A 44,479-nucleotide genomic window follows, 5' to 3' on the forward strand; every position below is an offset into this window, starting at 1 on the left:
AGCTGCGCGCGCACGTGCGGGAGCGGCTCGCCCCGTACAAGTACCCGCGCCGGATCTGGCTCACGGACAGCCTGCCGAAGGGCCCGACGGGGAAGGTCCTCAAGCGGGAGATCGTCCCGCCGGAGGGTGCCTAGCCCCCAGGCGTCACCGGCAGCCGCACCCCCCGCCCACCTACGCCGAGGGTGTCTGGACCCTAGGCGTCACCCGCGTCGGCGTCCGGGTCCGCCCACAGGGAGCGCACATGACCCAGGTGCCGGCTCATGCACGCCTCGGCGGCCGGCGCGTCCCCGGCGATCATCAGGTCGAGGAGTTCGACGTGCTCCTCGGCGGAGGAGACCAGCTTGCCGGCCTCGTCGAGGCCGGTCAGGCCGTAGAGCCGGGAGCGTTTGCGCAGCTCGCCGACGGTCTCGACGAGCCGCTCGTTCCCGGAGAGGGCGAGCAGCGCGAGGTGGAAGCGGCGGTCCGCCTCCAGATAGCCGATGAGGTCGTGCTCGCGGGCGCGGGAGACGATCTCCTCGGCGACCGGGCGCAGCTCCTCCAGCTGCTCCCGGGTGGCCCTGCGGGTGACCCGGCCGATGGTGGGGACCTCGATGAGGGTGCGGAGCTCGGTGTACTGGTCGAGGTCCCGTTCGCTGACCTCGGTGATGCGGAAGCCCTTGTTGCGGACGGGCTCGACCAGGCCCTCCCGGGCCAGGTCGAGCATGGCCTCGCGGACCGGGGTCGCGGAGACGCCGAGGTCGGCGGCGAGTCCGGGGGCCGAGTAGACCTGGCCGGGGCGCAGTTCCCCGGCGATCAGGGCGGCACGAAGGGCGTGGCCGACCTGGTCGCGGAGCCGTTCCTGCGCCCTGACGAGACCGTACTGTTTCAGGTCACCCATCGTGCGTCCTCCGAGAAGTCACGGGGGAGCATCGTACAATGTCACGTTTCTCCGGCCGCCGGTACGGGGCTCAGAGCAGGAATCCGGCGGGGAACGGGTCGTCGGGGTCGAGGAAGTACTGGGCGGTGCCGGTGATCCAGGCGCGGCCGGTGACGGTCGGGACGACGGCGGGCAGTCCGCCGACGGTCGTCTCGCCGACGATCCGGCCGGTGAACTCGGTTCCGATGAAGGACTCGTTGACGAAGTCGGTGTGCGGGGCGAGGAGTCCCCGGGCGTGCAGCTGGGCCATGCGGGCGCTGGTGCCCGTACCGCACGGGGAGCGGTCGAACCAGCCCGGGTGGATGGCCATGGCGTGCCGCGAGCGGGTCGCGTCGGAGCCGGGCGCGGTCAGATAGACGTGCTTGACGCCGGCGAAGGCCGGGTTCTCGGGGTGGACGGGCCGGTCGGGGCCGGCGTTGACCGCGTCCATGACGGCGAGCCCGGCAGCGAGCAGCTCCTCCTTGTGGGCGCGGTCGAACGGCAGGCCCAGGGCGTCGAGGTCGACGAAGGCGTAGAAGTTGCCGCCGTACGCGAGGTCGTAGGTGACCGTGCCGTGTCCGGGCACGTCGACCTTGAGGTCGAGTCCGACGGAGAAGGCGGGCACGTTGGTGAGGGTGACGGAGCACGCCCGGCCGTCCTCGACGCGGACGTCGACGCCGACGAGTCCCGCCGGGGTGTCGAGGCGGACGGTGGTGACCGGTTCGACGACCGGGACCATGCCCGTCTCGACGAGGACGGTGGCGACGCCGATGGTGCCGTGGCCGCACATCGGGAGCAGGCCGGACACCTCGATGTAGAGGACGCCGTAGTCGGCGTCCGGGCGGGTGGGCGGCTGGAGGATCGCGCCGCTCATCGCCGCGTGACCGCGCGGCTCGTACATCAGGAGGGTGCGGACGTGGTCGAGGTGCTCGGCGAAGTGGAGCCGCTTCTCGGCCATCGTGGCACCGGGGATGACGCCGAGGCCGCCGGTGATGACGCGGGTGGGCATGCCTTCGGTGTGGGAGTCCACCGCGTGGAAGACGTGGCGGGTACGCATGGGTTCCCCTTCGGGTCGGTGAGTGACGGGCTCGGGCTCTACGCGTGGCCCTCGGCGAGGACCTTCTCGGTGGCGGCGCGCACGACGGCCTCCTGTTCGGGCGTCAGCGGGAGCCGGGGCTGCCGGGTGGCGCCCCCGGCGTGGCCGGCGAGGTCCATGGACAGCTTGATCGCCTGGACGAACTCGATCTTCGAGTCCCAGCGGAAGAGCGGGTGCAGGGAGCGGTAGAGCGGCAGCGCGACGGCGAGGTCGCCGGCGACGGCGGCCCGGTAGAGGCTGGCGCAGGCGCGCGGGAGGGCGTTGGGGAAGCCGGCGATCCAGCCGACCGCGCCGGCGAGGGCGAGTTCGAGGAGGACGTCGTCGGCGCCGACGAGGAGGTCGAGGCCGGGGGCGAGTTCGGCGAGCTCGTAGGCGCGGCGGACGTCGCCGCTGAACTCCTTGACGGCGACGATGCTGCCGTCGGCGTGGAGCCGGGCGAGGAGGCCGGGGGTGAGGTCGACCTTGGTGTCGAAGGGGTTGTTGTACGCGACGACGGGCAGACCGGCCCGGGCGACCTCGGCGTAGTGGGCGCGTACGGAGCGCTCGTCGGCCCGGTAGGCGTTGGGCGGCAGGAGCAGGACGGAGCCGGCACCGGCCTCGGCGGCCTGCTCGGCCCAACGACGGGCCTCGGCGCTGCCGTAGGCGGAGACGCCCGGCATGACGCGGGCCCCGTCGCCGGCCGCCTCGACGGCGGTACGGACGACCTGGGCGCGCTCGGCGTCGGTGAGGGTCTGGTACTCGCCGAGGGAGCCGTTCGGGACGACCCCGTCGCAGCCTTCGGCGACGAGCCGTCCCACGTGCCGCGCGTAGGCGTCGTGGTCGACGGAGCCGTCCGCGCGGAAGGGGAGGGCGGTGGCGACCATGATCCCGTGCCAGGGGTGGGCGCGGTGCACGGGGACTTGCGCGTGGACCATGAGGACTCCCTTGTGTGGTGTGTGACATTTTATTGATGGAGGCGGGGTCCACAAGGGGCCGGTAGGGGCTCAGTTCTGACGGCCGATCAGCTTGAGAGCGGCGCACCCTTCTCCCGCACCCCGGGAACCCCGGGGCTCGCCGCCACGTTCTACAAGCACGTAGAAGTAACCGTCCGAACGACGGTCGACGACGTCTGGAGTGCACATGGCCCTGTGGGACCGCATCAGGGAATCCGCATCGACGATGCAGACCCAGCTGGTGGCGAAGAAGAACGACCTGAAGAGCGGCGCCTTCCGGGACGCGAGCATGGCCATGTGCGCGCTGGTCGCCGCCGCCGACGGCACGATCGACCCGGCCGAGCGGCGCCGCGTCGCCCAGCTCATCGCCACCAACGAGGTGCTGCAGAACTTCGACGCGACCGACCTCCAGCGCCGCTTCGACGCCAACCTGGACAAGCTCACCGCCGACTTCGACTTCGGCAAGGTGAGCGTGCTCCAGGAGATCGCCAAGGCGAAGAAGAAGCCGGCCGAGGCCCGCGCCGTCGTCCAGATCGGCATCGTCATCGGCGGCGCCGACGGCGACTTCGACAAGACCGAGCAGGCCGTGGTCCGCGAGGCGTGCTTCACCCTCGACCTGCCGCCCCACGAGTTCGACCTCTAGCCGGTACGGGACGGATCGTCGTCGGTACGGGACGGACCGCCCCGCACACCGTTCGGGACGGTCAGGGCCTGTCGGCTTGTGCGCGCGAGCGGTCGGGGACACGGCCGGGGTCGGCGGCGGGGTCCTCCCGGTCGCTTTCCTTGGTCGGACGGTGGCCGAGCGTGGGGTCGGGAGTGGGGCGCGGGTCCTGCCGGCAGTACGCGGGGACGAGCTCCTCACCACCGGCAGCGGCCGCGAGCCGCTGCCGGGCGGCGGACTCCGCCGCCTTCCCCTCCGCCCCGCCCTCCGTCCTCTCGACAGCACGGCAGAGGGCGTCACGGCTCTTCCCGGGAAGGTCCACGGGGTCCTTCTCGGGCCGCAGGGGCGCGGTCGTACCGGGCGCGGCGGAGCGGAAGGCGCTCGTCCTCGCGTCCGGGGTCCCGGCTCTCGAGGGTGCGGGGGCTCCCGGGCCGGGCGCGGAGCGGGCCGGCCGCGGCTCGGGGCGCGGGGCGGGCGCACCGGGGAAGCCCTCCGGGAGGCCGCCGGTCGCGACGGCGACACCGCCCAGCGTCACGCTCGCGACCAGCGAGGCGAGGACGGCCTTCAGGGAGCGCGGAGGGCGTCGGCGCGCGGGGCGCGGGGTCCAGTCGTCGCGGTCGCGGGTGGGCAGCGAGGTGTGGAGCCCCTCGTCACGGGCGACCCGGAAGGCGGCGAGGGCGGCCGCCTCCCCCGGAGTGGCGTCACCGCTCACGGTCCCCGGCTCGGCGCTCAGCGCGGCCCGCAGCGCCTCCCCCGGCACACTGTCCCGCAGCTCGTCAGGCATCCGTCACGCCCCCCTCCCCTGGAGTTGTCTCGCAAGTCGCTTCAATCCCCTATGTGCGGCGGACCGTACCGCACCGGGACGCTTGCCCAGCACTCGGGCGGCCGAGATCCCGTCGAGACCGACGACGACCCGGAGCAGCACGGCCTCGGCCTGGTCCTGCGGGAGGCCCGCGACGAGGGCGAGCGCCCGCTCGGTCGACAGTGCCTCCAGCGCCTCGTCGGCCGTGTCCCCGGCGGGCGGGAGCCCGACGAGGTCCTGCTCGAAGCGGGCGGGACGGGGCCGCGACCGTACGCGGCGGAGGTGGTCGAGGGCGCGGTGGCGGGCGATGGTCGCGGTCCAGCCGCGGAAGCCCGCGCCGTCCCCGCGGAACCGGCCGAGGTCCCGGGCGATCTCCAGCCACGCGTCGGAGGCGACGTCCTCGGCGTCCTCGCCGACGATCCCCCGCAGATAGCCGAGGAGTCCGGGGTGGACGATCCGGTAGGCCTCGGCGAAGGCCTCTTCGTCCCCCCGCCGGGCACGCTCGACGACCGCACCGAGCCGGACGTCACGGGCGGCCCCGGACTCCCCGGGCCCCGCCGGGCCGTGTGCGGGCGCGGACACGTACCCCGTTCCCTCGCCCACCCGACCTCTTCACACCCCGTACACCCACGAACCCCGTACCCCCGCGAAACAACCGGAGCAGCTCCATCCTGTCAGACCGCCAACAGGCCTTTCCCGACACGCTGTCCGGAACATGGGGCGGCGCAGGACACGTCCCGCTCAGCGGCCGGGAGCGGGACTCGTGGGGTTCACCAGCGGGCCTCGTCCGCCCGGGCCGGCCCCGCCACCGCGGTCTCACCGGCCGGGACGTCCAGGTCGCATCGGAGAGGACCCGACCCACCCCAAAGAGGTGACAACCACGGGTTGACGGCACCCGACTGACAACCTTAGGTTGACACCATGACGCAGATCACTCCGCCGGTCAGGCTCGATGACCTGATCACGGCCATCACCGAGAACCACACCACCGCCCTCGATCAGCTCAGCGGCGCCATCCTGCTGGCCGACCACATCGGCGAGGTCGCCGACCACCTCATCGGTCACTTCGTCGACCAGGCCCGTCGTTCCGGCGCGTCCTGGACCGACATCGGGCGCAGCATGGGCGTCACCCGACAGGCGGCCCAGAAGCGGTTCGTCGGCAAGCCCGACGCCAAGCCGTCGAACGCCTTCGAGAAGTTCTCCCGGCCGGCCCGCAGCGCGATCATCGGCAGCATGAACGAGGCCAAGGCGGCCGCCAACGCCGAGATCGTCCCCGCGCACCTCCTCCTGGGCCTGCTCGGCACCGAGGGCACCGCGGTCGGCGCCCTGCGCGCGCAGGGCATCGACCTCGACCGCGCCCGGGACGCGGCGGTGGCCGCCCTGCCGGCGCGCAGCGACGCCGATCCGGTACTGACCCCGTACGACTCCCGCGCGAAGAAGGCGCTGGAGCTGGCGGCGCGGATCGCCCTGCGGCTCGAACAGGACAGCGTCAGCAGCGGCCACGTTCTGCTGGGGCTGCTGGAGGAGGAGAACGGCGCCGGGGTCCTGGCCTCGCTGGGCGTCGATGCCGCGGCGGCCGAGCGTTTCGTGGCGGAGGCCGTCGACGAGCCGTCCGCGGCCGCGTAGCGGACCGGGAGCGCAGGGGGTGGGGTGGAGCCCGTGGAGGGCGACGCCCCACCCTCATGCACGGTGCGCCGCGAAGCCCGTCCGGACACGACGGCGGCCGCCCCCCACGGAGGCACGCATCACCGAGGAGCCGCCGACCGGTTTCCGACCCGGGACATGAGGCGCAAGCTGGAAGGGAGACCGTCCTCCGATCCCGGGAACGGGCTCGGGCCGCGGTCTCGCCACTCCGAGTGAGCTCCTCGGAGCTCGGCTGGAGGAAGCGACATGACAGAGCAGGCCACCCCCGGCACGAGCTGGCATCTGGCCGGCGACTGGTTCGACGCCTGCAAGTGCGCGATTCCGTGCCCTTGCACCTTCGCGCAACCCCCGACCTACGGCGACTGCGAAGGCGTCATGGCGTGGCACATCCGGGAAGGCAACTTCGGGGACGTACGGCTCGACGACATCAATGTCCTGATGCTCGTGTCGTTCGAGGGCAACGCATGGGCCGGAACGCACAAGGAGCCGTACGCCGCGATCTTCCTGGACGAGCGTGCCGACGATCAGCAGCGGGCGGCGCTCGGGAGCATCTTCGGCGGCGAGGCGGGGGGATGGCCGGCGGAGTTCGGTTCGATGTTCCATCCCGAGATGCGGGGCATGGACGTCGTCCCCATCCGGGTGGAGGTCGACGAGGACCTCGCCGCCTGGCGCGCCGAGATCCCGGGCCGGGTCACGGCGGCCGCCGAGGCCCTCACCGGCCCGACCACCCCGGACGGCGCACGCGTCCAGCTCCTCAACGCCCCGGGCTCCGAGGTGGGAACGGGCCAGGTCGCCACGTGGGGGCGGGCCACCGTCGACCGCGCCGACGCGTTCGGCTTCTCCTGGGAACACACCGGGAAGTCGAGCAAGTACTTCCCCTTCGACTGGAGCGGCCCTGACTGAAGACCGCCGTGGATGTGGACCACCGACCCGGCTCCGCGTTCGGGCGATGGGCTCCGCGGCGGATCACCCCGAGGGATGTGCCGGGACACCACCACGAGCCCACGACCCCCGAAAGGGCGTGGGCTCGCGGTCCGGCCGGCCCTCCCGAACGCGCCGGCAGGTCGGCCTCACACCTCCGACAGGGCAGAGGTCCACTCTGCGGCCGGCACCGAGGCGTCAGCGGGGTCGACGGCGACGACCCGCATGGTGGTGACGGCCGGCTGCGGGGCGGGCACCAGGTGGAGCTGCCGCACGCCGTCCTCTCCGTCGACGGACCCGGCGGCCGCGAGGCAGGCGCAGTCTTCCAGGGTGAGACCCGCGAAGCGGTAGGCGATCTCCATCATCCTGTTCCGCTCGGTGCTGCGGAAGTCGGCGATGAGGTGGACTCCGGCCTTCCGGGCGCCTTCGCCGAGCCATCGCAGAAGGATCGCCCCGACACCGAAGGCGACGACGCGGCATGACGTGGCGAGTAGCTTGATCCGCCACGCACCGGCGAGTCGTTCGAGCAGGATCACCCCCACGGCACCGTGGGGACCGAACCGGTCCTCCAGGGTGACGACGAGGACCTCGTGGTCCGGGTCGGCGATGAACGCGCGGAGTGCCTCCTGCGAGTAGTGGATGCCGGTGGCGTTCATCTGGCTCGTCCGGAGCGTGAGCTCCTCGACCCGGGCCAGTTCCTCGTCCCCGGCGCGCAGGATCTCCATCTCCAGACCAAGGCTCCGGAGGAAGTCCTCGTCCGGGCCCTGGTACGCCGCCCGGTCGGCCTCGCGCCGGATCCTCGCCTGGTACATGGCGCGCCGCTGACTCGCATCAGCCGTGACCATGGCCGGAGTGAACTCAGGCAGTTCCGTCAGCGAGGAGGCCTCCTCGGCCGGGTAGCAGCGGACCTGCGGCAGGACGTGCGCGACTTCCGCCCGCTCGTAGGGCTGGTCGTCGATGAAGGCGACCGCGCTCTCGGCGAACCCCAGTTCGTCGATGATCTCCTTGACCGAGTCGGACTTCCGGCCCCAGCCGATCCTGGGAAGGATCAGGTACTCGGCGATGCCGAGCTCCTCGAGACGTTCCCAGGCGTGGTCGTGGTCGTTCCGGCTGGCGACCGACTGCAGGACGCCCCGGCGGTCCAGCTCCACGACGACCTTCCGGAGCTCGTCGGAGAGCCGGACCTCACCGTCCTCCAGCAGCGTCCCCTGCCACAACGTGTTGTCCAGGTCCCAGATCAGACACTTGATGAGACCGTTCTCCTGAGTCACGACTTCCTGCCTTCGGTGCGAGTCCTAGATTTCCCACAGGGTGACGGTCCAGGCCGCCACGGGGCTGTTGCTGAGCACGAGCACGAGGTCACCGCGCCGCAACTCGCCCGAGGCCAGGACCCGGTCGAGGTTGAGGACCACGTCCATGGCGCCCAGATGACCGAGGTCGGCCAGGTGCTCGCGGCACACCGGGTGGATGGGCAGTCCGAGCGACCGCTCGTAGAACGTGTACGCGCTGGCGGTCACGTTCTGCATGAGGGTCGTGGTGACGTCGGCCTTCGACACGCCCGCGTCCGCCAGGACCTGGTCGACGAGCCGGCCGAGGCGGGAGCGGCTCTGCATCGCGAGGTCGAAGGCGTACTGGTCGTTGTTGCGGCACTCCTCGCGCCACTCGCTCACCGGCGTGTTCTTGTAGTCCACCCGGAACAGTCCGTGGAACCGGCCGTCGGCCTCCATCCGGTGTGCCCTGAGCACCGGCCTGCCGCCCCTGACCAGGGTCATGGCGAACGCTCCGTCACCGATGACGGTGACGGGGAAGCGGATGCGGTCGACGCCCGTCGGGCGGCTCGCGTACGTGATCAGGATGCTCTCGCGGCTCGGGTCCGCGACGAGCAGGTCCCGGGCGAGGGACCAGGCGGCGGAGGAGCCGGCACAGCCCAGGCCGTCGAGGGTGAACGGGAAGGTGTGGGGCAGGCCGCTCTCGTACTGCACGTGGCAGGCGTCCGAACCGATCAGCACCTCCGGGGCCCGGGGGCCGATGAGGATCATCTGGTCGGGGGCCGTGGGGGCGTCGGCGAGGAGCTCCCGGCAGGCCTGGGCGGCCAGGTCGGCGGGTGCCTTGCCGTCGAAGACCCCGACCGTCCGCACACCGCTGCGGGCCACGAACTCCTTCTCCTGGTCACCGAGTCGCCGCATGTCGGGCAGGTCGGTCACCTCCACCCGGTCGCCCGGGAGCAGGCACCTGATGGCACCGATACCGATGGTCACGCGTTCCCCTCAAGGGCTTGTCGGGCGAGGATGAGCTGGCAGATCTCCGAGGTGCCCTCGATGAGTTCCATGAGCTTGGCATCGCGGTAGGCGCGGGCCACGACGTGGCCGTCCTGGGCCGCCGCCGAGGCCATGACCTGGACGGCACGGGCGGCGCCCTGCGCCGCGTTGCCGGAGGCCACGTACTTGGCGAGGACGGCGTCCGAGACCATGTCGGGCGACTGCGCGTCCCAACTGGTGCTGGCGCGTTCGCAGGCGAAGGTGGCCGTCCGCTCGGCGACGTGGAGATCGGCGATGTGGCGGGCGACGAGCTGGTGCTCGGCGAGCGGCTTGCCGAACTGGCGTCGGCCTGCCACGTGTTCCGTGGTGGCGCGCAGGCAGCCGCGCAGCATGCCGACGCTGCCCCAGGCGACCGAGAGCCGGCCGTAGGTCAGCGCGATGGTGACGAGCATGGTCATCGGCAGCCGCGAGCCGACGAGCAGGGCCTCTCGGGGCAACCGTACGGCCTCGAAGGTGATGTCCGAGTGGCCGGCGGCCCGGCACCCCAGGGTGTCCGGGATCTTCTTCACCGTCACTCCGGGGGCGGAGGCGGGGATCACGGCGACGGCCGCGCCGGCTCCGTACGTCCCGATGACGACGAGCAGGTCGGCGTAGGCGGCGGCGGTCGCCCAGACCTTGTGCCCCGTCACGACGATCTCGTCGCCCTCGTCGGTGATGCGGGTGCCGATGGCCGACAGGTCGCTGCCGGCCTCCGTCTCGCTGAAGCAGACGGCAGCCAGTTCGCCGCCGGTGAGACGGGGGAGGTAGGCGGCCCGCTGGTCGGGGCTGCCGAAGCGCTGGATGGTCCACGCGGCCATGCCCTGGGAGGTCATGACGCTCCGCAGGGAACTGCAGAGGGCGCCCGCGTGAGCGGTGAGCTCTCCGTTGACACGTCCGGACAGGCCGGCTCCGCCGAACTCGGCGGCGACCTCGGCGCACAGCACTCCCTTGGCACCCAGGGCACGGAGCAGGTCCCGGGGTATCTCGCCCGCGATGTCCCAGTCTCCGGCGCTCTCCCCCACCGACTCCGTCAGGAGGGAGGCGAGCGTGTCAACCATTGTTCGCGGCGGCCTTGAGCCGGGTGACCATGGCGACCATGGCCTCGACGGTGCGGAAGTTCTCCATGTTGAGGTCCTCGCCCTCGACGGTGACGCCGAAGGTCTGCTCGACGTGGACGACGAGTTCCATCGCGAAGAGGGAGGAGACGGCGCCCGTCTCGAAAAGGTCGGTGGTGGGCTCCCACACGTTCCGCGTGCGGACCTCAAGGAAATCGGTCAGGGCCGCACGAACGGACTGCTCGGCGATTTCTCCGGAATCGACGGTGTTGGACATCGATGCACTCTTCTCTGTTCGGAGTGAAAAGAAAGGTGAATTCACGCGGAACGAGTCCGCGTGACGGGACTCCGCGTGACGGAATTCAACGGGAGGAGCTCAGCTCTCGCGCTTACGGACGATCGTTACGCCATCGGCGAGCGAAAGCATGGAGATATCCACACGATCGTCGTCGCGCACGCGCTCGTTGAGTGCGCGAATACCAAGGGTCGCGGCGTCCTGGGCGGCCGGGTCGACGACCTTTCCGAAGAAGAGCGTGTTGTCCAGGACGATGAGACCGCCGGGCCTCACCAGCATGACCGCCCGCTCGTAGTACGCGACGGACTGCTCCTTGTCGGCGTCGATGAAGACGAAGTCGAAGCTCTCCGGTCCGTCCTTCTCCAGAAGGCCGTCGACGGTGCCGAGGGCGTCTCCGACCCGCAGGTCGATCCGGTCGTCGACCTCGGCCCTGCGCCAGTAGCGGGCCGCGATCCGCGTCCACTTCTCACTGATGTCGCAGGTCACGACCCGTCCGCCGGGCGGGAGCGTCCTGGCGAGGCAGAGGGTCGTGTATCCGGTGAACGTCCCGATCTCCAGGATGGACCGCGCACCGATGGTCCTGGCGAGGAGCCCCAGGAACTGGGCCTCCTCCGGCATCACCAGCATCGCGTGCAGCGCGGGAAATCCCGCGGTCTCCTTGCGCAGGTCCGCCAGGACCTCGTCGTCGACCAACGACATTCGCCTGACGTAGTCGGCGAGTTCGGCGTCCACCTGTAGTTGCCCAGCCATGTAAGAGCCCCCGTTGCGCACTGGTCCGGGCTCTCCGCCCGGATCCCCTAGTAGGTGTAGAAGCCCCGGCCCGACTTGCGGCCGTGGTCGCCGTCCGCGACCTTGCGCAGCAGCAGTTCGGCCGGCCGGAAGCTCTCGTCACCGGTCCGCTCGAAGAGGACGGCGAGCGAGTCGGCCAGGTTGTCGAGACCGATGAGGTCGGCCGTGCGCAGCGGTCCGGTGGTGTGCCCCAGGCAGTTCTGCATGAGCAGATCCACGTCCTCGGCGGAGGCGCGCCCCTCCTCCACCACCTTGATGGCGTCGTTGATCATGCGGTGCGAGACCCGGCTCGTGACGAATCCCGGCCCGTCGCCCACCACGACACCCTTCCGCCCGAGGGCCGCCAGCAGGGACGTCGCCCCTGCCCTGGCCTCCTCGGAGGTGCGGGAACCGGGGATCATCTCCACGGTGGGGATCAGGTAGGCCGGATTCATGAAGTGGATGCCCAGGACCGCTTCCGGGTGCGGCACGTCGGCCGCGAGCTCGTCGACCGGGATCGACGAGGTGTTGCTGATGAGAGGGACGGACGGCCCGACGGCCCCGGAGATCTCCTTGAGGACGCGGTTCTTCTCCTCCGGGATCTCGACGACCGCCTCGACCACCGCGTCGGCGGGGACACCGTCCCCGAGCGAGGACGTCACGGTCAACTCGCCCAGTGCCGCGTCGCGCGCGACGGCGCCCATCAGCTTGGCCAGACGGATCTCCTGCGCGACCCGGCCGGCCGCGGTTTCGACCTTGGCCGGGTCCTTGTCGACCAGAGTCACACGGAGTCCACGCGACACGCCGAGCGCCGCGATGCTTACTCCCATTACCCCTGCACCGACGACAGTCAATCGAATTGCACTGCCCCGTTCAGTCACACGATTCTCCGCTGCCATGTGGTCAACATAAGCTGCCGCCCGATCGGTCGTAATTTGACGTTCCGGGCTTTCGTTCGCCAGGTAACCGAATGGGTTGCCAGAAACCGGCGCGGTGCAAGAACGTGCCAGCTCACGCGCAGCGTGTCAAGGTACGACCGGAGCGCTATGGATCACTTCGCCCGTTTTCATCGAAATGACGATGACCATGATCGTTATCACTGGATGGAGCAAGAGGGCTTGGTGTAGGGTCCGAGGACCGAACGGGGGATCGGTACGTCCAGGCCGGCGCGAATTCATGGCATTCGGGACAAGGAATCGGACTATTTCACCCGAATTTCGCCCGCGCCTCGGCCTGCGTCCTCACTCCTCCTCCTCTCTCATAAGGAGACCCATGCCTTCCCTCACGCCTGAGGACATCGAGTCGAGGATCAAGCGGATCCTGGTGGCGGACGCCTATCTGGACCTGGACGAGGACTCCATCCAGGCCACCGACGGCCTTGCCGGCGAACTCGGCCTGGACTCGCTGGGGTTCACCGAACTCCGCGTCCAGTGCGAGCGGCAGTTCGACGTGAAGATCCCCGACGAGGACTTCAACTCCGTCCGCTTCCACTCCGTCGGCTCGGTGCGCGACCTCATCCTCGAACTGCATGGTTGAGGTGCGCCCCGACAGCATGACCGCGGATCCGGCACCGCCCGGTGACGCGATCGCCGTGACCGGCATGGCGTGGGACACCGCGCTCGGCTCCGGCCTCGAGGACGTCTGGCGGCTCCTGTTGAAGGGAGCCGACGGCTTCCGGGAGCTCCCCTCCTCCGGTGCGGTACGCAACGCACTGGCCGCGCCCCTCGCGGACGGGGTGCCCCCGGGCACACTCCACGAGCAGCACGTCACCGTGGCCGTGGCCACCGCACGCAGGGCCCTGGACCACGCCGGCCTCACCGAGACCGCCGACGTCCAGGGCGTGTTCGGCACCAGCCTCGGACCGCACGCGGACGCGACCACGGCCGGTTCCCTCTACCGCTGGGCCGAGGACGCCGGGCGCCTGCTGGGCTCCGCCCGCCCGCCCGTCGCCGTCTCGACCGCCTGCTCGGCGAGTTCGGACGCCCTGTCCACGGCCGCGGTCCTCCTCCGCGCCGGTCTCGCCGATCGCTGCGTGGCGGGCGGGGTGGACCTCCTCTCCCCCGCGAAGCGCCTCGGCCACTCGGGGATGGGCGTCATGTCCCCCACGATGCTGCGGCCCTTCGACGCCGAGCGGGACGGGACACTGCCCGGTGAGGGCGCGGCCTTCCTCGTACTGGAACGGCTGGACTCCGCCCGGGCGCGGGGCGCCCACGTCCACGGATTCCTCCGCGGCTGGGGCATGTCCAACGCCGCCACCTCCCTCAACGGCCCGGACGCGTCCGGCGTCACCGGAGCACAGGCGGCGCTGCGCAGCCTCGCCATGGGTGGCCGCTCGCCCGCCGAGGTGGCCGTCGTCAGCATGCACGGCACGGGCACCGTCTCCAGCGACGCCGCCGAGGCCGAACTCCTGCGCCGGGTCTTCGGCCACGACGCGGCCGCCCCCGTCGTGGTCGCCACGAAGGGATCGCTGGGCCATGTGCTCGGCGCGACCGGAGCGATCGAGACGATCGTCACGCTGCTGGCGCTGCGGGACCGGCTGGCACCGCCCGTCGCACAGCTGCGTGCCGCCCTGGCGGACTTCCCCCTGCCCCTGCCGGTCGACGAACCGATGGCCGTCTCGGGTGAGTTCGGGCTGAACCTCACCCTCGGCGTGGGCGGCTTCAACACGAGCCTTCTGCTGCAACGAGGAGACAGAGCACTCCCGTGACATCCCCAACGCTCATTCCGCAGGAGTCCCGCCTCACCGGAACCGCCCCCGTGAGCGTGGTCCGCGGCGACCTCGCCGAGGTCGAGCGGCGCGGACCTCTCAAGTTCGCCGATCCGGCCGCCTGGCTGGTCCGGTCCGCGCTGGCGGAGGCCGCCCAGGCCCTGCCGGCGGCGCCGGGCGAGACCGCAGGGATCATCGGTGTCAGCGAGTTCGCCACCGGCCAGAGCCTGCGCGCCGTGGCCGCCGACGCCGTCGAGGGCCACAGCTCGCCCCGGCGGTTCGTCGCGGCGAGCCCCGGCACCCTCGTCGGGCTCAGCTCCATCGAGTTCGGCCACGTCGGCCCGACCCTGCTGCTGACCATGCCCGAGGAGCCGGGCTGGGCACTGGCCCACACGATCGCCGAGTCCTGGCTCACCGGCGAGGTGCCGTCCACCACTTGGGTGGCGATCGTCTCGTACACGGTCGAGGCCTCGGGCGCCCATCGCGCCACGTGCCGCTGGGTCTCCGCGCCCTCGCCCGCGGGGGAGGTGGCTTCGCCTTGACGTCTCCTGACGTCGTCGACCTGGAAGGGGCCGAGGAACTCCTCGACCGGCTGCGCTCCGTCCGCCACCAGGAGTCGACGGAGCCGCCACGCCCGCTGGAAGCCCTGTGCGCGGAGCTCGCCGAGCTGCCGTTGCGGCCGGGCAGCGTGGTGCTGGTGGCCCTCTCGAACGGCCTGCCGCTCCTGCGCTTCTTCTTCGCCTGTCAGCTCACGGGATACGTCCCCGTCCTCATGGCACCCTCGACACCCGCGCCGAGGGTCGGCGAGACCGCGGCCCGCCTCGGCGCGGCGGCGGTCGTCGGCTCACGGGCCAAGGCCGGTCCCGGGCAGCCCGCCGCGCTGCGGATCGAGGGGGTGAACGTCGTGCTGCGCACCGGCCACCCGCTCCAGCTGCACCGGCCCGGGCAGGCGATCCTGCTGACCTCGGGCACGTCGGGCATGGCCACCGGCTGCCTCCACGAGATCCCGGCGCTCCTGCGCAACGCGCGCCGGCACGCCGACTCCGTGGGGCTGACGGCCGAGGACCGGGTCCTGATCACCCTGCCCATGTACTACTCGTTCGCCCTCGTGGCACAGCTGCTCGGCTGTTACGTCACGGGGGCCACCCCCGTCGTCTCCGGGCCCCCGTTCAACGCCGCCGAATACGTCGACGTCATCGGACGGGAGGGCATCACCCACTCCTCCCTGACGCCGACCCTGGTGTCGGCGCTGCTCGAGTCCGGATGCGCCCTGCCCGACGGGCTGCGCACCCTGACCGTCGGCGGCCAGGGCCTCGCCCCCGAGCGCACCGGTGAGCTGCTCAGCCGCCACCCGGGGCTCGGCGTGTACCTCACCTACGGGCTCACCCAGGCCGGACCCCGAGTCTCCACTCTGGCAGCGCACCGCGAACCGCCGCACCGTCACGGCTCGGTGGGCCTGCCGATGGACGGCGTGCGGATCTCCCTGCGCGATGTCGGGCGCGGCCCCGGCGAGCAGGAGGTCCTCGTCCACTCGGACACGGTCTTCGTCCGGCGCGTCGGGACACCCCACGCCCGCGCGGCGCACGAACTCCTGGACGGGTCCGTTCTCGCCACGGGCGACCTCGGCCGCGTCGACGAGGACGGATACCTGTACCTCACCGGTCGTCTCTCCGACTTCGTCGAGGTGCGCGGGGAGAAGGTGTCCCTGGCCTCGCTGCGCTCGGTCGCGACCTCGCTGCCCGAGGTCGTGGCGGCCACGGCCGCGTACCACGCCGACGAGGACCTCCTGGCGCTCGGCCTCCATGTGCGAGGCACGTCCGAGGACATCGACGAGGCCGGGCTGCGCCGTCGGCTGTTCTCCCTGCTGTCCCCGCACGAGCGTCCGGGACGTCTCACCTTCCACCAGGCCGACGAGGACGCACTGCGCAAGTAGTGCGCCCGCGGCACCCACGACCGTCCGAGGGAGCCCCCATGCCCGACCACGACACGGAGCCCGGCACCGTCGACGTGCTCTGCCTCGCGCCTTCCGGAGCCTCTGCCAGGGAGTTCGTCCGCTGGCAGGGCGCCGCCGGTGAGGCCTGCCGGATCCTTCCGGTGGATCTTCCCGGGCGTGGGCGCAAGATGCGCCAGACCCCTGAGGCCACGCTGCACGACACGGTCGGCCGACTGCTCGACGAACTGCCGTCCGAGCGGCCGTACGTGCTGTTCGGACACAGCTTCGGCGGACTGGTCGCCTACGAGCTGACGCGCCGGGCCGCCGCGAACGGCCTGCCCCTGCCCCGCTCCCTGGTGGTCGCGGCCTGCCGGCCACCGCACGAGATCTCGTCGCCCCTCATCAGCGAGGCCGCGGAGCTGGGCGAGAAGGAGATGCTGGACGCGCTCGACGCCGCGGGCCTCCTGGCGGAGTCCCTCCGGACCTCGCCGGCCGCGGCCATGATCATCCCGGCTCTGCGGGCCGACCTGCGGCTGCTCGCGGGATACGTCCCGCCCGCGCCCGCGGAGGCCGCGGTGCCGGTCGACATCTTCTCCTGGTACGGCACGGCGGACCGGGCGGTGCCGGAGACGGTGGCGGCGGACTGGCGGCCGTACACCTCCGGTACGTGCACGCTGCGGGCCTTCGACGGCGGGCACTTCTTCGTCCGCGACCACTGGACCGTCTGCGTGGAACGGCTGGTGGACCTGGTGCCGGGGGGCGCGGTCACCGCGCCGCACTGATCCACGACGCACCCGCAACGGCCGATGGCCGCACAGGAGGAGTCCTCCTGTGCGGCCATCGGCCGTTCGGCGCCCCGCGGTCAGTCCGCGGCCGCCAGGGCGTCCGCGAGCTGGTTCACCGTCTGGTGGGCGTAGAGCATGCGGACGGGCACCTTCCGCCCCGTGGCGGCCTTCAGCGCAGAGGCGACCCGGAGCGCGTCGAGCGAGTTCGCTCCGATGGAGAAGAAGTAGTCGTCATCGCTGAAGTCGGCGCGGCCCAGGCCCTTTTCCCAGGCCTGGCGCACCACCTCGCGCAGCTCGGTGCGGTCCGCATCGGGCGGGGTGATCGTCATGCGGGGTTTCCTTTCGTACGGGTGTCCGTGCCCTGGTCGGCGGGCTCCTCGCAGAGCGCGGCGAGCCGGCGAGGCGTCGGGTGCAGGTAGAACTGCTTCACGGTGAGAGGTCCGAGCCCGGTCTCGCGGAGCCCGCGCACGAAACGCGCGGCGAGGAGGGAGTTGCCTCCCGCGTCGAAGAAGTTCTGGTCCGGGCCCACCTGGCTGCCGGTGACGGCCATCCATGCGTCCTGGATCCGCCGCTCGGCGGAGAGGTCGCCGGCGGGACCGTCGGTCAGGGCTGCCGGGTCCTCCTGTCCGGAGCCGGGGCTGGGGAGGGCAGCGGTGTCGAGCTTGCCGTTGACCGTCACCGGCAGGGCGGGAAGCGAGGTGAAGGTGGCCGGGATCATGTAGGCGGGCAGCTTCGCGGCGGCGCGCTCACGGATCGCCGGAACCGACGCCCCCGCGACCGGGACGAGATAGGCGTCCAGGCGGTCGCCCGCGGGGTCGCCCGGGAGGGCGTGCCCCACGACGACCGCGGCCGCGATGACCTCGGGGTCGGCGAGCAGCACCGACCGGATCTCGCCCAGTTCGATGCGGTGGCCTCGGATCTTGACCTGCTGGTCCAGCCGGCCGAGGTGTTCGAGGGCCCCGTCCGGCAGCATCCGGCCCCGGTCACCGCTGAGGTAGAGCCTCTCTCCGGTCCCCGGTTCGGTGACGAAGCGGGCGGCCGTGAGCTCCTCGCGGTCGAGGTAGCCGACGGCGAGGCCGTCGCCGCCGACGGCGATCTCTCCGACCGCGCCCACGGGGAGAACACGTCCCCGCTCGTCGACGACCCGGACGGACCAGCCGGGGATCGCCCGGCCCACGGACCGCGTCGCCGCGAGGGCGAGGTCCCTGGTGATGTCCTGGGCGGTCACGTGCACGGTCGTCTCGGTGATGCCGAACATGTTGACCAGTCGGCATTCGCTCTCGGGGTGCAGGTCGAGCCACCGGACGAGCCCGGCGGTGTCGAGGGCCTCGCCGCCGAAGACGACCAGCCGGACGGCGAGTTCGCGCCGCTCGGTGTGCTGCAGGTCGACCAGCTGGAAGAAGCTCGACGGGGTCTGGTTGAGGACCGTCACTCCCGTCTCGGCGAGCAGGGCACGGAACTCCTCGGGCGACCGGCGCGCTTCGTTCGGGACGACGACCAGCCGGCCTCCGGTCAGGAGGCATCCCCACATCTCCCATACGGAGAAGTCGAAGGCCGCCGAGTGGAACCACGACCAGACGTCGTCGCCGCCGAAGCCGAAACCCTCGGCGGTGCCCTCGACGAGCGCGGCCACGTTGCGGTGAGGGACCACGACCCCCTTGGGGCGCCCGGTCGACCCCGAGGTGTAGATGATGTAGGCGGGGTCGTCCGGGCCCGGCCCGGGGCCGGCCTCCTCCCCCTCGGCGCCGGTGCCGGTGGCGCCGTCCTGCGACCGCCGGGCCGCCGCTGCCAGGACCCCGAGACCGACGCACGGAAGGCCGGGCAGGTCCACGGCCTCCTCGTCGTCGACCACGGCGAGGGAGACGCCGCTGTCCTCGACGATGAAGGTGAGCCGGTCGGCCGGGAGATCGGGCTCCAGCGGGACGTACACGGCACCGGCCTTCAGCACCGCGAGGAGGACGGCGACGGTGTCGGCGGACCGCTCCATCACGACCGCGACCCGGGCGCCCGGGCGCACGCCGTGCCGCGTCAGCTCACGGCTCAGCGCGTCGGTCCAGGTGTCGAGTTCGCCGTACGTGAGAACGCGTCCCCCGCCGGACAGGGCGGGCGCGCCGGGTGTGCTGAGCGCCTGCCGTCGGAAGCCGCCGGGGATGGTGCCGGGCCGGGAGCCTTCGGGCCCGGGCGTGCGGCCGAGCTCGGCCGTGGCGGCGTCGTCGTGGGGGCTCTGCGGGCGGACGTCGGCGGCCGGCTCGTGGCGGCACTCCGGGTCGGCCAGTCGGCCGTACACCCAGAGAACCGATGCGCCGATCCGGTGCAGCAGCCACTCGGGGAGGTCTCCCGTCGGCGCCGTGAGGCGCAGCCTCGCCCGGTCGGGATCGATCCGTACGCTCAGGGTGGCCGCGGTCCCCGCGTCCTCCGGCTGGTCGCCGGGGGCGGCCGTGCTGAGCCGCACCGCGGGCGTGCCCGCCGTGGCCGGGACCGCGGGCGCGGCGGCGACGGTGTCGAGGTAGGCGGCGACGGTCAGGTCGTCCTTGGGGCCCTCGACGATCCGCGTCGTACCGTCGACCTCGTAGAGCACGGTCCGGTGCCCGGTGAACGCCCCGACCACGACGGCGAGGGCGGCCAGGACGGCGGTGGGCGTGGTGCCGTCGTCGGCCGGGCTCCAGGGAAGGTCGGCCGCGGGGGCCGCCTCTCCGACGCGCGCGGCACCGCGCAGCAGGGCGAACGGGTCCGTCTCCGCGCCGGTGCCGGCGGCCGGACCCGGCACCGTGCCGGCGGGCGCACCGGGAGTGCTGCTGCTCAGCGGCATGGGTGGTTCCTTTCCTTCAGGCGGAGCTGTCGAGCTCGTGCCGCACGATCTCGAGCAGCGGATCGCGCTGTTCGAGGAGATACATGTGACCGCCGGGCAGTTCGAAGGCACGGGGTGGCTCTCCGGCGAACTCCGCCCAGCGGGCGCTGTCCGCGGCGCCGACGAGCTCGTCCTGCTCGCCCCTGACCGTGACGATCCGATAGGTCCCCGAAGGCTTGTCGACAGGGGCGTACGACTCCTGGGCGGCGACGTCGGCACGCAGCACGGGAAGCAGCAGCTCGCGCAGATCGGGGTCGCCGAGAGCGGGATTGCGCAGCCCGGCGTTGCGCTCGACCGCTTCCACGAAGGCGTCGTCGGGCAGTCCGGTGGCCTGCTCCCAGAGGAGGACGCCGGGCGCCGCGGACCCGCTGGCGAACAGGACGAGACCGAGACCGGGACGCGTCGTGGCGAGCCGCTCCGCCAGCGCGTACGCGACGACGGCGCCGAAGCAGTGCCCGAAGAGGGCGACACGGTCCTTGCCCTCGACCGCCTCGTGGACGGAGGGCAGAACGGCTTCGACGAGATCCGCCACCGTCTCGGCGGGCTCGTCGATGAAGAGGGCCTCCTTGCCGGGCAGCGGCAGGGCCACGACGTCGAGCGCCGGGTCCGCGCCGGCCCACGAGGCGAAGAAGCTGGGGCCACCGCCGGCGGGCGGCAGGCACAGGAGCGGGACCGGTGTGGTCGAGGTGGTCATGCGCGGGCCTCCGCAGGGGTGCCGGCGCCGGCCGCCACGTCCGTCCTGGTGTCGTACTCGTTGCCGTCCTTGAGGACCTCACGGACCCGGTCGCAGGCGCCGCGCAGCTCCTCGGGCGTGGCGGCCCCCAACCAGACGGTCTGGAGCCTGCCCAGGACCCCGGTGCGCAGGTCGATCTCCGTGCCGGGCGACACGTGGGAGTCGACCCGCCACACGCCGGGCACCTCGTGCAGCCGGGCGGGATCGACGAGCCGGCGCACCCGGACGGCGTCGGTCGGTGCCTGGACGAACATCGCGCAGGAATACCGGTCCGAGGTGTCTTCGCCGCGCTCGGGCCGGCCCATCGCCGCCTGGAGCGCGGCGCGCATCGCGTCCTGTCCGCCGGCCGCCCTGACGAGCTGGGAGATCATCCCGCCGATCCGCCCGTTGATCTCGATGATGCAGGGGCCGTCGGCGGTGAGCTTGACCTCGGTGTGGCTGATGCCGGTGGTGACGCCGACCGCGTCGAGGCCGGCGGCGACGGTCGCGCAGACCTCGTCGCGCAGCGCGTCGGGCAGCTGCGACGGCCCGGTGGCCCCTCCTTCGCGGAGCGGCGGGTGCATCGGCAGACGGTCGGTGACCCAGAAGTGCCAGTGGTCACCCGGACCGAGGGTGAGCGTCTCGACGGATACGTAGTCGGCGAGGGAGTCGCCCGCCGGGTGGGGGACGCCGACGATGCGCTCCTCCAGCTGCCAGGGGTCGGCGGAGGCGAAGCCGTGCCGTCCCTCGTACACGGTGGCGCGCTCCGGGGTGCCCTCGGCGGCCTGGGCGAGGGCGGCGCGCAGGCCGTCCTCGTCCTCGACCGGGAAGACGTTCGTGCTGCCGTTGCCGCAGACGGGCTTGAGGACGGCGGGGAAGCCGACGTGTGCCACGGCACGGGCCATCCCGGCCTCGTCCGTGAAGGAGGCGTGCCGGGGCTGCCGCAGTCCGGCCTCGGTGAGCCGGCGTCGCTGCTCGTCCTTGTGCGTCACCGCCAGCGCGGTGTCCGGGTCGTGGTACGGGAGGCCGAGCCGACGCGCCACCTCGGCGGCGGTCGGGATCATCTCGTCCGAGAACGTCACCACGCCGGTGACCCCTCGGGCGGCCAGGTCCTCGCAGAGGTCGCCGACCGGGCGGCCCGTGCCCTCCACGAAGTCGACGATCCCTTCGAGAGCGGCGCGGTCGTGCGCGCTCCAGGGGGTGTCGGCCACGTTCACCAGGACGAGGTCGCACAGGCCGTCGGCACTGTCGAGCAGGTCCCCCAGGTCGGCGGAGCCGCCCAGGTTGATCACGGCGATCAAAGACATTTCGATGTTTCCCATCACGCTTGCTGGTAGGCGCCGTCGCGCTCGAGGGGGTGCCCGGGCAGGTGCACGCGGCGGCCTTCGCCGCCCGTGGTCACCGACACGTCCTTGGCGAAGCACCACAGCCGCGCCAGCGCACGCAGCAGTGCCGGGTCGGTGTACGGCTCCGGTTCGAGGACCGGGACGGTGACGACGGCACCGTCGGCGGCCTCGGAGGCGGCGGTGCCGGACGCCGTACCGAACTCGACGACCAGGCCCGGCTCGCCGCCGAGGACGCCGTCCGGCAGACCGGCGGGCGCCGTACCGCCCAGGAGGGCGTCGGCGAGGCGGGCGCCGTCCTCGGCCGCGGCTCCCGCCAGGGGAACGCGCGGAGCGCCGAAGGCGGTCGTCGCGAGGGCCTCGGCCAGACGGGGGGCGTCCCCCGTGCCGATCAGCCGGGCCAGGCGCAGGGCGTCGGGGAAGGTCACCCGACCGCCGGCGGCGAGCGCCACCAGGACGCCGAGTCCGCGACCGGTGAGGACGTCCGGCAGCACGCCGCACTCGGCGAACCGCTCGGCGAGCGCGTACTGGACGACGAAGGCTGCGACCGCGTCGAGCTCCGGCGCGTCCTGCCGGTCCGTCGAACCGAGGTAGCGCACCAGCGGTACGGGAAGGTCGGCGCCGAGGATCCGGTCGGCCGCGGCTGCCCAGACGGCGACGTACTCGGCGGTCGCGTGAGCGGCGAGCACGGGAGCGGCGAGGTGCCGGTGGTCGTCGAAGACGAACACGGTACGCCGGGGGGCTCGCGTGTCGAAGCGGCCGGACACGGCGGCGGGTTCGGCGGCCGTGGCGCCCCCGGAGGGACCGCGCAGGGCGGTCGCAGCGGCGGCGAGGTCGTCGGCGACGACGGCCCAGCGGTACTCCAGGCGCTCACGGCCCCGGTCGAGGGTGGTGGCGAGGTCGGCGAGGAGCAGCCCGGGGCTCTTCTCTGCGAACCGGGCCAGGCGCTGCCGGGCGACCTGGAGCGCGCTCTCCGAGCGGGCGGAGACGGCGACGACGTGACGATCCGTGCGCGTCGGGGCGGCGGGCGCGGCAGCGGCCTGAACGGACACCGCGGCGGCCGCCGGAGCCTCGACCGAGACCGGAGGCTGTACCTGGGCAGGAGCCGGGGCAGGGGCCGGGGCCGACTGCACGGCCGCGACACCGCCCAACGCCTCCGCCTGCGCACGAACCGTCGTGTGCCGCAGCAACTCACCCACACTCGGAGACGCACCCACCCGCGCCTTCAACGCACTCTCCAGATGCGCCAACCGCAGCGAATGCCCACCGACGTCGAAGAAGTTGTCATCCACGCCGAAGTCCTCATGACCCAGCACCGACACCCACGCCGCACGCACCCCGTCCACCACCGAAGCACCCACGACCGGCTGCGCCACCCCCGCCAAGGACGACGACGGCAACACCCCACCCGACACCGGCACAGCCGGCGCCGCGGCCTCGACCGAGACCGGAACCTGGACCGGAACCTGGGCAGGAGCCGGGGCAGGAGCCGGGGCAGGGGCCGGGGCCGACTGCACGGCCGCGACACCGCCCAACGCCTCCGCCTGCGCACGAACCGTCGTGTGCCGCAGCAACTCACCCACACTCGGAGACGCACCCACCCGCGCCTTCAACGCACTCTCCAGATGCGCCAACCGCAGCGAATGCCCACCGACGTCGAAGAAGTTGTCATCCACGCCGAAGTCCTCATGACCCAGCACCGACACCCACGCCGCACGCACCCCGTCCACCACCGAAGCACCCACGACCGGCTGCGCCACCCCCGCCAAGGACGACGACGGCAACACCCCACCCGACACCGGCACAGCCGGCGCCGCGGCCTCGACCGAGACCGGAACCTGGACCGGAACCTGGACCGGAACCTGGACCGGAACCTGGGCAGGAGCCGGGGCAGGGGCCGGGGCCGGGGCCGGGGCCGAAGCGGTGGTCGCGCCGGGAGCGGGGAGCTTCCGCCAGTCGACCTTGCCGTTCGGGGAGATCGGCATGCGCTCGAGTTCGATGAGATGGCGCGGCACGGCGAAGGCCGGGATCACGCCGCGGAGGTGGTTGAGCACCTCGGGAACCGCGCCAGGCCGGTCCATGACCGCGTAGGCGACGATGTCCTTCTCGCCCCTGTCGTTCAGGACGATCCTCACGAACGCCGTCTTCACCGCGGGGTGCGCGGCAAGGGCCGACTCGACCTCGCCCAGTTCGATCCGCTGCCCGCGGATCTTGACCTGGTTGTCGTTGCGGCCGACGAACTCCAGGAGGCCTTCCGGCGTCCAGCGGGCCCGGTCCCCGGTGCGGTAGATCCTGGCCCCCTCCCGTCCGGAGAACGGGTCCGGCAGGAACCGCTTGCCGGTCTCCTCCGGGTTGTTGAGATAGCCGTGGCCCACGCCCATGCCGCCGACGAACACCTCGCCGGGCACGCCGCGCGGGGCGAGCCGCATCGTGTCCAGGTCGGCGACCACGTACACCTCGGTGTCGGGGACGGGGAAGCCGATGGGGATGGTCCGGGCGTTGTCGGCGACCTCGGTGATGGGCAGCCAGGTGGAGATGAAGGAGTTCTCCGTCGGCCCGTAGACGTGCAGGATCGTGCCCGGCTCGGCCCAGCGGAGCAGCTTGCGGATGTGCGGGACCGAGATGATCTCGCCGCCGACGATGACTCCGCGCAGCTGCTGGAAGGTGTCGGGAACCTCCTCGCTGAGCAGGTTCAGGAGCGCGTTGCACGCGGTGAACCGCGTGATGCGGTGCTGCCTGAACGCCTCGCGCAGCTGCCGGGGGCTCAGCACGATGTCCTTGTCGATGACGACGAGCTCGGCGCCGTGCGTCAGCGCTCCCCACACCTCGTAGGAGGCGATGTCGAAGTTGAGCGCGCCCAGCTGCGAGAAGACGTCCGTCTCGTGGATGGAGATGAAATCCGGCCGCTGGAACATCCGGGCCACGCCGGAGTGGGGCAGCCGTACGCCCTTGGGCGTGCCGGTGGAACCGGAGGTGTAGAGCACGGTGTACGGCATGTCGATGCTCACGTCCACGTCCGGCGCCTCCATCGGGAAGCGGAACGCGCCGTACAGCGCCTGTTCGGTCGTGAAGACGGGACAGGTGGTGACCTCGACCCTGCGGGCGAACTCGGGTGCGACCACGACGAGCTTCGGCTCGGCGGTGTCGAGGACGAGCTGGAGCTGGGCGTCGGGGTAGACGGGGTCGAGCGGCAGGTAGGCGCCACCGGCCATGAGCGAGGCGAGCCAGAACACGACGGACGTGACGCCCTGCGGCAGCAGGAGGGCGACGGTGTCTCCGTTGTCGACGCCTTGGCTGCGGAGCCAGTGAGCGATGGAGCCGGCCCGGCCGACGAGCTCGGCGTACGTCAGGCTGTCGTCGTGGTGCCGGACGGCGATCGCGTCGGGTCGTTCGGCGGCCCGCCGCAGCACGGTGCGGTGGACCGGGACGAGCTCCACGGGCGCGTATCCGGCGTCGTACGGCGCGAACGAGTCGCAGGCCGTCACGAGTTCACCGCAGCTGCGCGCGGAGTCGGCCACGACCAGGCGCAGGAGTTCGCTGATCTGGTCGAGGAAGACCTCGGCGGTCTCCCGGCGGTACATGGAGCTGTCGTAGTCGACCCGGAGTCGCATGCCCTGCCGGCCTTCCAGGGCGCACAGGGCGAAGTCGTTCTTGGCGTAGGGGCCGTCGTGCTCGACCAGCCGGAGCGTCGTCTCCCCGACGCGCCACTCCCCCTCGGTGGCCGGGAAGTGCATGAAGAGGCAGTGATCGATGAGCGACCCGCCGCCCTGTGCGGTCCGGATGCGGCGGACGTGTTCCGACGTGATGGCGGAGTGTTCGAGGGAGTCGAGCGTCTGGTCCCGCAGCACGGCGACGAGCTCGCGGAACGGCCGGCCCGCGGAGACGTGGCTGCGTACGGGCAGGATGCGGGCCTTGAGGTCGACTTCGGCGTCGGCCGCGTCGCCGTGGCGGGAGGCGAAGAGCATCCCGGACGTGCCGTCCTCGGAGTCGCTCCAGGCGTGGAGCAGGGTGAGCCAGGCACTCAGCACGACGACGGCGGGTGAGGCGGCCTCGACGCGGGCGAGGTCCCTGATCCCGGCCAGGGTCTCCTCGGGAAGATCCCGGATCACCCAGCCCGGCGCGCCGGGTCGGTTGCTCTCCCGGTTCAGGTCGACGATCGGCGCGAGCGACGGCACGTCGTCGGCGAGCAGCCGGGACCAGTACGCGTCGAGTTCCGCGGTGTCGCTCTCGGCGCCGGAGCCGGAGTCGAGGTGGCCGGCCTCCGCGAACTCGGGTGCGCGGCCCTCGGCGCGCGCGGTGTAGGCGGCGACGAGGTCTCGTACGAGCAGCTGCTGCGACCAGCCGTCCGACACGATGTGATGGACGTTCAGGACGAGCAGGGCGCCGTCCGGATGGTGCATCAGGTCGGCCCGGACGAGCGGGGCCGAGGTGAGGTCGAAGGGCTGCATCGCGATCCGCTCCGCCCAGAGCAGCGCCTCCTCCGAGGAGTACGGACGCTCGCTGCGACGGTCCACGAACGGGACCGGCGCGTTCCGGTGCACCACCCGCACCAGCTCGCCGCCCTCGGTCTCGAAGGTGCTGCGCAGCGCGGGGTGACGGTCCACCACATCGGTCACGGCGGCGCGCAGGGCGGCGACGTCGACACCCGGCGTGAACTCGACGTCCATCGGGATGTTGAACCGGCCGGACTCCGGCTCGCGTTGCGTGGCGAGCCACACCTCGTACTGCTCGGAGGAAGCGGGCAGGCGTGCTTCGATCACGGGGATCGTCCTTTCAAGCATGACAGAAAGACGTGGCGGCCGTGGCGGGCCAGGATCAGCGCGCGGCCGCGTGGAGCCGCCGCGCGCGGTCGACCAGCGTCCGCGTGGCCGGGGTGGGTACACCCGTGCGCGTGCCCGCACGCAGCACGGCGCCGCCGATGGCGTCGAGTTCGCCGAGCGAGCCTTCCCGAAGGTCACGTTCCAGGGAGCTGGTGGTCCTGCCCGGCAGCAGGTCGAGGAGGCGGACCGTGCGGTCGGCATCGATCCGCGCACCGAGCGCGGTGGCGACGGCGCAGGCCTCGCGAGCGCAGTCCTTCATCAACTCGTCCATCGCGGAATCACGGCGTACGGCCTCGACCGGGCCGCCGGCGCCCGTCGTGGCGAGCGCGAGGGGGGCGAGGACCACCAGCTTGCGCCAGAGGACACCGAGTCGGTCCGATTCCGCGTCACCGGTGACGCGAAGCCCGATGCCGGCCTTCTTCAGATCTGCGGCCAGCGCGTCGCGCGCGTGTCCGCGCGGCGCCGCCAGCTCGATCTCCATGAAGAGGGATTCGCGGACGACCTCGCCGACCGCGGCGCGCCACGCCTCGACGCGGATCGCGCCCACGGCGGCCCGGTCACCGAACTCGCCCTGCAGGAACGGCATGTGGTCGACGCCGTTGAGCAGGGGCACGACGAGGGCTCCGGTCACGCTGTCCGGAGTGACGGTGCGCAGCGCCGAAGCGAGCTGTGGCTCCTTGACCGCGATCCACAGGACGTCGACGGGTTCGGCGAGCACCGCGACGGCAGGGACGGGCGTCGCCGTGTCCTCGCCGCTCGGGCGGCGGACGCGGACAGCGCCTTCGTAGGCGGCGAGTGTGGGTTCACGCATGACCAGGGTGACATCGCCGCCCGAGCGGGCCAGTTCGGCCGCGAGCGCCAGTCCTACTCCGCCGGCGCCGAGCACCGCATGGCGGAGTCCGCCCCTTCCCCCGTCAATCCCCCGAAAATCAGACAGCGCTGACAACCCCTCTTCGTCCGACCGATACCCGGCTCATACTGAACCCGAGCAAACCACCCCAAGCAAGTCGAATTCATTGGGGTGGCGGCTACCGCAGCGCCCATCTTTTAGAATTCCATGGGCCGACGCGAAACTCGGGTAACGTAGACCAGCCGCCAGGGCCTGGTCAAGCAGGCCCAGAAGCGGCCGCGAGGCCGTCAACGTGATCTTGCTCACATGGATTCCTGTGCATTGCCACAGGTAGAGTCACGGCCGTTGTCACAGCTACTTCGGCTCGCACTCACGGCCCTGGAGATGCAATCGACACACGCCGTTTCTCCGCACGCGCTCCGCGACCCTCGACCAAAGTTGCGGAGCACTCCGAAGGCGTACCTTTAAGGGATCCAAAATGAGTGTGATCAGTAAAATCAGGTCGTTGCCCTTTGCTGCCCGATTGTTGCTCCTGAGCGACGGAATCAGCAGTATCGGCATCGGCATGGTGTTCCCGTTTCTCTGGGTCTATCTGACCGAGATTCGGCATTTCGACACCTGGGTGCCGGCCACGGCGCTGGCCACCCAGGCCGGTGCGGCCGTCGTCGGCGGTCTCACCTACGGCGCGGTCCTCAGCCGGATGCCGTACAACCGCGTGGTGCCGCTGGCGAACGTCAACGCCGGTGTCGGCACCCTGCTCTACGCCTTCGCGGCGAACCCGGTGATCGCGCTGGTCGCCGCGTGCATCTTCGGCTTCGGTGTCAGCGGCGTGGCCGCGACCGTCCGGGCGGCCTACGCCGCGACGACGGAGGCCGACCAGCGGGAGACCGCCTACTCCGCGGACTTCAGCGTCACCAACCTGTGCATGGGTATCGGCGTGGTCACCGGCGGCCTCATCGCCGCACTCGACTTCGGCACGCCGGTGCTGCGCTACGGCATCCTCTACACGATCGACGCGCTGTCCTTCTTCGTCATGGCCGCCATCACGTTGCGCGCGCTGCCGACGAACCAGGTCGACGCGGCGTCGTCCGAGTCCACGCAGAAGGTCGGCTACGTCTCGATCCTGCGCAGGACGGACGTGCTCCTGGTCCTGGGCGCCCTGCTCCTCGCCTCGCTGGTCACGTTCGGCCAGTTCCGCGGCGGCCTGCCCGGCTACCTGATCCAGACCGACGCCGTCGAGGCGAACGGCCTCTCCGTCGCCGTCACCGTCAACATCGTGGTCTGCGTCGTGATCCCGCTCTTCTGCATGGCCTGGTTCTCCAAGGTGCCGCGCAACCTCCTGCTCGCGGTGAGCGGGCTGTGCGCCGGCGGTTGCTGGGGCTTCGTCTACCTGGCCGGCGAGCACACCGGGATCCAGGCCCTCGCCCTGGCGTGCAGCGGTGTCGCCCTGCTCTCCGTCAGCGAATCGCTGGTCGGCCCGCTCCTGAGCGCCCTCGTGAACAACCTGGTGACCTCGGAGATGCGCGGCCGGACCAACGCGCTCTTCTCGATCACCATGTCGACGAGTGCCGTGATCGGACCGGTCATCGCCGGCGCGCTCCTGCCGGTCGGCGACGGCACCGGCTTCATCGTCAGCATGCTCCTCCTGAGCGCCGCCGCCGCGATTGTGGCTCTCTTCCTCCCCAAGGTTCCGGACGCCGAGGAGAAGGCGGACACGGACGGCTCCGACGCTTCTTCGTCCGATGAAAACGAGAAAGGTGCGGTCGGAACAGCATGAGCACCCAGCCGACAGAACCCATCGCCATCATCGGAATGGCGTGTCGATTTGCCGGGTCAGACGGTCTCGGCCCCTTCTGGGACAACCTGGTGGCCGGCCGCGACTGCGTCACGCGTGACCCTTCCCTGACCACCGAAGGCGATTCCCGCCGCGTCGGCGCCTGGGGACTCTACGAAAACCGCAATTCCTTCGACAGCGAACTCCTCGGCTTTCCGCCCATCGATCCGGAACAGGATCTGCAGCACGGATTCCTTTCCGAGGTCCTGTGGTCGGCCGTCGAAGACGCGGGCCTCCGCGTATCGGAAATAGGCCCCCGAACCGCGCTCTATGCGGGCTCTTCGCCCGCCAAGGTCGTCGAGAACACGTCCATCGAAGAGATGATGGGAATGGACGCGCGGTTCGCCGCGAACCGGTTCTCGTACCTGCGGAATCTGCAGCACGAAAGCCTCATGCTGGAAGCCGGCTGTGCCACCAGCCTGGTGGCCGCGCATATGGCCTGCATGAGCCTGCGCGCGGGATCCTGCGATTACGCGCTCGCGGCCGGCGTCTCGGTCATGGAGACCGACGGAGCGTACGACTACGTGCCGGGCGGCGTGTACTCCAGCGACGGCGTGTGCCGGCCCTTCGACAAGAACGCCACCGGAACGGTGCCCGGCGACGGCGCCGCCGCCGTGCTGCTGCGCCGTCTGGACGACGCACTGCGCGACGGCGATCCCATCCATGCCGTCATCCGGTCGAGCGCGGTCGGCAACGACGGCAAGGACAAGGCGGGTTACTCGATCCCCGGCGTCCCCGGCAAGATCCGCGTCATCCGCCAGGCGCTCGACCTCGCGGGCCTGACCGGCGCCGAGGTCGGGTACATGGAGACCCATGGCGTCGGCATCCCGCTCAACGACGAGATCGAGGCGACCGCGCTGACGGAGGGACTCGGGCCGTACGGCCGTCCGCTCGCGGTCGGTTCGGTCAAGGCGAGCGTCGGGCACACCAGTCACGCGGCCGGCCTGGCCGGGCTCATCAAGACGGCTCTGGTGCTCAAGCACGGTTTTCTCCCGGCCACGCCCAACACCGCGGACCCGATCGACACCCTCACCAAGGGCGGCGACCGCTACTCCATCGTTCCCGAGGGCCGGAACTGGGAGGACGACGGACGTCCACGCGTCGCGGGCGTGATGGCGGCCGGCTTCGGCGGCACCAACTCCTTCGCGATCCTTCAGGAAGCGCCCGCGCGGGTGTGACCCGTCAGGGCTCGAGCCCCATGCGACAGGCCCCGGCCGGGTTTTCCCGGCCGGGGCCTGTCGCAAATGGGGCCCGCGGCCTCACGCGGACCCCGCAGCCGGCAGCCGGCATGTGGGCGGCCGGCACGGCCGACTCCCGGTCAACTCCTGCGGACGGCAGGCCGCTTGGTGACGAACCCGGGTTCCAGCCGATTCATGCGCAGCACCGGCCCCGCAGCGGCCACGGCCACCGCCGCGGCATGGCCCTCCGCCGCGGAGACGCTGCTCACGTGCCATCCGTCGGGCAGGGCGTCGGGCCGCCGCTCACCGACATAGTCCCGGTCCAGCGAGCGCGCCACACCGATACCCACCCCCTTCAGGTAGGCCTCCTTGCGCGACCAGACGCGGGCGAACGCCTCCCGGGGCCGGGGGTCCTCTCTGATCTCCGCCTGTTCCAGCGGATGGAGGAGCGGCGTCACACTGTGCACGGTCGCCTCGCGCGGGACCTCCTCCACGTCCACTCCGACGGGCCACGCGGCCATGCCGATCAGCACCGAGTCGCCGCTGTGCGAGAGCGAGAAGTGCGGTGCGCCCGGGATCCCGTGGACGGCCGGCCTGCCGTGCGGTCCACCGCACCCCGGACACGGCTCCCTGCCGAACGTCACGGTCTCGGGCCCGACCCCGAGCCGGACCGCCAGCAGTCGGCGCAGCGCGACGTGCGCCGCACCGTAGCGCAGCCGGTCCGCCGGCAGGACGAGACGCCCGAGCCGCTCGTGTTCACTCTCGTCGAGTACGGAGACGTCCACGGCGTCCGCGTCGACGGCGTCCAGCCGTATCTGCCACAGCTCGACCTCTCCGGTACGCGCCCCGGCCGCGTTCTGCACGCTCATGCTCCCCCGTCGCCCCGCGTCACTCGGCGGGTTCGGCGATGAGCGCGGTGCCCACGCGGCGGAAACCGAGCCGCTCGTAGAGGCCCGCCACGGCGTCGTCACTCGCCGACAGGAACACGGTCTCCACCCCGCGGGCACGGGCGTCGGCGACCAGGGCCGCTGTCACGGCGAGGCCGAGACCCCGGCGCCGCTGGGCGGGCAGGGTCCCGACGCCGACGATCTCGCTCACCGTGCCGACGGGTTGGTGGCGGCCGGAGCACAGGGAGCGCCCCTCGGCGACGGCGGCGGCGACGCGGGTCAGACCGGCGTCCATGCGGGCGACCATGCGTTCCACGGACCCGTCGGTGACGAACCCCTCGACGATCGCGTCGAGTTCGGCGACGCCCGCCGTTCCGACGGCCGTCCCCGGCGCGCCGAAGGCCACCCGCAGAAGGGCGAGCGCGCTGGGCAGGGCCGGATCGTCCCGCTCCAGGCAGCGGACCTCGATGCCGTCGTCACGTCCGGACTGCTGCTCGGCGACCCCTTGCGGCGCGAGCACCATCAACGGGTGCTCGCTGACCGGCAGTCCGGATCCCTCGACGGCGGCACGCAGTCCCGGCGCGAGTTCGGCGACCCATTCGAAGCTCTCCGGGACTCCGAGCTCCCGCTGCCGGGCCCGTACCGCAAGGACGTCGTCCACCGTCACCGGGGCGCCGGTCCGGGTCCGTGCGGGGCGGGCGTAGAAGGGAATCCCGGCGTCGTTCCGGACGAAGAGGGTGAGCGGGCCGTGCTCCTCGGTCCGGGCCGCGGAACGCGGCACGGCGTCGTAATAGTCTTCCAACAGTCCGAGGGTGCGGGCTCGTTCAGCAAGATCCATCGTGGTCACGCCCGCCATTAAACCAGCGCGCCGGAGCCCACCACCGGGACAGGACGAGGCGTGCTCACACGCCGAGCCCGGTGCGCACGATGGCACAGACCTCGGGCAGCCGGTCGTCTATGTAGAAGTGCCCGCCGGGCAGGACGTGGGAGCGGAAGCGCCCACGGGTCTCGGACTCCCAGCTGCGCATGTCGGCCACGGGAACACTGGGGTCGGCGTCCCCGACGAGCGTGGCAACGGAACAGGCGAGCGGGGCGCCGGGGCGGTACAGGTACGTGCTGAGCAGCCGGTAGTCGGCGCGCATCACCGGCAGGGCGAGTTCCATGAGCTCGGGGTGAGCCAGCAGGTCGTCCTCGGAACCGCCGAGCTTGCGCATCTCCTCGACCAGCGCCTCGTCGGACGCCTCGTGCATGAGCGCGGCGCGAGCGGCCGGCCAGATCCAGGAGGGGCCCTGACGGGCGGAGGCGAACAGCACGTCGGGCACGAGCCCCAGGCTCTCCACCCGGCGCGCGGTCTCGAAGGCGAGGAGCGAACCCATGCTGTGGCCGAACAACCCGAAGGGCCGTCCGCCGTCGAGCCTCGGCACCAGCTCCTCCACGACGGCGTCGACGAGTTCCTCCACGCGCCGGGCGGGCGGTTCGTCGTACCGATCCTGGCGTCCGGGGTACTGCACGGCGAGCACCTCGATGCCGCTGTCCTTCAGGACCTCTGCCATCGAACGGTAGGAGCCGGCCGGGCCTCCCGCGTGCGGGAAGCAGATCAGGCGCTTCTCCGGTGCGTCGAGAGGAAAGAAACAACGAATCCACGTCTTCATGGCCGCTCCAGCGCTCACAGTCGCGTACGGGCGTGTCGTCGTCGCCCGTCCCACCGTGGCACGCGAACCGCCGCACGACACGAACCGGAGGCCGAGGTGCCCTTCAAGGTCGGGAGGGACTCTAAACGATCTAGAACTGCCCGTCCACAGAGCGCTGCCCCGCAGATCCGAGTTATGCCGGTGGGCGCCTCTGGAGAGGTGGTACGGGCGGGGTTCGAGGGCGGGGCGCGGCGCAACCGCGTACGCCGGCGCCACGGGCAGCGATGTCCGCCACGCACTCTCCTACACCTCACCACCGGCCGAGCCCGAAACAGTGTGGCGCGCGTTGGGCGGTTTGAGCTCCTTGCCTGCGGACGGCCCTTTCAGCTCGCTCGATGCCGGCCATGGACCTCTTCCAGGTCCCGAGGCTGCCCCGGGCTCCCCCGTTTGAAAGGCGTAGGGGTCGCCGGCCGGGAGCCCGGCGAAAGCGGGTCGGGGTGCACCGATACCGCTCGCCGACCCCGGAAACAGCCCGGCGAGCCCGCTGCCTTCCCGGGCAGGCTGCCCACCCAGCACGAGCTGCCCCATCAGCAGGTGGCGCCCCATCAGAGCGAGCGTCACGCGCGCCATCTCAGCGTCACGACATCGCCCGTAACGCCCACACGGCACACACCGCGCACCCGAAAAACCCCAGGTCAGGCGTCCTTCTTCACCGGCTCCAGAATCGCCACGCACTCCACGTGGTGCGTCATCGGAAACAGGTCGAACGCCCGCAGCGTCCTGACCTTGTAGCCGCGTTCCGCGAAGTAGGCGAGGTCTCGGGCCAGGGCTGCCGGGTCGCAGGCCACGTAGGCGATGCGGCGGGCGCCGAGGCCGGCCAGGTGGTGGACCGTCTGCTTGCCGGCGCCCGCGCGGGGCGGGTCCAGGACGATGAGGTCGACCTCGGTGATGCCGGTGCGCGGGAGGACGGACTCGACCTTGCCCTGTTCGATGCGGACGCGCGGGAAGCCGGCCAGGTTGTGGCGGGCGTCCTCGACCGCGCGCTTGCCGGACTCGATGCCGAGGACCGCGCCCTGGTCGCCGACGCGGTCGGCGAGGGCGCCCGCGAAGAGGCCGACGCCGCAGTAGAGGTCGAGGGCCGTCTCGCCCTTGCGGGGGGTGAGGCCCTGCATGACGGCGAGCATGAGGGTCTGCGCGGCCTTCGGGTGGACCTGCCAGAAGCCGCCGCTGCCGACGCGGTAGGTGCGCTCGTCGGCGCGCTCGCGGACGAAGGCGCGGCCGTGGACGCGGTGGACCCCGCCGTCCTTCTCGTCGACGCGCATGACCGAGACCGGCTTGTCCAGCTCCACCAGGGGGAGGCGGGCGCCCGGGCGGGGGGTGAGGATGACCTGGCGGTCGTTCGAGCCGGAGGCCGCGATGGCCTCGATCGCCGCCATGCCCTCCCAGTTGCGCTTCTCGATGCCCAGCTCCGAGACGCCCTCCGCCGCGATCATGCAGTGGTCGATGATCTCGACCTCGTGCGAGCGGTGCTTGCGCAGGCCCGCGTGGCCCTCGGCGTCGACGGCGTACTGCACGCGGGTGCGCCACTGCGGGACCTCGCCCGCGGGGAGCTTGTCGCCCTCGGCCGGCATGACCGTGCCGTCCCAGCCCGCCTCCTCCGGGGTGAGCCCGGCCAGGCGCTGGAGCTGCTCCGCGATGACCTCGCCCTTGAGGCGGCGCTGGGCGCCGGGCTTGGCGTGCTGCCAGTCGCAGCCTCCGCACTTGCCGGGGCCGGCGAAGGGGCAGGGGGCCTCGACGCGGTCCTTGGAGGCGTCCAGGATCTCGATCGCGTCGGCGCGCAGGAAGCGGGAGGTCTCCTCGCCCTCGGTGACCCGCACCCGGACCCGCTCGCCGGGCAGCGCGTGGCGGACGAAGAGGACCCGGCCGGCTTCCGTACGGGCGATGCAGTGGCCGCCGTGGGCGACCGGGCCGACCTCTACCTCGTATTCCGCCCCGACCAGCGACGTAACAGGGGTGTTCTGCATGAGCGGGGACTCCAGGGAGAGAAGAAGGTGGGCTGTCGAGCGGACCTCGGTCCGACGGCAGCCCACCAGTCTAGTTGCTGTTTCTCAGTTGTTCTTTGCGGCCGGTTCCTTCTGGCGCTTCTCCACCGGGCCGCGGCGGACGGAGCCCGGGGCGTTCCACTCCTGGCGCTTCCTGGCCCGCTTCTTCGCGGCCTCGGAGGACTGGAGCTGGTACGGGACGGAGGTCACCATGACGCCCGGCGTGAAGAGCAGCCGGCCCTTGAGCCGCAGGGCGCTCTGGTTGTGCAGCAGGTGCTCGTACCAGTGGCCGACGACGTACTCGGGGATGTAGACGGAGACGGCGTCGCGCGGGCTCTCCTGCCGCAGGTTCTTGACGTACTCGATGACCGGGCGGGTGATTTCGCGGTACGGCGAGTCGAGGATCTTGAGCGGGACGTTGATGCCCCGCCGCTCCCACTCCTCCTTGAGCGCCTTGGTCTCGGCCGGGTCGACGTTGACGGTGAGCGCCTCGAGGTCGCCGGGGTGCATGAGCTTGGCGTACGCGAGGGCCCGCAGGGTGGGCTTGTGGAGCTTGGAGACGAGGACGAGCGAGCGGACCCGGGAGGGGCGCACGTACTCGTCGGGGCGTTCCTCGGCCGCGGCGATCTCGGCGGCCACGGAGTCGTAGTGACGGCGGATCGCGGTCATCGTCACGTAGAAGATCACCATGCCGAGCAGGGCCACCCAGGCGCCGTGCGTGAACTTGGTGGCGAGGACGACGACGAGGACGAGGCCGGTGAAGAAGGCGCCGAAGGCGTTGATCGCGCGGGAGCGGATCATGTGGCGGCGCTTGGCGGGGTCCTTCTCCGCCTTCAGGTGCCGGTTCCAGTGCCGGACCATGCCGATCTGGCTGAGCGTGAAGGAGACGAAGACGCCGACGATGTAGAGCTGGATCAGCCGGGTGGAGTCGGCGCCGTAGATCCAGACGAGGAGGGCGGCGGCGCCGGCGAGGAGCACGATGCCGTTGGAGAACGCGAGGCGGTCGCCGCGGGTGTGCAGCTGGCGCGGCAGGTAGCGGTCCTGGGCGAGGATCGAGCCGAGGAGCGGGAAGCCGTTGTACGCGGTGTTGGCGGCCAGGAAGAGGACGAGCGCGGTGGCGGCGGCGAGGACGATGAACAAGAACGTTCCGTCGCCGAAGACCGCGGCCGCGACCTGGGAGATCACCGGGTCCTGGACGTAGCTCGCGCCGAGCGGTACGCCGTTGTGCAGCAGGTCCTCGCCGGGGTTCTCGGCCATCCGGACGTCGGTGGCCATGGCCAGGAAGATGATGCCGCAGAACATGGTGACGGCCAGGCCGCCCATGAGGGCGAGCGTGGTGGCGGCGTTCTTCGACTTCGGTTTACGGAAGGCGGGGACACCGTTGGAGATGGCCTCGACGCCGGTGAGAGCGGCGCAGCCGGAGGAGAAGGCGCGCAGCAGCAGGAAGACCAGGGCGAACCCGGCGAGGCCCTGGTGCTCAGCCTTGATCTCGAAGCCGGCGGTGGGGGCCTTCATGGTGTCGTCGAGGACGAGGCCGCGCCAGGCGCCCCAGGCGATCATGATGAAGACGCCCGCGACGAAGACGTACGTCGGGATGGCGAAGAGGCTGCCCGATTCCTTCACGCCCCGGAGGTTCATGAGGGTGAGGAGGATGATGACCGCGATCGCCGAGGCGACCTTGTGCTCGACGACGAAGGGAACGGCCGAGCCGAGGTTCTCGATGCCCGAGGAGATCGACACGGCGACGGTCAGGACGTAGTCGACGAGCAGGGCGCTCGCGACGGTGAGTCCCGCTTTGGGTCCGAGGTTGGTGGTGGCGACCTCGTAGTCGCCGCCACCGCTCGGGTACGCGTGCACGTTCTGCCGGTACGAGGCGACCACCGTGAACATCAGGACGACGACCGCGAGCGCGATCCACGGGCTGAAGTGGTAGGCCGACAGTCCGGCGACGGAGAGGACGAGCAGCACCTCGCCCGGTGCGTACGCCACCGAGGACAGCGGGTCGGAGGCGAAGACGGGGAGGGCGATCCGCTTCGGGAGGAGGGTTTCCCCGAGCTTGTCGCTGCGCAGGGCCCGTCCGATCAGGATCCGTTTGGGCACGTCAGTCAGTTTTGACACGCGGAGGATCGTAAGCGTTGGGAATACGTCAAGACCACATCGCCCCCCGATCCCCACCGAATCTCCCTGCGCGGCACCTCGGATGCGTCACCGCCGGGGTTGCCGCTTAAGCTCGGACCGGGCGACCCGTCAGGGCGTCGCCCGCCACGGCCCGGGCCGATCGGGCGAGGAAAGTTGTGAGCAGGGTGTATTCGCAGGTCAGCAAGACGATCAGGAGTGCGGGGTAAGGGGACGTGCACATCGTCATCATGGGCTGCGGGCGAGTGGGAGCCGCTCTCGCGCAGACCCTCGAACAGCAGGGGCACACCGTCGCGGTCGTGGACCAGGACCCGACGGCTTTCCGCCGTCTGGGGTCGGGCTTCGGCGGTCGGCGGGTCACGGGCGTGGGCTTCGACCAGGACACGCTGCGTGAGGCCGGGATCGAGGAGGCCGGTGCCTTCGCCGCGGTGAGCAGCGGCGACAACTCCAACATCATCGCGGCGCGGGTCGCGCGCGAGATGTTCGGCATCGAGAACGTGGCGGCGCGGATCTACGACCCGCGTCGCGCCGAGGTCTACCAGCGCCTCGGGATCCCGACGGTCGCCACGGTCCGCTGGACCGCCGACCAGATGCTCCGCCGGCTGCTGCCCTCGGGCGCGGAGCCCCTGTGGCGCGACCCGAGCGGCGGCGTGCAGCTCGCCGAGGTGCACACCTCCCCGGCGTGGATCGGCCACAAGGTGAGCCGGCTGCAGGAGGAGACCGGCGTCCGCGTCGCCTTCCTCACCCGACTGGGCGAAGCGATTCTGCCGACCTCGCAGACGGTGCTCCAGGAAGGTGATCTGGTGCACGTGATGATGCGTACGGACGAGGTCGCGAAGGTCGAGGCGGCCTTCGCCGAGGGCCCCGAGGAGGGCGGTCACTGATGCGTGTCGCTATTGCGGGCGCGGGTGCGGTGGGCCGGTCCATCGCGGGCGAGCTCCTGGAGAACGGCCACGAGGTCCTCCTCGTCGACAAGGCCCCCACCGCCATCTCGGTGGAGCGGGTGCCGCAGGCGGAGTGGCTGCTCGCCGACGCCTGCGAGATCACCTCGCTGGACGAGGCGGCGCTCCAGCGCTGCAACGTGGTGATCGCGGCGACCGGTGACGACAAGGTCAACCTGGTCGTCTCGCTGCTCGCCAAGACCGAGTACGGCGTGCCGCGCGTGGTCGCCCGGGTGAACAACCCGAAGAACGAGTGGCTGTTCAACGAGGCCTGGGGCGTGGACGTGGCCGTCTCGACGCCGCGTCTGATGTCGGCCCTGGTCGAGGAGGCGGTGAGCGTCGGCGACCTGGTCCGGCTGCTGCGCTTCAGCCACGGCGACGCGAACCTGGTCGAGCTGACGCTTCCGCCTGAGTCGGCGGTCGCCGGCACCGCCGTCGGGGACGTGGCGTGGCCGCAGGACACCTCGCTGGTGACGATCATCCGCGGTTCGCGGGTGCTGACGCCGAGCGCCGAGGAGACCCTGGAGGCCGGCGACGAGCTGCTGTTCGTGGCCGCGCAGGCCCGTGAGGAGCAGCTGGAGGACCTCCTCCAGGTCCGCCGGGAGACCCCGGAGTCCTGATCGGGAGTGGTACGTGGAAGGGCCCGGACCTGACGAACAGGTCCGGGCCCTTCCCCGTACGTACCGCTGCACAGGCCGGGCCGCGAGCCTTCAGGGCCGGGGCGGGGCGTCCCCGTACCGTCCGGGCCTTCGAGGCCTCAGGGCGGGGCGTCCCCTCCTCAGGCCTCCGGGTGCCTCTGCGCCGCCGCGGCCGCCTTGCGCTCCTTCTCGGCGCGCTCCTCCGCCTCCATCTCGGCGAAGACGTCGATCGGCGCCGGGGCCTTCGCGAGGAACACCCAGGTGAGGTAGACGGCGAGCAGGAACGGCGGGATCTTCAGGGCGACCGAGACCCAGCCGAACTTGGTCGGGTCGGCCCACCAGTACAGCGGGAAGAGGATCGCGACCTTGGCGAGCAGGATCAGGCCCCAGGCCCAGCTGGCCTTCGTGTAGGCCTTCTTGCGGCCCGGGTTGCGGGTGCGCCAGGAGAGGTTCTCCTTGAAGACCGGGCCGAGGATCAGGCCGATCAGGGGCACTCCGGCGAGCGCGGTGATGATGTACGCCAGGGCGAGGCCGAGGGTGTAGAGCATGCCCGGCAGGTAGAAGTCCTTGGCGTTGCCCGTGATCATCGCGAAGACGACGCCGAACGCGACGCCGAAGACGCCGCTGAAGGCGTGCTTGACGGTGTCCCTGCGGATCAGCCGGACGGCGACCAGGACGAGCGAGACCGCGAGCGCGGCGATCGCCGAGACGTGCAGGTTCTTGTTGATCGTGAAGATCGTGACGAACAGCAGCCCGGGCATGACCGTCTCGATCATGCCCCGCACTCCGCCGAAGGCCTCGAAGAGCGCGGCCTCGGTCACGGCCTTGTCCGCCTGGGCGTCCTGGTCCGGGGTCGACCGGTCCGCGGTCGGCTTGTCGAGGGACGTCACCGGCTACTCCTGTCCGAGCGGTCGGAGCTCGTATTTGGGGTTGAAGAGGACCCGCCGGCCGTGGCTCATGGAGATGCGGCCGGAGGCGATCAGCTTGCGGCCGGGCTCGATGCCCACGATGGAACGGCGGCCGAGCCACACGACGTCGAGCGGTGCCGTGCCGTCGAAGAGCTCGGCCTCCAGCGCGGGCACACCGGCCCGGGGACGCAGCGTGACCGTGCGCAAGGTACCAGTCACCTTGACTATCTGGCGGTCGGAGCAGTCGCTGATGCGCGTGCACCCCGAGGCGTCGGCATCCTCCTGGAGCTCCTCCGACTCCAGGTCCTCCGGGGAGGAGGAGAGCCGGTCGAGCATCCGGCGGAACCGTCCGGCCGGCTTCTCTGTACGTGGTGCAGCGCTCATACAGAAAGCGTACCGGCCGGGGCTGTCACCGGAAGCGGCCCGGGCCACCCGTCCGTACGGCTGCCGTTTCAGCGTTCGAAGCGGTACCCCATGCCCGGTTCGGTGACGAAGTGGCGCGGGTGCGAGGGGTCGGTCTCCAGCTTGCGGCGGAGCTGGGCCATGTAGACCCGGAGGTAGTTGGTCTCCGTGCCGTACGAGGGTCCCCAGACCTCCTGGAGGAGCTGCTTCTGGCTGACGAGCCGGCCGCTGTTGCGGACGAGGACCTCCAGGAGGTGCCACTCGGTCGGGGTGAGCCGGACGTCCCGCCCGTCGCGGTGGACCTTCTTGGCGGCGAGGTCGACGGTGAAGCCCTCGGTCTCGACCACGACGACATCGTCCTCGGCGCCGCCGACCGGCTCGGCACGGCGCACGGCGGCGCGCAGCCGGGCGAGCAGCTCGTCCATGCCGAAGGGCTTGGTGACGTAGTCGTCGGCGCCCGCGTCGAGCGCCTCGACCTTCTCGTCGGAGGTCTGCCGGGCGGAGAGGACCAGGATCGGCACCCTCGTCCAGCCGCGCAGGCCCTTGATGACCTCGACGCCGTCCATGTCGGGCAGTCCGAGGTCGAGGACGACGACGTCGGGGTGGCGTTCGGCGGCGAGCCGGAGGGCGGTGGCGCCGTCGGGCGCGGCGTCGACCTCGTACTTCCGCGCCTTCAGGTTGATCACCAGGGCGCGGACGATCTGCGGCTCGTCGTCGACCACGAGGACCCGGGTCATGGAGGGGGCCTGCTTTCTTCGTTGTGTCGGGGAGTACGTACGGATTCAAGTACGGATCGGGTACGGAATCGAGTACGGCTGCGGATTCGGGTACTGGTACCGATTCGGGTAGCCGATTCGGGCACTGGTACCGATTCGGGTACGGATCCGATTCGGGTACGGAGCCGATTCGGGTACGGATCCGATTCGGCTACGGGTACGGATGCGAGTACGGGTACGGGGCGCGTGGCGGGCCCTGGTGCGGGCCCTCCCCCCGCGGGCTCAGGTCACGGCGTGGGCCGGGAGCTCGGCTGCCGGGTCCCGCGGCGCGGTCGGCGCGGCCCGCAGCGTGAGCACCATGGTGAGGCCGCCGCCGGGCGTGTCCTCGGCGCCGAGCGTTCCGCCCATGGCCTCGACGAAGCCGCGGGCGACCGCGAGGCCGAGGCCGACGCCTGAGCCGCGCGGGGCGTCGCCGAAGCGCTGGAAGGGCTCGAAGATGCCGTCCTTGGCCTCGTCGGGAACGCCGGGGCCGCGGTCCACGACGCGCAGCTCGACCCGGTCGCCGAGCGCGCTGGCGGCGACGGCGACGGGCAAGCCCTCGGGGCTGTACTTCACGGCGTTCTCGACGATGTTGGCGACCGCCCGCTCCAGGAGGCCCTTGTCGACCTCGACCATGGGGAGCGTCTCGGGGATGTCGAGCTCGGCGCTGCCGTCCGGGACTCCGCCGAGGGCCATGGGGACGACCTCGTCGAGGTCGACGGCCCGGATCAGCGGCGTGACGGTGCCGGTCTGGAGGCGGGACATGTCGAGGAGGTTGCCGACGAGGTGGTCGAGGCGGTCGGCGCCGCCCTCGATGCCCTCCAGGAGCTCGGCCCGGTCCTCCTCGGACCATTCGACGTCGTCGGAGCGGAGCGAGGAGACGGAGGCCTTGATGCTCGCGAGCGGGGTCCGCAGGTCGTGGCTGACGGCGGCGAGCAGGGACGTGCGGATCTTGTTGCCCTCGGCCAGCTTCCGGGCCTCCTCCGCCTCGCCGACGAGGCGCTGCCGGTCGAGGACGACCGCGGCCTGGGCGGCGAAGGCGCCGAGGACCCGCCGGTCCTCCGCGGGCAGCACGCGGCCCGACAGGGCGAGGGCCAGGTGGTCGCCGACGGGCATGTCGACGTCCGCGTCCTCGGGCCGGACCGCCGGGTGGGGGCCGACGCTCGCGGCCCGCGTCCAGGGCTCGACCCCGTCCGTGCGCTCCAGGAGGGCGACCGACTCCATGGAGAAGGTCTCCCGGACCCGTTCCAGGAGGGCCTCCAGGCTCGTCTCGCCGCGCAGCACGCTGCCGGCGAGGTGGGAGAGCACCTCGGACTCGGCCCGCAGCCGGGCGGCCTGGTGGGTGCGCCGGGCGGCCAGGTCGACGACGGAGGCGACCGACATCGCGACGCCGAAGAACACGGCGATGGCGACGATGTTCAGGGGGTCGGCGATGGTCAGCCGGTGGAGGGGCGGGGTGAAGAACCAGTTCAGGAGGAGGGAGCCGACGGCCGCCGAGGCGAGCGCCGGCAGGAACCCGCCGAGGAGTGCCGCGCCGACCGTCAGGGCGAGGAAGAGCAGCATGTCGTTGGCGAGGCCGAGGTCGGCGTCGATGTGCGTGAGGAGCAGCGCGAGGCCGACGGGGCCGGCGACGCCGACGAGCCAGCCGCCGAGGATCCGGGAGCGCCCGAGACGGGCCCCGCGCGCGACCGGCAGGCCGCGGCCCTTGGCGACCTCCTCGTGGGTGACGATGTGGACGTCGAGGTCGGGTCCTGAGTCGCGGGCCACGGTCTGGCCGACGCCGGGGCCGAGCACGTACTGCCAGGTCCGGCGGCGGCTGGAGCCGAGGACGATCTGGGTGGCGTTGACCCCGCGGGCGAATTCCAGGAGTGCGGAGGGGATGTCGTCGCCTATGACGTGGTGAAACGTTCCGCCGAGGTCCTCGACGAGGGTGCGCTGGACGGCCAGCTCCTTCGGGGACGCCGAGGTGAGGCCGTCGCTGCGGGAGATGTAGACGGCCAGGACCTCGCCGCCCGCGCCCTTCTCGGCGAGCCGGGTGGCCCGCCGTATGAGGGTGCGGCCCTCGGGGCCGCCGGTCAGACCGACGACGATGCGCTCCCTGGCCTGCCAGGTGGAGCGGATGTTGTGCTCGCCCCGGTACTGCCGTAGGTACTCGTCGACCCGGTCGGCGGTCCAGAGCAGGGCCAGCTCACGCAGGGCCGTGAGGTTGCCGGGGCGGAAGTAGTTGGAGAGGGCCGCGTCGACCTTGTCCGGGGTGTAGACGTTGCCGTGGGCCATCCGGCGCCGCAAAGCCTCCGGCGACATGTCGACCAGCTCGATCTGGTCCGCCCGGCGCACCACCTCGTCGGGGACGGTCTCCTGCTGCCGTACGCCGGTGATCGCCTCGACGACGTCGCCGAGGGACTCCAGGTGCTGGATGTTGAGGGTGGACACGACGTCGATGCCGGCCGCGAGGAGTTCGGCGACGTCCTGCCACCGCTTGGGGTTGCGGGAACCCGGCACGTTCGTGTGGGCGAGCTCGTCGACGAGGGCGACCGCGGGACGGCGGGCGAGGACGGCGTCGACGTCCATCTCGGGGAAGGTGGTCCCCCGGTACTCCAGGATGCGGCGCGGGACCTTCTCCAGGCCGCGCAGCATCACCTCCGTACGCGGCCGTCCGTGGTGCTCCACGAAGGCCACCACGCAGTCGGTGCCGCGCTCCACCCGGCGGTGCCCCTCGGCGAGCATCGCGTACGTCTTGCCGACGCCCGGCGCAGCGCCGAGGTAGATCCGAAGCTTGCCGCGTCCCATGGCTCGACCATACGTCCAGCGAATCGGACATTCCGCACGCGGGCGGCGGCCCGGGACGGTATTGACGTGATCCTGATCCCGTGACCGCCCCGGCCGCCGGCTCAGTGCTCGATGATCTCGCCGTCGCTCAGCTCCAGGACACGGTCGGCCAGGCCCAGGAGCTGGGGGTCGTGCGTGGCGACCAGGGCCGTGCAGCCCTCGCTGCGGACCACGGCGCGCAGCAGCTGCATGACGGCGAGCCCGGTCTCCGCGTCCAGCTGGCCCGTCGGCTCGTCGGCTATCAGCAGCGCCGGCTTGTTGGCGAGGGCGCGGGCGATGGCGACGCGCTGCTGCTGCCCGCCGGAGAGCTCTCCGGGCCGCTGGTTCGCGTGGTCGGCTAGGCCCACGAGGCCGAGCATCAGGGCGACCCGCTCCTCGCGCTCCACGGGGTCCGCCTTGCGCAGCCGCAGGGGCACGCCCACGTTCTCGGCGGCGGAGAGGATCGGGAGCAGCCCGAAGGACTGGAAGATGAAGCCGATCCGGTCGCGGCGCAGTTCCAGGAGCCCGTTCTCGCCGAGCGTGGAGAGGTCGGTGCCGTCGATGACGATCCGGCCCCCGTCGGGGGTGTCGAGGCCGCCCACGAGGTTCAGCAGGGTCGTCTTGCCGGAGCCCGAGCGGCCCTTGAGGGCGACGAGCTCGCCGCGCGGGACGTCGAAGGAGACCCCGCGCAGGGCGTGGACGGCGGCCTCGCCCGTGCCGTACGAGCGGCGCAGGCCCTCGACGCGGACCATCGGCCGGCCGGCCGGGTCCTCGACGACGGCCGTGGCGGACCCGGTGCTGCTCTCACTCACGCTGTTCTCCCCCTCCTCGAACATGTGCGCCGTCAGTATGGTCCGCGGCCGGGCCGGAGGGCCAGAGCCGCGGCCCGGACCTGTGGAAAACGGCCGGTGGCTCCCCACGCTGCATGCAGCTGCCGGTCCAGTCGCAGAGCACC

At 71.6% G+C, this 44,479-nt stretch carries 40 protein-coding genes (1 of these 40 only partly in view); 13 read left to right on the forward strand and 27 right to left on the reverse strand.

Annotation, left to right across the window (positions count from 1 at the left end; genetic code table 11):
• A protein-coding gene (locus ABT041_RS24340) for a long-chain-fatty-acid--CoA ligase (protein ID WP_351187739.1) crosses the window boundary here: on the forward strand, positions 1-134 show its 3' portion. It extends 1,369 nt beyond the left edge of the window; 134 of the gene's 1,503 nt are visible here — the last part of the coding sequence; its start codon lies off the left edge, out of view; it ends in the stop codon at positions 132-134.
• Positions 135-193: 59 nt separating this feature from the next.
• Here ABT041_RS24340 and ABT041_RS24345 read toward each other — a convergent pair whose 3' ends face one another.
• From ABT041_RS24345 to ABT041_RS24355, 3 genes are all read right to left on the reverse strand, one after another.
• Positions 194-877, reverse strand: a complete 684-nt coding sequence (locus ABT041_RS24345) for a GntR family transcriptional regulator (RefSeq protein WP_351187741.1) — start codon at positions 875-877, stop codon at positions 194-196.
• 70 nt (positions 878-947) lie between these two features.
• Positions 948-1,952, reverse strand: coding sequence for a proline racemase family protein (locus tag ABT041_RS24350; RefSeq protein ID WP_351187743.1), 1,005 nt, complete (start codon positions 1,950-1,952; stop codon positions 948-950).
• Between the two features lie 38 nt (positions 1,953-1,990).
• Positions 1,991-2,905, reverse strand: a complete 915-nt coding sequence (locus ABT041_RS24355; RefSeq protein ID WP_351187745.1) for a dihydrodipicolinate synthase family protein — start codon at positions 2,903-2,905, stop codon at positions 1,991-1,993.
• 205 nt (positions 2,906-3,110) lie between these two features.
• Here ABT041_RS24355 and ABT041_RS24360 point away from each other — a divergent pair, with 205 nt between their 5' ends.
• Positions 3,111-3,566 carry a tellurite resistance TerB family protein gene (locus ABT041_RS24360; RefSeq protein ID WP_351187747.1) on the forward strand — a complete coding sequence of 152 codons (456 nt, stop codon included), beginning with the start codon at positions 3,111-3,113 and terminating at the stop codon, positions 3,564-3,566.
• A 61-nt stretch (positions 3,567-3,627) separates the two neighbouring features.
• Here the strand turns inward: ABT041_RS24360 and ABT041_RS24365 are convergent, their stop codons facing one another.
• Together ABT041_RS24365 and ABT041_RS24370 are read right to left on the reverse strand one after the other, a co-directional pair.
• The gene (locus ABT041_RS24365) at positions 3,628-4,368 is read right to left on the reverse strand and encodes a hypothetical protein (protein ID WP_351187749.1); all 741 of its coding nucleotides are present in this window, start codon (positions 4,366-4,368) and stop codon (positions 3,628-3,630) included.
• A 3-nt stretch (positions 4,369-4,371) separates the two neighbouring features.
• Positions 4,372-4,968: an RNA polymerase sigma factor gene (locus tag ABT041_RS24370; RefSeq protein ID WP_351187751.1), complete on the reverse strand. Its 597-nt coding sequence runs from the start codon at positions 4,966-4,968 to the stop codon at positions 4,372-4,374.
• 339 nt (positions 4,969-5,307) lie between these two features.
• On the opposite strand from ABT041_RS24370, the gene ABT041_RS24375 reads away from it, so the two are divergent.
• Both ABT041_RS24375 and ABT041_RS24380 read left to right on the forward strand, forming a co-directional pair.
• Positions 5,308-6,012, forward strand: a complete 705-nt coding sequence (locus tag ABT041_RS24375; protein ID WP_351187753.1) for a Clp protease N-terminal domain-containing protein — start codon at positions 5,308-5,310, stop codon at positions 6,010-6,012.
• 264 nt (positions 6,013-6,276) lie between these two features.
• The gene (locus ABT041_RS24380; protein WP_351187755.1) at positions 6,277-6,933 is read left to right on the forward strand and encodes a DUF1326 domain-containing protein; all 657 of its coding nucleotides are present in this window, start codon (positions 6,277-6,279) and stop codon (positions 6,931-6,933) included.
• Positions 6,934-7,100: 167 nt separating this feature from the next.
• Here the strand turns inward: ABT041_RS24380 and ABT041_RS24385 are convergent, their stop codons facing one another.
• The 6 genes from ABT041_RS24385 to ABT041_RS24410 all read right to left on the reverse strand — a co-directional run bounded on the left by ABT041_RS24385 (position 7,101) and on the right by ABT041_RS24410 (position 12,265).
• Positions 7,101-8,222 carry an HAD-IIIC family phosphatase gene (locus tag ABT041_RS24385; protein WP_351187757.1) on the reverse strand — a complete coding sequence of 374 codons (1,122 nt, stop codon included), beginning with the start codon at positions 8,220-8,222 and terminating at the stop codon, positions 7,101-7,103.
• 24 nt (positions 8,223-8,246) lie between these two features.
• On the reverse strand, positions 8,247-9,209 hold the full coding sequence (locus ABT041_RS24390) for a 3-oxoacyl-[acyl-carrier-protein] synthase III C-terminal domain-containing protein (protein ID WP_351187759.1): 963 nt from the start codon (positions 9,207-9,209) through the stop codon (positions 8,247-8,249).
• Positions 9,206-10,306, reverse strand: a complete 1,101-nt coding sequence (locus tag ABT041_RS24395) for an acyl-CoA dehydrogenase family protein (RefSeq protein ID WP_351187761.1) — start codon at positions 10,304-10,306, stop codon at positions 9,206-9,208. Before ABT041_RS24395 ends, ABT041_RS24390 begins: the two co-directional genes overlap by 4 nt.
• Positions 10,299-10,580, reverse strand: coding sequence for an acyl carrier protein (locus ABT041_RS24400; protein WP_351187763.1), 282 nt, complete (start codon positions 10,578-10,580; stop codon positions 10,299-10,301). The genes ABT041_RS24395 and ABT041_RS24400 overlap by 8 nt, the downstream gene beginning before the upstream one ends.
• Positions 10,581-10,679: 99 nt before the next feature.
• Positions 10,680-11,348 carry an O-methyltransferase gene (locus ABT041_RS24405; RefSeq protein ID WP_351187765.1) on the reverse strand — a complete coding sequence of 223 codons (669 nt, stop codon included), beginning with the start codon at positions 11,346-11,348 and terminating at the stop codon, positions 10,680-10,682.
• Positions 11,349-11,395: 47 nt separating this feature from the next.
• Positions 11,396-12,265 carry a 3-hydroxyacyl-CoA dehydrogenase family protein gene (locus ABT041_RS24410; protein ID WP_351187767.1) on the reverse strand — a complete coding sequence of 290 codons (870 nt, stop codon included), beginning with the start codon at positions 12,263-12,265 and terminating at the stop codon, positions 11,396-11,398.
• 373 nt (positions 12,266-12,638) lie between these two features.
• On the opposite strand from ABT041_RS24410, the gene amcB reads away from it, so the two are divergent.
• The 5 genes from amcB to ABT041_RS24435 are packed head-to-tail and all read left to right on the forward strand — an operon-like array spanning position 12,639 to position 16,788.
• Positions 12,639-12,902, forward strand: coding sequence for a cispentacin biosynthesis acyl carrier protein AmcB (gene amcB, locus ABT041_RS24415; RefSeq protein ID WP_351187769.1), 264 nt, complete (start codon positions 12,639-12,641; stop codon positions 12,900-12,902).
• Positions 12,895-14,073: a cispentacin biosynthesis acyltransferase subunit AmcF gene (amcF, locus tag ABT041_RS24420; RefSeq protein ID WP_351187771.1), complete on the forward strand. Its 1,179-nt coding sequence runs from the start codon at positions 12,895-12,897 to the stop codon at positions 14,071-14,073. The genes amcB and amcF overlap by 8 nt, the downstream gene beginning before the upstream one ends.
• The gene (amcG, locus tag ABT041_RS24425) at positions 14,070-14,615 is read left to right on the forward strand and encodes a cispentacin moiety biosynthesis protein AmcG (protein ID WP_351187773.1); all 546 of its coding nucleotides are present in this window, start codon (positions 14,070-14,072) and stop codon (positions 14,613-14,615) included. The genes amcF and amcG overlap by 4 nt, the downstream gene beginning before the upstream one ends.
• On the forward strand, positions 14,612-16,006 hold the full coding sequence (gene amcH, locus ABT041_RS24430; protein WP_351187775.1) for an adenylate-forming 2-oxoglutaryl-ACP ligase AmcH: 1,395 nt from the start codon (positions 14,612-14,614) through the stop codon (positions 16,004-16,006). The genes amcG and amcH overlap by 4 nt, the downstream gene beginning before the upstream one ends.
• Positions 16,007-16,044: 38 nt before the next feature.
• Complete coding sequence (locus ABT041_RS24435; protein WP_351187777.1) at positions 16,045-16,788, forward strand: thioesterase II family protein; 744 nt, start codon at positions 16,045-16,047, stop codon at positions 16,786-16,788.
• A gap of 80 nt (positions 16,789-16,868) precedes the next feature.
• Here the strand turns inward: ABT041_RS24435 and ABT041_RS24440 are convergent, their stop codons facing one another.
• From ABT041_RS24440 to ABT041_RS24465, 6 genes are read right to left on the reverse strand one after another with little or no spacing between them, the layout of a single operon-like run.
• A complete protein-coding gene (locus ABT041_RS24440; RefSeq protein ID WP_351187778.1) occupies positions 16,869-17,120 on the reverse strand; it encodes an acyl carrier protein in 252 nt (83 codons plus the stop codon).
• Positions 17,117-19,600, reverse strand: coding sequence for an amino acid adenylation domain-containing protein (locus ABT041_RS24445; RefSeq protein WP_351187780.1), 2,484 nt, complete (start codon positions 19,598-19,600; stop codon positions 17,117-17,119). The genes ABT041_RS24440 and ABT041_RS24445 overlap by 4 nt, the downstream gene beginning before the upstream one ends.
• A gap of 16 nt (positions 19,601-19,616) precedes the next feature.
• On the reverse strand, positions 19,617-20,333 hold the full coding sequence (locus tag ABT041_RS24450; RefSeq protein ID WP_351187782.1) for a thioesterase II family protein: 717 nt from the start codon (positions 20,331-20,333) through the stop codon (positions 19,617-19,619).
• Positions 20,330-21,658, reverse strand: coding sequence for an ATP-grasp domain-containing protein (locus ABT041_RS24455; protein ID WP_351187784.1), 1,329 nt, complete (start codon positions 21,656-21,658; stop codon positions 20,330-20,332). The genes ABT041_RS24450 and ABT041_RS24455 overlap by 4 nt, the downstream gene beginning before the upstream one ends.
• Before the next feature lie 14 nt (positions 21,659-21,672).
• Positions 21,673-26,454 (reverse strand): non-ribosomal peptide synthetase, encoded by a 4,782-nt coding sequence (locus tag ABT041_RS24460; RefSeq protein WP_351187786.1) that lies wholly within the window; start codon positions 26,452-26,454, stop codon positions 21,673-21,675.
• A gap of 55 nt (positions 26,455-26,509) precedes the next feature.
• Positions 26,510-27,400 (reverse strand): ketopantoate reductase family protein, encoded by an 891-nt coding sequence (locus ABT041_RS24465; protein ID WP_351187788.1) that lies wholly within the window; start codon positions 27,398-27,400, stop codon positions 26,510-26,512.
• A 442-nt stretch (positions 27,401-27,842) separates the two neighbouring features.
• Here ABT041_RS24465 and ABT041_RS24470 point away from each other — a divergent pair, with 442 nt between their 5' ends.
• Together ABT041_RS24470 and ABT041_RS24475 are read left to right on the forward strand one after the other, a co-directional pair.
• On the forward strand, positions 27,843-29,141 hold the full coding sequence (locus tag ABT041_RS24470) for an MFS transporter (protein WP_351187790.1): 1,299 nt from the start codon (positions 27,843-27,845) through the stop codon (positions 29,139-29,141).
• Positions 29,138-30,376 (forward strand): beta-ketoacyl [acyl carrier protein] synthase domain-containing protein, encoded by a 1,239-nt coding sequence (locus tag ABT041_RS24475; RefSeq protein ID WP_351187792.1) that lies wholly within the window; start codon positions 29,138-29,140, stop codon positions 30,374-30,376. Before ABT041_RS24470 ends, ABT041_RS24475 begins: the two co-directional genes overlap by 4 nt.
• Before the next feature lie 140 nt (positions 30,377-30,516).
• Here ABT041_RS24475 and ABT041_RS24480 read toward each other — a convergent pair whose 3' ends face one another.
• From ABT041_RS24480 to ABT041_RS24500, 5 genes are all read right to left on the reverse strand, one after another.
• Positions 30,517-31,245: a 4'-phosphopantetheinyl transferase family protein gene (locus ABT041_RS24480; protein ID WP_351187793.1), complete on the reverse strand. Its 729-nt coding sequence runs from the start codon at positions 31,243-31,245 to the stop codon at positions 30,517-30,519.
• Between the two features lie 19 nt (positions 31,246-31,264).
• Positions 31,265-32,065: a GNAT family N-acetyltransferase gene (locus ABT041_RS24485; protein ID WP_351187795.1), complete on the reverse strand. Its 801-nt coding sequence runs from the start codon at positions 32,063-32,065 to the stop codon at positions 31,265-31,267.
• Positions 32,066-32,165: 100 nt separating this feature from the next.
• Positions 32,166-32,915, reverse strand: a complete 750-nt coding sequence (locus ABT041_RS24490; protein ID WP_351187797.1) for a thioesterase II family protein — start codon at positions 32,913-32,915, stop codon at positions 32,166-32,168.
• Positions 32,916-33,589: 674 nt separating this feature from the next.
• The gene (locus tag ABT041_RS24495; protein ID WP_351187799.1) at positions 33,590-34,918 is read right to left on the reverse strand and encodes a class I SAM-dependent RNA methyltransferase; all 1,329 of its coding nucleotides are present in this window, start codon (positions 34,916-34,918) and stop codon (positions 33,590-33,592) included.
• 84 nt (positions 34,919-35,002) lie between these two features.
• Entirely contained in the window at positions 35,003-37,054 is a 2,052-nt protein-coding gene (locus ABT041_RS24500; protein WP_351187801.1) for an APC family permease, read from the reverse strand.
• A gap of 233 nt (positions 37,055-37,287) precedes the next feature.
• On the opposite strand from ABT041_RS24500, the gene ABT041_RS24505 reads away from it, so the two are divergent.
• Positions 37,288-37,956 (forward strand): potassium channel family protein, encoded by a 669-nt coding sequence (locus tag ABT041_RS24505; protein WP_351187803.1) that lies wholly within the window; start codon positions 37,288-37,290, stop codon positions 37,954-37,956.
• Entirely contained in the window at positions 37,956-38,633 is a 678-nt protein-coding gene (locus ABT041_RS24510; RefSeq protein ID WP_351187805.1) for a potassium channel family protein, read from the forward strand. The genes ABT041_RS24505 and ABT041_RS24510 overlap by 1 nt, the downstream gene beginning before the upstream one ends.
• Positions 38,634-38,791: 158 nt before the next feature.
• On the opposite strand, the gene ABT041_RS24515 is transcribed toward ABT041_RS24510, so the two are convergent.
• The 5 genes from ABT041_RS24515 to ABT041_RS24535 all read right to left on the reverse strand — a co-directional run bounded on the left by ABT041_RS24515 (position 38,792) and on the right by ABT041_RS24535 (position 44,336).
• Entirely contained in the window at positions 38,792-39,541 is a 750-nt protein-coding gene (locus tag ABT041_RS24515) for a DUF3159 domain-containing protein (protein WP_351187807.1), read from the reverse strand.
• Between the two features lie 3 nt (positions 39,542-39,544).
• Complete coding sequence (locus tag ABT041_RS24520; RefSeq protein ID WP_078953761.1) at positions 39,545-39,943, reverse strand: OB-fold nucleic acid binding domain-containing protein; 399 nt, start codon at positions 39,941-39,943, stop codon at positions 39,545-39,547.
• Positions 39,944-40,011: 68 nt separating this feature from the next.
• Positions 40,012-40,698 (reverse strand): response regulator, encoded by a 687-nt coding sequence (locus tag ABT041_RS24525; protein WP_351187809.1) that lies wholly within the window; start codon positions 40,696-40,698, stop codon positions 40,012-40,014.
• A gap of 261 nt (positions 40,699-40,959) precedes the next feature.
• Positions 40,960-43,506, reverse strand: a complete 2,547-nt coding sequence (locus tag ABT041_RS24530) for a DUF4118 domain-containing protein (RefSeq protein WP_351187811.1) — start codon at positions 43,504-43,506, stop codon at positions 40,960-40,962.
• Between the two features lie 101 nt (positions 43,507-43,607).
• Positions 43,608-44,336, reverse strand: coding sequence for an ABC transporter ATP-binding protein (locus ABT041_RS24535; RefSeq protein ID WP_351187813.1), 729 nt, complete (start codon positions 44,334-44,336; stop codon positions 43,608-43,610).
• Between the last annotated feature and the right edge of the window lie 143 nt (positions 44,337-44,479).

Origin of the sequence: Streptomyces sp. NPDC002825 (assembly GCF_040295385.1) — a bacterium.
GTDB lineage: Bacteria > Actinomycetota > Actinomycetes > Streptomycetales > Streptomycetaceae > Streptomyces.

Excerpts from the sequence above, each read along its gene's own strand:
- amcB (WP_351187769.1), top strand. The coding sequence starts at position 12,639 with ATGCCTTCCCTCACGCCTGAGGACATCGAGTCGAGGATCAAGCGGATC.
- ABT041_RS24440 (WP_351187778.1), bottom strand. The coding sequence starts at position 17,120 with ATGACGATCACCCCGCCCGATGCGGACCGCACCGAGCTGCGCGAGGTG.
- ABT041_RS24355 (WP_351187745.1), bottom strand. The coding sequence starts at position 2,905 with ATGGTCCACGCGCAAGTCCCCGTGCACCGCGCCCACCCCTGGCACGGG.
- ABT041_RS24450 (WP_351187782.1), bottom strand. The coding sequence starts at position 20,333 with ATGACCACCTCGACCACACCGGTCCCGCTCCTGTGCCTGCCGCCCGCC.
- ABT041_RS24380 (WP_351187755.1), top strand. The coding sequence starts at position 6,277 with ATGACAGAGCAGGCCACCCCCGGCACGAGCTGGCATCTGGCCGGCGAC.
- ABT041_RS24525 (WP_351187809.1), bottom strand. The coding sequence starts at position 40,698 with ATGACCCGGGTCCTCGTGGTCGACGACGAGCCGCAGATCGTCCGCGCC.
- ABT041_RS24470 (WP_351187790.1), top strand. The coding sequence starts at position 27,843 with ATGAGTGTGATCAGTAAAATCAGGTCGTTGCCCTTTGCTGCCCGATTG.
- ABT041_RS24480 (WP_351187793.1), bottom strand. The coding sequence starts at position 31,245 with ATGAGCGTGCAGAACGCGGCCGGGGCGCGTACCGGAGAGGTCGAGCTG.
- ABT041_RS24445 (WP_351187780.1), bottom strand. The coding sequence starts at position 19,600 with ATGCCGCTGAGCAGCAGCACTCCCGGTGCGCCCGCCGGCACGGTGCCG.
- ABT041_RS24350 (WP_351187743.1), bottom strand. The coding sequence starts at position 1,952 with ATGCGTACCCGCCACGTCTTCCACGCGGTGGACTCCCACACCGAAGGC.
- ABT041_RS24405 (WP_351187765.1), bottom strand. The coding sequence starts at position 11,348 with ATGGCTGGGCAACTACAGGTGGACGCCGAACTCGCCGACTACGTCAGG.
- ABT041_RS24395 (WP_351187761.1), bottom strand. The coding sequence starts at position 10,306 with ATGGTTGACACGCTCGCCTCCCTCCTGACGGAGTCGGTGGGGGAGAGC.
- ABT041_RS24490 (WP_351187797.1), bottom strand. The coding sequence starts at position 32,915 with ATGAAGACGTGGATTCGTTGTTTCTTTCCTCTCGACGCACCGGAGAAG.
- ABT041_RS24365 (WP_351187749.1), bottom strand. The coding sequence starts at position 4,368 with ATGCCTGACGAGCTGCGGGACAGTGTGCCGGGGGAGGCGCTGCGGGCC.
- ABT041_RS24455 (WP_351187784.1), bottom strand. The coding sequence starts at position 21,658 with ATGTCTTTGATCGCCGTGATCAACCTGGGCGGCTCCGCCGACCTGGGG.
- ABT041_RS24475 (WP_351187792.1), top strand. The coding sequence starts at position 29,138 with ATGAGCACCCAGCCGACAGAACCCATCGCCATCATCGGAATGGCGTGT.
- ABT041_RS24435 (WP_351187777.1), top strand. The coding sequence starts at position 16,045 with ATGCCCGACCACGACACGGAGCCCGGCACCGTCGACGTGCTCTGCCTC.
- ABT041_RS24510 (WP_351187805.1), top strand. The coding sequence starts at position 37,956 with ATGCGTGTCGCTATTGCGGGCGCGGGTGCGGTGGGCCGGTCCATCGCG.
- ABT041_RS24375 (WP_351187753.1), top strand. The coding sequence starts at position 5,308 with ATGACGCAGATCACTCCGCCGGTCAGGCTCGATGACCTGATCACGGCC.
- ABT041_RS24530 (WP_351187811.1), bottom strand. The coding sequence starts at position 43,506 with ATGGGACGCGGCAAGCTTCGGATCTACCTCGGCGCTGCGCCGGGCGTC.
- amcF (WP_351187771.1), top strand. The coding sequence starts at position 12,895 with ATGGTTGAGGTGCGCCCCGACAGCATGACCGCGGATCCGGCACCGCCC.
- ABT041_RS24400 (WP_351187763.1), bottom strand. The coding sequence starts at position 10,580 with ATGTCCAACACCGTCGATTCCGGAGAAATCGCCGAGCAGTCCGTTCGT.
- ABT041_RS24520 (WP_078953761.1), bottom strand. The coding sequence starts at position 39,943 with ATGAGCGCTGCACCACGTACAGAGAAGCCGGCCGGACGGTTCCGCCGG.
- ABT041_RS24345 (WP_351187741.1), bottom strand. The coding sequence starts at position 877 with ATGGGTGACCTGAAACAGTACGGTCTCGTCAGGGCGCAGGAACGGCTC.
- ABT041_RS24410 (WP_351187767.1), bottom strand. The coding sequence starts at position 12,265 with ATGGCAGCGGAGAATCGTGTGACTGAACGGGGCAGTGCAATTCGATTG.
- ABT041_RS24495 (WP_351187799.1), bottom strand. The coding sequence starts at position 34,918 with ATGCAGAACACCCCTGTTACGTCGCTGGTCGGGGCGGAATACGAGGTA.
- ABT041_RS24360 (WP_351187747.1), top strand. The coding sequence starts at position 3,111 with ATGGCCCTGTGGGACCGCATCAGGGAATCCGCATCGACGATGCAGACC.